The organism is Streptomyces sp. NPDC107581 (assembly GCF_055657175.1).
In genome coordinates, this window is record NZ_JBVKBH010000016.1 from 112168 (window position 1) to 169838 (window position 57671).

The 57671-nt window shown below is 71.5% G+C and carries 47 protein-coding genes (1 of these 47 running past the window's edge); 22 read left to right on the forward strand and 25 right to left on the reverse strand.

Annotated elements, in window-relative coordinates; genetic code table 11:
* A protein-coding gene (locus ACZ7P3_RS33405) for a SpoIIE family protein phosphatase (RefSeq protein ID WP_472087392.1) crosses the window boundary here: on the reverse strand, window positions 1-2084 show its 5' portion. Its footprint begins 565 nt before the window's first position; the window shows 2084 of its 2649 coding nt (coding positions 1-2084); the start codon lies at window positions 2082-2084; its stop codon lies beyond the left edge, outside the window.
* 469 nt (window positions 2085-2553) lie between these two features.
* Between ACZ7P3_RS33405 and ACZ7P3_RS33410 the strand changes: the two genes are divergently transcribed.
* Window positions 2554-5823, forward strand: coding sequence for a GH92 family glycosyl hydrolase (locus ACZ7P3_RS33410; RefSeq protein ID WP_472087393.1), 3270 nt, complete (start codon window positions 2554-2556; stop codon window positions 5821-5823).
* A gap of 64 nt (window positions 5824-5887) precedes the next feature.
* On the opposite strand, the gene ACZ7P3_RS33415 is transcribed toward ACZ7P3_RS33410, so the two are convergent.
* Window positions 5888-9691 (reverse strand): GH92 family glycosyl hydrolase, encoded by a 3804-nt coding sequence (locus ACZ7P3_RS33415; protein ID WP_472087394.1) that lies wholly within the window; start codon window positions 9689-9691, stop codon window positions 5888-5890.
* A gap of 342 nt (window positions 9692-10033) precedes the next feature.
* Here ACZ7P3_RS33415 and ngcE point away from each other — a divergent pair, with 342 nt between their 5' ends.
* The 11 genes from ngcE (at window position 10034) to ACZ7P3_RS33470 (ending at window position 24390) form a co-directional block, all read left to right on the forward strand.
* Window positions 10034-11479, forward strand: coding sequence for an N-acetylglucosamine/diacetylchitobiose ABC transporter substrate-binding protein (gene ngcE / locus ACZ7P3_RS33420; protein WP_472087395.1), 1446 nt, complete (start codon window positions 10034-10036; stop codon window positions 11477-11479).
* Between the two features lie 28 nt (window positions 11480-11507).
* Entirely contained in the window at window positions 11508-12434 is a 927-nt protein-coding gene (locus ACZ7P3_RS33425; RefSeq protein ID WP_472087565.1) for a carbohydrate ABC transporter permease, read from the forward strand.
* Window positions 12435-12438: 4 nt separating this feature from the next.
* Entirely contained in the window at window positions 12439-13362 is a 924-nt protein-coding gene (locus tag ACZ7P3_RS33430) for a carbohydrate ABC transporter permease (protein ID WP_472087397.1), read from the forward strand.
* A 629-nt stretch (window positions 13363-13991) separates the two neighbouring features.
* Window positions 13992-15203: an ROK family transcriptional regulator gene (locus ACZ7P3_RS33435; protein ID WP_472087398.1), complete on the forward strand. Its 1212-nt coding sequence runs from the start codon at window positions 13992-13994 to the stop codon at window positions 15201-15203.
* Between the two features lie 133 nt (window positions 15204-15336).
* Complete coding sequence (locus tag ACZ7P3_RS33440; protein WP_472087567.1) at window positions 15337-16434, forward strand: substrate-binding domain-containing protein; 1098 nt, start codon at window positions 15337-15339, stop codon at window positions 16432-16434.
* Window positions 16435-16617: 183 nt separating this feature from the next.
* Entirely contained in the window at window positions 16618-17409 is a 792-nt protein-coding gene (locus tag ACZ7P3_RS33445) for an ATP-binding cassette domain-containing protein (RefSeq protein ID WP_361126773.1), read from the forward strand.
* Window positions 17406-18698, forward strand: a complete 1293-nt coding sequence (locus ACZ7P3_RS33450; protein ID WP_472087400.1) for a sugar ABC transporter permease — start codon at window positions 17406-17408, stop codon at window positions 18696-18698. Before ACZ7P3_RS33445 ends, ACZ7P3_RS33450 begins: the two co-directional genes overlap by 4 nt.
* A gap of 201 nt (window positions 18699-18899) precedes the next feature.
* Window positions 18900-20828 (forward strand): 1-deoxy-D-xylulose-5-phosphate synthase, encoded by a 1929-nt coding sequence (gene dxs / locus ACZ7P3_RS33455; RefSeq protein WP_472087402.1) that lies wholly within the window; start codon window positions 18900-18902, stop codon window positions 20826-20828.
* 152 nt (window positions 20829-20980) lie between these two features.
* Window positions 20981-22501: an amino acid permease gene (locus ACZ7P3_RS33460; protein ID WP_472087404.1), complete on the forward strand. Its 1521-nt coding sequence runs from the start codon at window positions 20981-20983 to the stop codon at window positions 22499-22501.
* Between the two features lie 72 nt (window positions 22502-22573).
* A complete protein-coding gene (locus ACZ7P3_RS33465; protein WP_472087406.1) occupies window positions 22574-24022 on the forward strand; it encodes an ArnT family glycosyltransferase in 1449 nt (482 codons plus the stop codon).
* A gap of 80 nt (window positions 24023-24102) precedes the next feature.
* A complete protein-coding gene (locus ACZ7P3_RS33470) occupies window positions 24103-24390 on the forward strand; it encodes a hypothetical protein (protein WP_472087408.1) in 288 nt (95 codons plus the stop codon).
* 16 nt (window positions 24391-24406) lie between these two features.
* On the opposite strand, the gene ACZ7P3_RS33475 is transcribed toward ACZ7P3_RS33470, so the two are convergent.
* Complete coding sequence (locus tag ACZ7P3_RS33475; RefSeq protein WP_472087410.1) at window positions 24407-24799, reverse strand: PIN domain-containing protein; 393 nt, start codon at window positions 24797-24799, stop codon at window positions 24407-24409.
* 74 nt (window positions 24800-24873) lie between these two features.
* On the opposite strand from ACZ7P3_RS33475, the gene ACZ7P3_RS33480 reads away from it, so the two are divergent.
* Together ACZ7P3_RS33480 and ACZ7P3_RS33485 are read left to right on the forward strand one after the other, a co-directional pair.
* Window positions 24874-25890: a DUF8189 domain-containing protein gene (locus ACZ7P3_RS33480; RefSeq protein WP_472087412.1), complete on the forward strand. Its 1017-nt coding sequence runs from the start codon at window positions 24874-24876 to the stop codon at window positions 25888-25890.
* A gap of 10 nt (window positions 25891-25900) precedes the next feature.
* Window positions 25901-26293: a hypothetical protein gene (locus tag ACZ7P3_RS33485; RefSeq protein WP_472087568.1), complete on the forward strand. Its 393-nt coding sequence runs from the start codon at window positions 25901-25903 to the stop codon at window positions 26291-26293.
* Window positions 26294-26353: 60 nt separating this feature from the next.
* Here ACZ7P3_RS33485 and ACZ7P3_RS33490 read toward each other — a convergent pair whose 3' ends face one another.
* The 5 genes from ACZ7P3_RS33490 to ACZ7P3_RS33510 all read right to left on the reverse strand — a co-directional run bounded on the left by ACZ7P3_RS33490 (window position 26354) and on the right by ACZ7P3_RS33510 (window position 33286).
* Complete coding sequence (locus ACZ7P3_RS33490; RefSeq protein ID WP_472087414.1) at window positions 26354-28483, reverse strand: 3-hydroxyacyl-CoA dehydrogenase NAD-binding domain-containing protein; 2130 nt, start codon at window positions 28481-28483, stop codon at window positions 26354-26356.
* Complete coding sequence (locus ACZ7P3_RS33495; protein ID WP_472087416.1) at window positions 28480-29697, reverse strand: thiolase family protein; 1218 nt, start codon at window positions 29695-29697, stop codon at window positions 28480-28482. Before ACZ7P3_RS33495 ends, ACZ7P3_RS33490 begins: the two co-directional genes overlap by 4 nt.
* 528 nt (window positions 29698-30225) lie before the next feature.
* A complete protein-coding gene (locus ACZ7P3_RS33500) occupies window positions 30226-31512 on the reverse strand; it encodes a ribonuclease D (RefSeq protein WP_472087418.1) in 1287 nt (428 codons plus the stop codon).
* 157 nt (window positions 31513-31669) lie between these two features.
* Entirely contained in the window at window positions 31670-32329 is a 660-nt protein-coding gene (locus tag ACZ7P3_RS33505; protein ID WP_066997320.1) for a response regulator transcription factor, read from the reverse strand.
* Window positions 32330-32608: 279 nt separating this feature from the next.
* On the reverse strand, window positions 32609-33286 hold the full coding sequence (locus tag ACZ7P3_RS33510) for a DUF3000 domain-containing protein (protein WP_472087420.1): 678 nt from the start codon (window positions 33284-33286) through the stop codon (window positions 32609-32611).
* 174 nt (window positions 33287-33460) lie between these two features.
* Here ACZ7P3_RS33510 and hemE point away from each other — a divergent pair, with 174 nt between their 5' ends.
* On the forward strand, window positions 33461-34528 hold the full coding sequence (hemE, locus tag ACZ7P3_RS33515) for a uroporphyrinogen decarboxylase (RefSeq protein WP_472087422.1): 1068 nt from the start codon (window positions 33461-33463) through the stop codon (window positions 34526-34528).
* Between the two features lie 10 nt (window positions 34529-34538).
* Here the strand turns inward: hemE and ACZ7P3_RS33520 are convergent, their stop codons facing one another.
* Window positions 34539-35363, reverse strand: a complete 825-nt coding sequence (locus ACZ7P3_RS33520; RefSeq protein ID WP_472087569.1) for a rhomboid family intramembrane serine protease — start codon at window positions 35361-35363, stop codon at window positions 34539-34541.
* Window positions 35364-35479: 116 nt separating this feature from the next.
* Between ACZ7P3_RS33520 and ACZ7P3_RS33525 the strand changes: the two genes are divergently transcribed.
* Window positions 35480-35740, forward strand: coding sequence for a hypothetical protein (locus tag ACZ7P3_RS33525; RefSeq protein ID WP_472087424.1), 261 nt, complete (start codon window positions 35480-35482; stop codon window positions 35738-35740).
* Window positions 35741-35745: 5 nt separating this feature from the next.
* Here the strand turns inward: ACZ7P3_RS33525 and ACZ7P3_RS33530 are convergent, their stop codons facing one another.
* Window positions 35746-37146, reverse strand: coding sequence for an FAD-dependent oxidoreductase (locus ACZ7P3_RS33530; RefSeq protein WP_472087426.1), 1401 nt, complete (start codon window positions 37144-37146; stop codon window positions 35746-35748).
* Window positions 37147-37173: 27 nt separating this feature from the next.
* Complete coding sequence (locus ACZ7P3_RS33535; RefSeq protein ID WP_472087427.1) at window positions 37174-38124, reverse strand: DUF4349 domain-containing protein; 951 nt, start codon at window positions 38122-38124, stop codon at window positions 37174-37176.
* A gap of 158 nt (window positions 38125-38282) precedes the next feature.
* On the opposite strand from ACZ7P3_RS33535, the gene hemG reads away from it, so the two are divergent.
* Complete coding sequence (gene hemG / locus ACZ7P3_RS33540; protein ID WP_472087428.1) at window positions 38283-39737, forward strand: protoporphyrinogen oxidase; 1455 nt, start codon at window positions 38283-38285, stop codon at window positions 39735-39737.
* 5 nt (window positions 39738-39742) lie between these two features.
* Window positions 39743-40474 carry a hydrogen peroxide-dependent heme synthase gene (gene hemQ / locus ACZ7P3_RS33545; protein WP_472087429.1) on the forward strand — a complete coding sequence of 244 codons (732 nt, stop codon included), beginning with the start codon at window positions 39743-39745 and terminating at the stop codon, window positions 40472-40474.
* On the opposite strand, the gene ACZ7P3_RS33550 is transcribed toward hemQ, so the two are convergent.
* The 7 genes from ACZ7P3_RS33550 to ACZ7P3_RS33580 form a co-directional block, all read right to left on the reverse strand.
* A complete protein-coding gene (locus ACZ7P3_RS33550) occupies window positions 40471-42105 on the reverse strand; it encodes an alpha/beta hydrolase (RefSeq protein WP_472087430.1) in 1635 nt (544 codons plus the stop codon). The two genes, hemQ and ACZ7P3_RS33550, sit on opposite strands and share 4 nt — an antisense overlap.
* Window positions 42106-42254: 149 nt before the next feature.
* Window positions 42255-43043 carry a TIGR04222 domain-containing membrane protein gene (locus ACZ7P3_RS33555; RefSeq protein ID WP_472087432.1) on the reverse strand — a complete coding sequence of 263 codons (789 nt, stop codon included), beginning with the start codon at window positions 43041-43043 and terminating at the stop codon, window positions 42255-42257.
* A 96-nt stretch (window positions 43044-43139) separates the two neighbouring features.
* Window positions 43140-43922: a DUF4142 domain-containing protein gene (locus ACZ7P3_RS33560; RefSeq protein ID WP_472087433.1), complete on the reverse strand. Its 783-nt coding sequence runs from the start codon at window positions 43920-43922 to the stop codon at window positions 43140-43142.
* A gap of 404 nt (window positions 43923-44326) precedes the next feature.
* Window positions 44327-45628 (reverse strand): MbnB/TglH/ChrH family RiPP precursor modification enzyme, encoded by a 1302-nt coding sequence (locus ACZ7P3_RS33565; protein WP_472087434.1) that lies wholly within the window; start codon window positions 45626-45628, stop codon window positions 44327-44329.
* Between the two features lie 115 nt (window positions 45629-45743).
* Window positions 45744-46352, reverse strand: coding sequence for a TIGR03086 family metal-binding protein (locus ACZ7P3_RS33570; protein WP_472087436.1), 609 nt, complete (start codon window positions 46350-46352; stop codon window positions 45744-45746).
* 77 nt (window positions 46353-46429) lie between these two features.
* The gene (locus tag ACZ7P3_RS33575; protein WP_472087571.1) at window positions 46430-47113 is read right to left on the reverse strand and encodes a TetR/AcrR family transcriptional regulator; all 684 of its coding nucleotides are present in this window, start codon (window positions 47111-47113) and stop codon (window positions 46430-46432) included.
* Window positions 47077-47829 (reverse strand): peptidyl-tRNA hydrolase, encoded by a 753-nt coding sequence (locus ACZ7P3_RS33580; protein WP_472087438.1) that lies wholly within the window; start codon window positions 47827-47829, stop codon window positions 47077-47079. Before ACZ7P3_RS33580 ends, ACZ7P3_RS33575 begins: the two co-directional genes overlap by 37 nt.
* A gap of 162 nt (window positions 47830-47991) precedes the next feature.
* On the opposite strand from ACZ7P3_RS33580, the gene ACZ7P3_RS33585 reads away from it, so the two are divergent.
* Both ACZ7P3_RS33585 and ACZ7P3_RS33590 read left to right on the forward strand, forming a co-directional pair.
* Window positions 47992-48876, forward strand: a complete 885-nt coding sequence (locus ACZ7P3_RS33585) for an ABC transporter ATP-binding protein (RefSeq protein ID WP_472087439.1) — start codon at window positions 47992-47994, stop codon at window positions 48874-48876.
* On the forward strand, window positions 48873-49544 hold the full coding sequence (locus ACZ7P3_RS33590; RefSeq protein ID WP_472087440.1) for an ABC transporter: 672 nt from the start codon (window positions 48873-48875) through the stop codon (window positions 49542-49544). Before ACZ7P3_RS33585 ends, ACZ7P3_RS33590 begins: the two co-directional genes overlap by 4 nt.
* 63 nt (window positions 49545-49607) lie before the next feature.
* On the opposite strand, the gene ACZ7P3_RS33595 is transcribed toward ACZ7P3_RS33590, so the two are convergent.
* The 7 genes from ACZ7P3_RS33595 to zapE form a co-directional block, all read right to left on the reverse strand.
* Window positions 49608-50459 carry a polysaccharide deacetylase family protein gene (locus tag ACZ7P3_RS33595; protein WP_472087441.1) on the reverse strand — a complete coding sequence of 284 codons (852 nt, stop codon included), beginning with the start codon at window positions 50457-50459 and terminating at the stop codon, window positions 49608-49610.
* A gap of 198 nt (window positions 50460-50657) precedes the next feature.
* Window positions 50658-51230, reverse strand: a complete 573-nt coding sequence (locus ACZ7P3_RS33600) for a YbhB/YbcL family Raf kinase inhibitor-like protein (RefSeq protein ID WP_472087443.1) — start codon at window positions 51228-51230, stop codon at window positions 50658-50660.
* 10 nt (window positions 51231-51240) lie between these two features.
* Window positions 51241-52041 (reverse strand): slipin family protein, encoded by an 801-nt coding sequence (locus tag ACZ7P3_RS33605; RefSeq protein ID WP_472087444.1) that lies wholly within the window; start codon window positions 52039-52041, stop codon window positions 51241-51243.
* Between the two features lie 225 nt (window positions 52042-52266).
* Entirely contained in the window at window positions 52267-53763 is a 1497-nt protein-coding gene (locus ACZ7P3_RS33610; RefSeq protein WP_472087446.1) for a SulP family inorganic anion transporter, read from the reverse strand.
* A gap of 8 nt (window positions 53764-53771) precedes the next feature.
* Entirely contained in the window at window positions 53772-54350 is a 579-nt protein-coding gene (locus ACZ7P3_RS33615; RefSeq protein WP_472087447.1) for a carbonic anhydrase, read from the reverse strand.
* Window positions 54351-54426: 76 nt separating this feature from the next.
* Window positions 54427-54795, reverse strand: coding sequence for a hypothetical protein (locus ACZ7P3_RS33620; RefSeq protein WP_472087448.1), 369 nt, complete (start codon window positions 54793-54795; stop codon window positions 54427-54429).
* A gap of 226 nt (window positions 54796-55021) precedes the next feature.
* Window positions 55022-56125, reverse strand: a complete 1104-nt coding sequence (gene zapE, locus ACZ7P3_RS33625; protein ID WP_472087449.1) for a cell division protein ZapE — start codon at window positions 56123-56125, stop codon at window positions 55022-55024.
* Window positions 56126-56162: 37 nt separating this feature from the next.
* On the opposite strand from zapE, the gene ACZ7P3_RS33630 reads away from it, so the two are divergent.
* On the forward strand, window positions 56163-57044 hold the full coding sequence (locus ACZ7P3_RS33630) for a pyrimidine reductase family protein (protein ID WP_472087451.1): 882 nt from the start codon (window positions 56163-56165) through the stop codon (window positions 57042-57044).
* A gap of 129 nt (window positions 57045-57173) precedes the next feature.
* On the forward strand, window positions 57174-57647 hold the full coding sequence (locus ACZ7P3_RS33635; protein ID WP_472087453.1) for an indole-3-glycerol phosphate synthase: 474 nt from the start codon (window positions 57174-57176) through the stop codon (window positions 57645-57647).
* The last annotated feature ends 24 nt before the right edge of the window (window positions 57648-57671 follow it).

The following is a 57671-nucleotide window of genomic DNA, read 5'->3' on the forward strand; positions in this document are numbered from 1 at the left end:
TCGATGAGCCCGTCCGTGTACAGGACGAGCTGGCTTCCCTCGGGCAGTTCCAGCTCGGCCGTCTGGAACGGCATGCCGCCGATGCCCAGCGGCGGCCCGGCCGGCAGGTCGGGGAAGGTGGCGCTGCCGTCGGGGTGGACCAGCACCGGCGCCAGGTGCCCCGCACGCGCCATGACACAGCGGCGCGTCACGGGGTCGTAGATCGCGTACAGGCAGGTGGCGCCCGCGATCTCGGCGGCCGCCTCCGCGCAGGACTCGTCCTGGTCGATGCGGCCGACCAGGTCGTCCAGATGGCCCAGCAGTTCGTCGGGCGGCAGGTCGAGCGTGGAGAAGTTGTGCACCGCGGTGCGCAGCCGGCCCATCGTCGCGGCGGCGTGCAGGCCGTGCCCGACCACGTCGCCGACGGCCAGCGCCACCCGGCTGCCCGGCAGCGGGATCACGTCGAACCAGTCCCCGCTCACCCCCGAGTGGGCGGGCAGATAGCGGTAGCCGACCTCGAGCGCGCTCTGCTCGGGCAGCGCCCGCGGCAGCAGGCTGCGCTGCAGGGTGACCGCCAGGGCGTGCTCGCGGGTGTACCGGCGGGCGTTGTCGATGCTGACCGCGGCCCGGGCCACCAGCTCCTCCGCCAGCGACAGCTCCTCCCCGTCGAAGGGGTCCCGCTTGGAGCGCCAGAAGTTGGCCATGCCCAGGACGACGCCCCGGGCCTTGATCGGGGCGGCGATGAGCGTGTGGATGCCGAACTCGATCATCTGCCGGGTGCGCTCCGGGTCCTGTGCCCGCCAGCCCGTCGCGGCCGCCAGGTTGGTCACCAGCTCGGACCGGCCGGCGCCGTAGCCGCGGGCCTGGGGCGTGGAGGGCAGGAAGTCGATCAGCCGGCCCTTCTCGTAGAGCGGATGGTCGTCCCGGATGCCGACGAGGGCGACGCGCCGCATGTCCGTCGCCGTGGGGGCGGGCTCCTCGCCGCGCAGCACGGCGTCGGCCAGGTCCACGGTGACGAAGTCGGCGAAGCGGGGGACGGCGACCTGCGCCAGCTCGTCGGCCGTGCGGACCACGTCGAGGGTGGTGCCGATGCCCAGCCCCGCGTCGTACAGCAGCTCGAGCCGCTCACGGGTGACCTCCGCCCTGCCGGAGACCGCCTGCAGCTCGGTGGAGTCGCGGAGGGTCACCACGGTGCCCCGGGGGCCTCCCGCGCGGTCCGTGGGCCGCTGGTTGACGGCCAGCAGCCGTCCGCCGGCGAAGTGCACCTCGTCGGTGGCCTCGCGCCCGGAGGCCAGCAGCTGCACCATCTCGGGGTCGAGGACCGACAGCTCCCGCACATGCCGCCCCTCGGCCTCCAGGGGCAGCTCCAGCAGCCGCCGCGCCTCGTCGTTGGCCAGCAGCAGCCGCCCGGCGTCGTCGACGATGAGCACGCCTTCGCGCACCGAGTGCAGCACCGTGTCGTGGTGCTCGTACATCCGGCTCATCTCTTCCGGGGCCAGGCTGTGGGTCTGGCGCCGCAGCCGCCGGCCCACCAGCGCCGTCCCGCCGGTCGACACCAGGAGCGCTCCGGCCCCGGCGGTCAGGATGATCGGAAGCTGCCGGTCCACCTCGCTGGTCACGTTCTTGACCTTCAGCCCGGCGGAGACGAGGGCGGTCACCTTGCCCTTCGTGTCATAGACGGGAACGGTCGCCTGAACCTCATGGCCGAGCGGGCCGTGGACGCTCTCGGTGTAGACCTTCCCGGCCAGCGACGGCCCGATCCTGCCCACGAACCGCTGGCCGATCTTGCTCGGAATCGGGTGGGTGTAGCGGATGCCCTTGGTGTCCATGACCACGATGAAGTCGACGCCGGCAGCCTTGCGCCCCGCCTCGGTGAGCGGCTGGAGCACCTTGGACGGGTCGGGGGCGTCCAGGGCCTGCACGACGCCGGGAGAGTGCGCGAAGGTCTGCGCGACGGCTATGGACCGGCGCTTGGCTTCCATGGTCGTGTCGCGTTCCGATTGCAGGACGAGGGCGATGACGCCGCACAGCACGAGCACCACCACCAGCGCCACCTGCAGGACGAACACCTGCCCGGCGACGCTGCGCGGGCTCTTGCCTGCCATGGAGCGCCAACGGTTCCTGAATCGGCCAAAAAGGTCCGACATGCGATATTTCTAGCACCTGGCATTTCCGGGTGGCTATGGCTGGTCCAAGCGATGGACATCAAAAAGTGCCGACCCGCACGTCGTACGGCCGCTCCGGGCGGACCCGGTGGCGGTGCACACCGGGTCCGCGAGCCAGGCAGGCGAGGGGGGTTGGGTGCCTGCCCGGGTGGTGCTGGCTTGTGACGGCGAAGCTCTGTGCGGCTTCGCACCTGAGGACGCGACAACGTTGTCTTATGGTCTGTACATGACTTTACCGCGCCAACCGACAACGATGTCAAGCGCCTTGGGGTAGCCCGACCGGGTGATCCCGGCGCGTGCCGGCGGGGGCGTACGCGGTCTTCCGTGCTACGGGTGGCGCACGTTACTGTCCCTGCGGCTTGTGCGACCTGTGGTGCGCGACCCGTCCGTTTGGAGGAAGGGCCGCGTCATGCGTTTCCGTCCCATGTCCCTGCTGCTGGCCGCGGTGCTCGCGACCGGCGGCGGCGCCACCCCCGCCCTCGCGGCGAGCGCCGCTCCCCCCGACCTCGTCAAGGACCCGACCCCGTACGTCGATCCGCTGATCGGCACCAGGAATGGCGGCGACGTCTTCCCCGGCGCCGTCCTGCCCTTCGGCATGCTCTCCTGGAGCCCGGAGAACACCAGAGGTGACGCCACCCGCACCCCCGCGCCCGGCGGCTACCAGTACGACGCCACCCGCATCCGCGGCTTCAGCCTGACCCACATGTCCGGCACGGGCTGTGCGGGCGGCAGCGGGGACATCCCGTTCTTCCCGTACCCGGGCGAGGTCACCTCCTCACCGGCGAGCGACACCGGGGACGCCGTCTACGCCTCGGACTTCCGCCACGCCGACGAGACCGCCGGGCCCGGCCACTACAAGGTCGCGCTCGCCTCCGGCGTCACGGCCGACCTCACCGCGACCACCCGCACCGGCTCGGCCCGCTTCACCTACCCGGCGGACAAGCCGGCGTCCCTGCTCATCCGTACCGCCAACTCCGAGGTGGGATCGGAGCGGTCGACGGTCACCATCGACCCGGCGAGCCGGACCGTCTCCGGCTCCGTCACCTCCGGGAACTTCTGCGGCTACCTGGACCCGGAGGGCCGGCGCTCCTACTACACCCTGTACTTCACCGCCCGCTTCGACCGGGCCTTCAAGGCGGCCGGCACCTGGCAGGACGGCACCCTGGACCCGGGGTCCCTGAAGGCGTCCGGCGGCACCGGCGGCTTCACGCACGACGGACGGCCGGTCGCGGGCAAGGGCGCGGGCGGCTACGTCGAGTTCGCGCCCGGCACCGGCCCGGTCGGCGCCAAGGTCGGCATCTCCTACGTCAGCCGGGCGGGCGCCGCGGCCAACCTCGCCGCGGAGAACCCCGAGGGCCGCTCCTTCGACGCCGTCGAGGACGCGGCACGGCGCGCCTGGCGCGCCCGGCTGGCCGCGGTCCGGGTCGGCGGCGGCACCGAGGCCGAGCGCACCACCTTCTACACGGCGCTCTACCACTCCCTGCTGCACCCCAACGTCATCAGCGACGCCGACCGCAGATACCGCGGCGCCGACGGACGGCCGCACACCGTCGAGCGGCCGCACCGCGCGCAGTACGGCACCTTCTCCGGCTGGGACGTCTACCGCGACCAGGTGCAGCTGCTCACCCTGCTCGACCCGCGCACCGGCTCCGACATCGCCCAGTCGCTCTACGCACTCGCCCGGCAGAACGGCGGCGTCTGGGACCGCTGGCTGCACGGCGCGAGCGGCACCCACGTCATGAACGGTGACCCCTCGCCGACGGCCCTGGCCGGCATCCGCGCCTTCGGCGGCACCGGCTTCGACCTGAAGGGCGCGCTGCACTCGCTGGCCGAGGCGGCGACCGTACCCACGCCGCAGGACCTGTCCGCGGCCGGCAAGCCGGTGCTGTCGGTGGGCCAGCGGCCCTCGCTCGACAAGTACCTGAAGCTGCACTACATGCCGAGCGTCTCCAACGCCTGGGGCGGCGCCGCCGAGACCCTGGAGATGTCCACCGCCGACTTCTCGCTGTCCCAGCTCGCCGCGGCGGCGGGGGAGAAGGGCACGGCGGCCGCCTTCGCCCGCCGTGCACAGTGGTGGCAGAACAACTTCGACATCGCGGCCGCTCCGGGCGGCGGCTACATCGCCAACCGCAAGGCCGACGGCAGCTGGGTCACCGGCTTCACCCCCGGCACCGGCAACGGCTTCGTGGAGGGCACGGCCGCCCAGTACACCTGGATGGTCCAGCACGACCCCGCCGGGCTCTTCGCCGCGATGGGCGGCCGGGCGGCGGCCCTGGCCCGGCTGGACGACTTCTTCCACACGGCCGACGGCGGCTGGGCCTTCACCGGCCAGGGCGGCACCAAGTCCGAGCTGGACAACGAGCCGTCGGTCAACGTGCCCTACCTGTACGACTACGCGGGTGCCCCGTACCGGACGCAGGAGACCGTACGCGCCGCGATGCGGCAGCTGTGGTCGACCGGACCCGGCGGCATCCCCGGCAACGACGACCTCGGCGCGATGTCGTCGTGGTACGTCTTCTCCGCGCTGGGCATGTACCCGCAGGTGCCCTCGCGCGCCGAGCTCGTTCTCGCCTCACCGCTGTTCGAGCGGGCGGAGATCCACCGCCCGCGGGGCAACGACATCTCCATCCGCGCGAGGGGAGCGGCGGCCGACGCGCCCTACGTGCGGTCGCTGAAGGTCGACGGCCGGGCCGGCGACCGGCCCTGGCTGCCCGCCTCCTTCGTGCGCGACGGCGGCCGTCTCGACTACACCCTCGCCACCACCCCGGACCGCGGCTGGGGCGCGGCCTCCCCGCCGCCGTCCTTCCGGGCCGGCGAGCAGCCGTACCAGATCGGCGTCGGCCCCACCGCCGCCACCCTCGCGCCCGGGAGCAGTACGAAGACCGGCATCCGTGCGCTGGCGCTCGGCGGCGGCAGCGGGCCCGAGGTGCGCTTCAGGGTCGAGACCCCGCCCGGCGTCACCGCCACGCCCGCCGAGGGCACGGTCACCGACGGCTCCCAGGAGATCACCCTCACCGCGGCCCGTGACGCCGCCCAGGGCTTCCGCACCGTCAAGGTCGTCGTCACCTCGGGCGGCACCTCCTACGAGCAGCCGGTCTCCCTGACCGTGGCCGCTCCGGGCACCCTCCTCGCCGCCTACGACAACACCGGAGTCTCCGACGACGAGGGCGAGCACGACGAGGCCGACTACGACGGCGGCGGCTGGAGCTACTCCCGCCAGGCCCTCGCCGCGGCCGGTCTGGCCCCCGGCGGGCAGCGCACCGTCGACGGCCTCACCTTCACCTGGCCCGACTCGCCCGCCGGCCGCCCCGACAACGCCTCGGCCGCCGGCCAGACGGTCGAACTCGCCGCCCCGGCGGCCCGGTTGTCCTTCATCGGCAGCGCGGTCAACGGCAACCAGCAGGCCAAGGCCACCGTCACCTACACCGACGGCACGACCGACACCGTGGACCTGTCCTTCACCGACTGGACCGTGGGCGGCGGAGCAGGCACCGTCCAGTACGGCAACGAGGTCGTCGCGAGGACCGCGTACCGCAATGTCGCCGGCGCCGACAAGGACCCGGTGGCCACGTACGTCTTCGCCACCGAGCCGTTCACGCCCCCGGCCGGCCGGACGGTCGAGAGCGTCCGGCTGCCGGACAACGCCGACCTGCACGTGTTCACCCTGGCCACCGGCTGACCCCGCACCTGCCGAAGGGGCGGGCCCCGCGAGGGACCCGCCCCTTCCCGCTGCCCCGGGGGCGTCAGGCCAGCAACTCCACCTCGGCCAGCGTCGACTCGCCGTCGAGGACCAGGCGGAACCTGGTGTACGAACCCGGTGCGGCGATGGTGAACGCCCGGGTCTGGCGGTCCCATCGGAACGCCTCGCCGGAGCGGCGGTCCAGGGTCCGCCAGGTCGTGCCGTCCGTGGAGCCCTGCAGGGTCCAGCCGGCCGGCGCCCCGGTGTGGTCCGCCGACGAGGTCAGCGTGTACTGGAGAGGCTTGACGGCACCGCCGACCGGCAGGTCCACCGAGGTGACCGTCGCGCTCGTCTGGGACGTGTTGTCGAACAGGGCGCCGTCACCCTTCAGCACGTCGGCGCGGGGCGCCGGCACCTTGTCGTCGTGGGTGATGGAGACCGGGGCCGCGTTCCTGCCCGTGCCCCACGTCGAGGGCTTGGAGCCCATGAAGAACTCCAGCACACCGCCCTTGGCCAGCAACGAGTGGGGGAGCGAGGTCGACGTCCAGGGATGCCCGTCGACCTTCACGCCCTGCACATAGACGTTCTGCGTGCTGTTGCGCGGGGCCTTGATCACCAGGTCACGGCCGTTCTCCAGGTGCACGGTCGCCTTCTTGAACAGCGGGGAGCCGATCGCGTACTCGCCGCTGCCCATGACCAGCGGGTAGAAGCCGAGTGAGGAGAAGAGGTACCAGGCCGACTGTTCGCCGTTGTCCTCGTCGCCGTGGTAGCCCTGTCCGATCTCGCTGCCGGTGTAGAGCCGGGACAGCGCCTCGCGCACGTACTCCTGCGCCTTCCAGGGCTCGGCCGCCGCGTCGTACATGTAGATGACGTGGTGCGCGACCTGGTTGGAGTGGCCGTACATGCCCATCCGGACGTCCCGGGCCTCGGTCATCTCGTGGATGACGCCGCCGTAGGAGCCGACGAACTCCGGCGAGGCGGTCTCCGGGGTGGCGAAGTACTCGTCGAGCTTGTCCGCGAGGCCGCTGCGGCCGCCGTACAGGTTGGCCAGGCCCCGGCTGTCCTGCGGGGCGGTGAAGGCGTAGCCCCAGCCGTTGGTCTCCGTGTAGTCGTAGCCCCACACACGCGGGTCGTACTTCTCGGAGTCCAGGCGCCAGTTGCCCCGGGCGTCACGGCCCTGGAAGAAGCCCGCCTTGGAGTCGAAGAGGTCCACATAGTCCTGGGCGCGGTTGAGGAAGTACTGCGACTCCTCCTTGTACCGCTTCTCGCCCGTCTTCCTGTAGAGGGCCTCGCCCATCTTCGCGATGCCGTAGTCGTTGACGTAGCCCTCCATCGCCCACGACAGACCCTCGTCGGTGGCGGTGCTGGTGTAGCCGAGGAAGGGGGAGGTCGCCATGCCCTTGCGGCCCACCCCGGAGGACGGGGGGACGACCGTCGCGTTCTTCACCGCGGCGTCGTACGCCGCCGCGGCGTCGAACTTCACGCCCTTCACATAGGCATCGGCGAACGCCACGTCCGAGGAGGTGCCGGTCATCAGGTCGGCATAGCCGGGAGAGGACCAGCGCGAGGTCCAGCCGCCGTCCTTGTACTGCTGGACGAACCCGTCGACCATCTCGCCCGCCTGGGACGGGGTGAGGAAGGAGTACGCCGGCCACGTGGTCCGGTAGGTGTCCCAGAAGCCGTTGTTGACGTACACCTTGCCGTCGACGATCTTCGCCCCGGTGTGCGTCGGGGTGTCCGGGCCCGGCATGGGGGAGAACGGCGAGGCGTACCGGTCCTTGCCGCCGGCCCGCTCGAAGCCGGAGTTCGGGTACAGGTACAGCCGGTACATGCTGGAGTAGAGCGTGGTCAGCTGGTCCGGGGTCGCGCCCTCCACCTCGACCTTCCCGAGCAGCTTGTCCCAGGTCCGCTGGGCGTGCGCCTTCACCGTGTCGAAGGAGGTGCCGTCCGGGATCTCCTGGCGCAGATTGTCCTTGGCCTGGTCGATGCTGATCAGGGAGGTGGCCAGGCGCAGGGTGACCGTGCGGTCCGCGCCCGCGTCGAAGCGCAGATAGCCCTTGACGCCGCTGACGGCGCCGTCCGTGACCGGCTTGTCGAAGGTGCCGTACACGAACAGCCGGGTCGCGCCCGTCGACAGGCCCGACTTCACGTCCGAGTAGCCGGTGACGATGCCGTGCTCCTTGTCCAGCGTCAGCCCGGCTTGTTCGGTCACGTTGTCGAAGAGCACGCTCGCGTCGTCGCCCGGGTAGGTGAAGCGCAGCGAGGCCGCGTGGTCGGTCGGCGCTATCTCGGCCTTCAGACCGTTCTCGAACCGCACCCCGTAGTAGTACGGCCGCGCGGTCTCGTTCTCGTGCCGGAAGGCCAGTGCGCGCGCCTCCCGCCCGGTGTCCGGGGCGCCGGTGGCGGCCGACGGCATCAGCTGGAAGGTCTGCCGGTCGCCCATCCACGGGCTCGGCTCGTGGCTCGCGCTGAACGCCTGGATCGTCGGCAGGTTGTCGTCGTTGTTCGCACGTGCGTACTCGTACAGCCAGCTCAGCGACGACGCGTTCGTCACCGGCGTCCAGAAGTTGAAGCCATGGGGAAGGGCCGTCGCCGGGAAGTTGTTGCCGCGCGAGAAGCTGCCGCTGGAGTTGGTGCCGCGGGTGGTCAGCGCGTAGTCCGACAGATGTGCCTTCGGCTTCTCCGGAGCCACCTGCTTGAGGGCGACGTCGTCTATCCAGCCCCGGAACTTCGCCGGGCCGTCCGGGGAGTCGTACGCCACCAGGATCCGGTCGACGGTCTTGCCGGCCGCCACCGAGCCGATCCGCGAGGCCACGTTGTTCCACTGGTTGACGTACAGCGCCTTGGCCGCGCCCTGACCGCGCGGCGACAGCGGGAAGCCGTGCTGGTCCGTCGCGCCCAGGTCGCTGAGGTAGGTGCCGTCCGTGAAGGCCAGGTCCATGGCGACGTTGGTGGCGTCGTAGTCGCGGTCGCCGTCGGCCATCGACGGGAAGACGCGGTACGACAGCTGGGTGTCGCGGCCGACCTTCACGTTCACGTCGAAGACCTTGTTGTACGAGTACGCCCGCCCGGCCGCGGTGTGCCGTCCGGCGTAGCGCAGGGCCCGCTTTCCGGTGAATCCGGCCCGCGCCTTGGCCGTCGGCGAGCCGCTCGGGCCCTTGTCGACCAGCGAGAGCATGTCCTGCGGCACCGGACCGCCCCCGCCGCCCGTGGAGAACTGCACATCGGCGATCTGCAGGATGTCCGGGGCGCCGTTGTTCTTCGTCACCTCCAGCCGGAAGTGCTGGTACTCGGCCGGCTGGGCCAGGTCGAACGATTTCGTCTGGAACCGCTCCGAGAAGGACTCGCCCGAGCGGGTGTCGATCGTCTTCCAGTCCTTGCCGTCCGCCGAACCCTGGAGCGTCCAGTCCTTCGGGTCGCGCTCGTCGAAGTCGTTGGCCGAGGTGAGTGCGTACGTCACCAGCTTGATGGGCTTGTCCAGGTCGAACTCGGCCCAGCCGGTGGGCTGGAAGGTCAGCCACTTGGTGCCGGGCTCGCCGTCGACGAGGTTCTCCTTCACCTCACCCGCGCCCTCGTTCTCGCCGCTCGCCCGGACCTCGGTCACATGGTCGGTGACATTGCCCGGGATGCCGGTGCTGTAGCCGCCGTCCACGCCCGAGGCCCGCTTGCTCCCGTCCGCCCCCGTGTCGACGGTGTTCAGCCAGTCCGGCGCCGGATCACCGGCCTCGAACGAGGATGCGAACTCCCGGTCGGCCGGGGCCGCCTTGGCCGGCAGGGCGACCGCCGCGCCCTGTGCGCCGAGGGCCATGACAAAGGCGGTCGTGAGGACGACCGCCGGTCCGTATCTGTGCCGAGTTCTCCGCTGCATCTACGGATTCCCCTCCTGCACCCAGGTGAGACAACGTTGTCAACTTCGATGCGCAGGAACCAGTAGGTGGTCAAGTGGCCCTTGATGTCAAGGGTGTTGGGTGTGGCATTCAGGGGCCTATGTCTCGAATTTTTCCCTCGGGGCGCTCACAGGTCGCTCATATTTCCGAGAGGTCTCAACTCGGAAAAGACCCACCGCCAACCTTGCATTCGATCTTGCTCAGCTGGCGGGAAGTGGACTATACCTGTCGGCGTTTCCCCGCATGACCCTGCACTACCCGACTGCGGTGCCGGGGAGGATCCGGTTCACCGCCTGAGTCCTGGAGAAGGCGAGGACTTGAGCATGGGATCCACTGAGCACCACGGTGGCGAAGGTGTCGGCCGCCGCGATCTGATCAAGCGTTCGGCGGCGCTCGGCCTGGTGGCGGCCCCCGGAATGGGCCTGCTGTCCGCCTGCGCGAGCAGCGGCGGCAGCGGACAGGACAAGGCGAAGGCGGGCAAGAAGACCGCGAAGAACCCGCTCGCCGTCAACGAGACCGCGAAGATGGAATTCGTCCTCTTCGACGGCGGCTTCGGCAAGGAGTACGCCCAGGACGCGGTGAAGATCTACCAGAAGGACTTCCCCAAGGCGACGGTGAAGTTCTCCGCCACCCAGAAGATCCAGTCCACCCTGCAGCCCCGCTTCAACCAGGGCAACCCGCCGGACCTCATCGACAACTCCGGCGCCGAGCAGATGGACATGGGCGTGCTCGTGGGCAAGAACCAGCTCGCGGACCTCACCCCGCTGCTCGACGCGCCCTCGTACGACGACCCGAACAAGAAGGTCCGCGACACGCTGCGCCCCGGCATCGTGGAGATGGGCCAGTTCGACGGCAAGCCGGTCTGGATCCTGTACTACGCCTACACGGTCTACGGCGTCTGGTACTCGCAGAAGGCCCTGGACTCGCTCGACGCGGAATACCCCCAGACCTGGGACCAGATGCTCGCCGTGTGCGAGAAGGCCAAGAAGAAGGGCATGGCGGGCTGGACGTACGCGGGCAAGTACCCGTACTACATCCCCTTCTCGCTGTACCCGATGATCGGCAAGGTCGGCGGCCGTGAGGTGCTCGACGCCATCGACAACCTGGAGCCGAACGCCTGGAAGCACCCGGCCGTCAAGGCCTGCTTCGAGGCCTACTACGAGCTGTACAAGAAGGGCTACATCCTCAAGGGCACCCCGGGCCTGGACCACATCCAGTCGCAGACCGCCTGGGCCAAGGGCAAGGCGCTGTTCATCCCGAACGGCTCCTGGGTGGAGAACGAATCGGCCAATGTCATTCCGGCCGACTTCAACCTCGCCGTCTCCGCGCCCACCGGCATCGACAGCTCGGACAAGATGCCGTTCGGCACCATCTGGGCCTCGGGCGGTGAGCCCTTCATCGTGCCGGCCAAGGCGGCGAACTCCGAGGGCGGCATGGAGCAGCTGCGCATCATGCTCTCCGAGGCGTCCTCGAAGAACTTCACCGCCAAGGTGAAGTCGCTGACCGCGTACAACGGCGGCACCACCGGCATCACCCTCACCCCGGGTCTGAAGTCGGGTGTGGCCGCGCTGGACAAGGCCGGATCCAACGTGGTGAATCCGCGGATTCAGGACTGGTACGTGCAGCTGCAGAAGGAGAAGATCGGTGTGGCGGGACTCGGCGAGATGATGGCCGGCCGTCTCACCCCGGCCGAGGCCATCAAGAAGATCCAGGGCTTCGCCGACGAGGCGGCGAAGGACACCACGATCAAGCACTACAAGCACCAGTAACCAGCACCCTTACCGCACCGGAGTGGCGATGCAGCACGGCAAGTACCGGTTCATCGTGGGGTTTCTGGCTGCCCCCCTCGGACTGTACGCGCTCTTCGTGGTGTGGCCGTTCATCCAGTCCATCTACTACTCGTTCACGGACTGGACCGGCCTCAGCCCCGATTTCAAGATGGTCGGCTTCGACAACTACAAGAGGATGTTCCACGACGACATCTTCTGGAAGTCGCTGCAGCACAGCCTGCTCTTCGCCCTGGTGCTGCCGCTGGTGACACTCAGTCTGGCGCTGTTCTTCGCCTTCATGATCAATGTGGGCGGACGACGGAGAAGGGGCGGCCCCGTCGTCTCGGGCGTCCGGGGCTCGTCCTTCTACAAAATCGTCTATTTCTTTCCGCAGGTGCTGTCGATCGCGATCGTCTCGCTGTTGTTCGCCTTCGCGTACAACCCGGACAGCGGCGCGATCAACTCGTTCCTGCGGGGCATCGGCCTCGACAATATCCAGCCACTTTGGCTCGGTGATCCGAGTCTCGCGCTGTGGTGCGTGATGGCGGTGCTCGTGTGGTCCACGGTGGGTTTCTTCGTGGTGTTGTTCTCCGCGGGCATGGCGTCGATTCCGGCCGAACTGTACGAGGCGGCGCTGCTGGACGGAGCGAGCCGCTCCGCCACGTTCTTCCGCATCACCCTGCCGCTGCTGTGGGACACGGTGCAGTCCGGCTGGGTCTACATGGGCATCCTCGCGCTGGGCGCCGAGTCGTTCGCGGTCGTACAGATCATGACGACCGGGCCGGGCGGTCCGGACTACTCGACCACGGTGATGGTCCTGTACGTGTACCAGAAGGCGTTCCGGGACGGTCAGGCCGCCTACGCCACCACCATCGGCGTCGCCCTGCTCGTCGTCACGCTCGCGTTCGCCGCGATCGTGATGCGGCTGGGCCGTCGCGAGCGGCTGGAGTACTGAAGCGATGAAGACGACCGAGACCCCCGCCCCGCTGCCGGCCGAGTCCGGCGCGACCGTCTCCAAGGTCGACGTGGCGCCGCCGGAGCCCCCGGCGCGGAAGAGAGAGGGCGGCGTCCTCAACGTCTTCTCCCACGGCATGCTGATCCTGTGGGCGATCATGGTGGTCCTGCCGCTGCTGTGGGCGGTGATGACGTCCTTCAAGGACGACAGCTCCATCTTCGGCTCGCCCTGGTCCCTGCCGGACAAGCTGCACTTCGACAACTGGTCGCGGGCCTGGACCCAGGCCAACATGAGCGACTACTTCCTGAACACCATCCTGGTGGTCGGGGGCTCGCTGATCGGCACCCTGGTCCTCGGCTCGATGGCGGCCTATGTCCTGGCCCGCTTCGACTTCCCCGGGAACCGGTTCATCTACTACCTCTTCATCGGCGGCATGAGCTTCCCGATCATGCTGGCGCTGGTCCCGCTGTTCTACGTCGTGAACAACATGGGCCTGCTGAACACGATCCACGGCCTGATCCTGGTCTACATCGCGTACTCACTGCCGTTCACGGTCTTCTTCCTGACCGCGTTCTTCCGCACCCTGCCCACCTCGGTGGCGGAAGCGGCCTTCGTCGACGGCGCCTCGCACACCCGTACGTTCTTCCAGATCATGCTGCCCATGGCCAAGCCCGGCCTGATCAGCGTGGGGATCTTCAACTTCCTGGGCCAGTGGAACCAGTACATGCTCCCCACGGTCCTCAACACCGACCCCGACAAGCGCGTCCTTACCCAGGGCCTGGTCCAGCTGGCGGTCAGCCAGGGCTACAAGGGCGACTGGTCCGGCCTCTTCGCGGGCCTGGTGATGGCGATGCTGCCGGTGCTGGCGGCGTACATCGTCTTCCAGCGCCAGGTGGTCGCGGGCCTGACGGCGGGCGCGCTGAAGTAGCCGCACGCTGACGTATCCCCTCCGGCCCGGGCGCCACTGCGGCACCCGGGCCGGCTCCTTTCCGCCCGGCCGCGGGAGCGCATCGCGAGCGGACCTTGCCCGGCGGCCTCCTTTGCAGTCGCAATCCACACCGGGCGCAGCCGCACTGCACGCCGACCGCAGCCGCAACGCACACCGGGCGCAGCCGCACTGGACGCCGACCGCAGCCGTAACGCACACCGGTCGCAGTCGCGCTGCACACCGGGCGCAGCGGCACTGCGCACCGGCCGCAGCCACCCTGCGCACCGGGCCGCCGGTCTCCGGTCACAACCCGGTCACGGCCCGCCCCCGGATTCCGCGGCTGAACGATTCGCCGACCTCCGCGCGCCCCCTGCGCCGTACCCCTCGCACCCAGTGCCGGAGCCCCGTGCGGGCCCGTTTCCGCCCTGTTCCGGGTGGCACACACGTGTCCGCGAGGTGTCCGGGGCGGACCACGGAAGTGACAGCGATTTCCGTCAAGGACTTGACTGCGGTAACCCGTACAGCCGAGCTTGGAGTTCATAACTTGTAAGTGGCCCGGTTCCGCAGATGTGACCTGGGCCACGGGCGGCGCAGGGGCCGCCCGGCCGATGGCGGGAGTGGATGGGTCGATGGAGACTCCGGGGTCGCAGTCGTCGCTGCACCGAGCCAACCTGGAACGAGTCGTGCGTGCGGTACGGCTGGCGGGATCGCTCACGCAGGCGGAGATCGCGCGTACGACCGGCCTGTCCGCCGCGACGGTCTCGAACATTGTGCGAGAGCTGAAGGACGGCGGAACCGTCGAGGTCACGCCCACGTCGGCCGGCGGCCGGCGGGCCCGCAGCGTGTCGCTGAGCGGGGACGCCGGGATCGTCATCGGCGTCGACTTCGGCCATGCCCACCTGCGTGTCGCGATCGGGAACCTCGCGCACCAGGTGCTCGCCGAGGAGTCCGAGCCGCTGGATGTGGACGCCTCCTCCACGCAGGGCTTCGACCGGGCGGAACAGCTGGTCAACCGCCTGATCGCGGCGACCGGCGTCGACCGGTCCAAGGTGGCGGGGGTCGGGCTCGGCGTGCCCGGTCCGATCGACGTGGAGTCCGGGACCCTGGGGTCCACGGCGATCCTGCCCGGCTGGGGCGGCACCAAGCCCGCCGAGGAGCTGCGCGAGCGTCTCGGCGTGCCCGTGCACGTGGACAACGACGCCAACCTCGGTGCCCTCGGCGAGCTGGTCTGGGGCAGCGGCAAGGGCGTCCGCGACCTGGCGTACATCAAGGTCGCCAGCGGTGTCGGCGCCGGTCTGGTGATCAACGGGCAGATCTACCGCGGGCCGGGCGGCACCGCAGGAGAAATCGGGCATATTACACTCGATGAATCCGGCCCGGTCTGCCGCTGCGGGAACCGTGGCTGTCTGGAGACGTTCACGGCGGCGCGCTATGTGCTTCCGCTGCTCCAGCCCAGTCATGGCGCCGATCTGACGATGGAGGGCATCGTCCGGCTGGCCAGGGACGGAGACCCGGGCTGCCGTCGGGTGATCGCCGACGTCGGCCGCCACATCGGCAGCGGAGTGGCCAATCTCTGCAACCTGCTGAACCCGAGCCGGGTGGTCCTGGGCGGCGATCTCGCCGAGGCCGGAGAGCTGGTCCTCGGGCCCATCAGGGAGTCCGTCGGCCGCTATGCCATCCCCAGTGCGGCGCGCCAACTGTCCGTTCTTCCGGGGGCACTTGGCGGCCGTGCGGAGGTGCTCGGGGCGCTCGCGCTCGCTCTCAGCGAGATGGGCGATTCGACCCTTCTGGACGGTTCTGTCGCGGGCATTCTGTCCACGGCGCCCCCTGCCTTCACTTAGAGAACGGATGGCACCGTTGCCATCTCGTTAAGGATTTACTTCTTGACGTCGCACGTGTGGCCGAGTTGACTTCCAGCCACCTCGGCCGCAACGACGCGGCCTCGTCAGGGAGGTTTCTGAAGTGAACACGCGTATGCGTCGTGCGGCCTTCGCCGTTGCTGCTGGTGCCATGGCCGTCTCTCTCGCCGCCTGTGGCAGCGCCAAGGAGTCCAGTGGCTCCTCCAAGTCTTCCGGCAGCGCCAAGAAGGGCGATGCCATCAAGGTCGGTCTGCTCCTCCCGGAGAACCAGACCGCGCGGTACGAGAAGTTCGACAAGCCCCTGATCGAGAAGAAGGTCAAGGAGCTGACCAACGGCAAGGGCGAGGTCGTCTACGCCAACGCCAAGCAGGACGCCACGATGCAGAACCAGCAGGTCGACACCATGATCACCAACAAGGTGGACGTGCTGATCGTCGACGCTGTGGACGCCGCCGCCATCAAGAACTCCGTGCAGAAGGCCAAGGACGCGGGCATCCCGGTCGTCGCCTACGACCGCCTGGCGCAGGGCCCGATCGACGCCTACACGTCGTTCGACAACGAGACCGTCGGCAAGACCCAGGGCGAGGCGCTGCTCAAGGCGCTCGGCTCCAAGGCCAAGTCCGGCAAGATCGTCATGATGAACGGTTCCTCCACCGACCCGAACGCCGCCCAGTTCAAGAAGGGCGCCCACGAGGTGCTCGACGGCAAGGTGAACGTCGGCAAGGAGTACGACACCAAGGAGTGGAAGCCGGAGAACGCCAACTCCAACATGGAGGGCGCCATCTCCGCCCTCGGCAAGAAGAACATCGTCGGCGTCTACTCCGCCAACGACGGCATGGCCGGCGGTATCATCACCGCCCTCAAGGCCGCCGGCATCAAGGTCCCGGTCACCGGCCAGGACGCGGAGCTCGCGGGTGTCCAGCGCATCGTCACCGGCGACCAGTACATGAGCGTCTACAAGCCCTACGCCCCGGAGGCCGCCGCAGCCGCCGAGATGGCCGTGGACCTCGCCCAGGGCAAGTCCCTCGACTCCGTTGCCAAGGACAAGGTGGACAGCCCGACCACGAAGCAGGTCCCCTCGGTCCTGGTGCCGGTCACCGCGCTGACCAAGGACAACATCAAGGACACCGTCCTCAAGGACGGCGTCTACACGGTCAGCGACATCTGCACCGCGCAGTACAAGGCGGCCTGCGACAAGATCGGTCTGAAGTAAGCAGCCGCGCGGTCCTTCCCCACTAGGCGAATTCGCACTTGAATTCCGCTGACGGGAAAGAAGGCCGACCCAGCTCCTCCGGCGCCCCGCACATCAGACAGCCCCGCAAGCTCGTCGTGGGGCGCCGGACGGAACATCCCCCAACTTCTGCACAACCTCCCGCCGGGTCAGGCGGCGAAGGAGATGGTTCACGTGTCCGCTACGCCCGTGCTGGCGTTGCGCGGGGTCTCCAAGCGGTTCGGTGCCGTTCAGGCGCTCACCGACGTAGAGCTTGAGGTCCACGCCGGTGAAGTGATCGCCCTGGTGGGCGACAACGGTGCCGGAAAGTCCACGCTGGTCAAGACGATCGCCGGCGTTCACCCCATCGATGAGGGCGTCATCGAGTGGGAAGGCAAGGCCGTCCAGATCAGCAAGCCGCACGACGCCCAGAACCTGGGCATCGCGACGGTCTACCAGGACCTCGCGCTGTGCGACAACATCGACGTCGTCGGCAACCTCTACCTGGGCCGGGAGATCCGCCGTCGCGGTGTCCTGGACGAGGTGGAGATGGAGCGCCGCTCCCGCGAACTGCTCACCACGCTGTCGATCCGCATCCCGAGCGTCCGCATCCCGATCGCCTCGCTCTCCGGCGGTCAGCGCCAGACCGTGGCCATCGCCCGCTCCATGCTCGGCGAGCCGAAGCTGGTCATCCTCGACGAGCCCACCGCCGCCCTCGGCGTCGAGCAGACCGCACAGGTCCTCGACCTGGTGGAACGGCTGCGGGAGCGCGGTCACGCCGTGATCCTCATCAGCCACAACATGGCCGACGTGAAGGCCGTCGCCGACAAGGTGGCCGTCCTGCGTCTGGGTCGCAACAACGGCGTCTTCGAGGTCAAGTCGACCTCGCAGGAAGAGATCATCTCCGCCATCACCGGCGCCACGGACAATGCCGTGACCCGTCGTGCGGCGCGCACCAATGGGGAGATCAAGAAGTGAGCATCGACAAGACCTCCACGTCCCCCGAGGACAACGTCGTGGAGAACCCCGAGGCGGCACGAGGCTCCGACGTCGCCGTCGACCCCCGTCTGCTGGTGCGCGAAGAGGGCATCCTCGGATACTGGACCGAGTTCAAGCGGAAGATGAAGGCCGGTGACCTCGGCTCCCTGCCGGTCGTCCTCGGTCTGGCGATCATCTGGTGCATCTTCTGGGGTCTGAACTCCAACTTCATGACGGCGGGCAACCTGTCCGACATCTCCGTCGCCATGGTCGGCACGGGCATGATCGCCGTCGGCATCGTGTTCGTCCTGCTGCTCGGCGAGATCGACCTGTCGGTCGGCTCGCTCTCCGGTGTCGCGGGCGCCACCTTCGCGGTGCTCAACGTCACGCATGGCATGAACGAGATCCTGGCCCTGGTGCTGTCCATCCTCACCGGAACGGTCGCGGGCGCGCTGCAGGGCTTCTTCTTCGCGAAGATCGGGGTGCCGGCCTTCGCGGTCACCCTGGCCGGCCTGCTGTTCTGGAACGGCCTCATGCTCAAGATCCTGGGCGACAACGGCACGATCAACCTGAACGGCAACGGCCTGGTCGCCAAGCTGACCAGCTACTACTTCTCCGACGTGGCCGCCGCCTACGGGCTCGCCCTCGCGGTGACGGTGCTGTTCTTCCTCAGCTCCTTCCTCGGCAACAAGCGCCGTGAGGCCGCCGGCGTACCGTCCCGGCCGCTGAGCGAAACGGTCCTGCGCACCGCGCTGCTGGCCGTCGTCGCCTTCGTCGCCGCGTACGTCTTCAACCAGTACAAGGGTCTGCCGCTGGCCGTGGTGATCTTCGTGGCAGTGCTGATGATCACGGACTTCGTGCTGCGCCGCACCGCCTACGGCCGGAAGATCTTCGCGCTCGGCGGCAGCGTCGAGGCCTCCCGCCGTGCCGGTATCAACGTGGACCTGACCCGGATCTCGGTCTTCGCCGTCTCCGGTACGTTCGCGGCGATCGGCGGTCTGTTCATCGCCTCCAAGATCGCGTCCGCCAACCAGGGCGCCGGCGGAGGCGACCTGCTGATGAACGCGATCGCGGCGGCCGTGATCGGCGGCACGTCCCTCTTCGGCGGCCGTGGCCGCACCTGGAACGCGCTCCTCGGCGTGCTGGTCATCGTCTCGATCCAGTACGGTCTCGCCCTGGAGGGCATCGCCTCGCCGGTCCAGTACATGATCACCGGTGGCGTGCTGCTGGCGACCGTCGTCATCGACGCGGTGACCCGCAAGACGCAGAAGTCGGCGGGGCGTGCGTAACGCCTAGCCCCATGGGGGCGCGGGTGTGCTTGCGGGTCCGGTCCGTCGCGGCCGGTCGCGCAGCACCCCGCGCCCCTTTCAGGTGGCTCATTTTGCCCGGTGCTCCAAAGGCACCGGGCACTGTCGTGTCCTGCAAAGCCGGAACATTAGACTCGTCAAGCCCGGCAACAGCTCGATCAGCTCTACTGCAAGGAGGCACGGGTGCCGCTGCTGACCCGCATCAGGGGACCGCGCGATCTGGACCGGCTCAGCCTGGAGGAGCTGGACCAGCTGGCAGAGGAGATCCGGACCTTCCTCGTCGAGGCCGTCTCCAAGACCGGCGGCCACCTCGGTCCCAACCTGGGCGTGGTCGAGCTCACCATCGCCCTGCACCGCGTCTTCGAGTCCCCGAAGGACAAGGTCCTGTGGGACACGGGACACCAGTCCTACGTGCACAAGCTGCTCACCGGCCGGCAGGACTTCTCCAGGCTGAAGATGAAGGGCGGCCTGTCCGGCTACCCCTCGCAGGCCGAGTCCGAGCACGACGTCATCGAGAACAGCCACGCCTCCACGGTCCTCGGCTGGGCCGACGGCATCGCCAAGGCCAACCAGCTCAAGCAGCGCGACAGCCATGTCGTCGCCGTGATCGGTGACGGCGCCCTGACCGGCGGCATGGCCTGGGAGGCGCTGAACAACATCGCCGAGGCCAAGGACCGCCCGCTCGTCATCGTCGTCAACGACAACGAGCGCTCCTACGCCCCGACCATCGGCGGGCTCGCCAATCACCTGGCGACCCTGCGTACGACCGACGGCTACGAGCGCTTCCTCGCCCGGACGAAGGACATCCTCGACCGCACCCCGGTCGTCGGCAGGCCGCTGTACGAGACCCTGCACGGCGCCAAGAAGGGGCTGAAGGACTTCATCACCCCGCAGGGCATGTTCGAGGACCTGGGCCTGAAGTACGTCGGCCCGATCGACGGCCACGACATCGAGGCGCTGGAGTCGGCGCTGGCCCGGGCCAAGCGGTTCGGCGGGCCGGTCATCGTGCACTGCCTCACCGAGAAGGGCCGCGGCTACCAGCCCGCCCTCCAGGACGAGGCCGACCGCTTCCACGGCATCGGCCCCATCCATCCCGACACGGGCCTGCCGGTCAAGGCCTCCGGCGCCGACTGGACCTCCGTCTTCGGCGACGAGATGGTCGAGCTGGGCAAGGAGCGCGAGGACATCGTGGCCATCACGGCGGCGATGCTGCAGCCCGTCGGCCTGAAGAAGTTCGCGGACACCTTCCCGGACCGGATCTACGACGTCGGGATCGCCGAGCAGCACGGCGCCGTCTCCGCGGCCGGCCTGGCCCACGCCGGTGTGCACCCGGTCTTCGCCGTCTACGCCACCTTCCTCAACCGCGCCTTCGACCAGGTCCTGATGGACGTGGCCCTGCACAAGTGCGGGGTGACCTTCGTGCTGGACCGGGCCGGCGTCACCGGCACCGACGGCGCTTCCCACAACGGCATGTGGGACATGTCGATCCTGCAGGTCGTACCGGGGCTGCGGCTGGCCGCCCCGCGCGACGCCGAGCAGGTGCGGGCGCAGCTGCGCGAGGCCGTCGCCGTCGACGACGCGCCGACCGTGGTGCGCTTCTCCAAGGGCGCCGTCGGCCCCGCGGTGCCCGCCGTGGGCCGGGTCGGCGGCATGGACGTGCTGCGCGAGCCCGGCACCGACCTCCCGGACGTACTGCTGGTCTCCGTCGGCGCCCTCGCCCCGATGTGTCTGGAGATCGCCGCCCTGCTCGACCGGCAGGGCATCTCCACCACCGTCGTCGACCCGCGCTGGGTCAAGCCCGTCGACGAGGCCATGGCCCCGCTCGCCGAGCGCCATCGGGTGGTCGTCACCGTCGAGGACAACAGCCGCGTCGGCGGTGTCGGCTCGGCGGTCGCCCAGGCCCTCAGGGACGCGGGCGTGGACGTGCCGCTGCGCGACTTCGGCATCCCGCCGCGCTTCCTCGACCACGCCTCCCGCGCCGAGGTCATGGCCGAGATCGGGCTGACCGCGCCGGACATCGCCCGCCAGGTCACCGGTCTGGTGTCCAAGCTGGACGGTCGGTTCGACCGTACGGCCGACGAGGTCGACTCCGTGGAACCCGCGCGCGACTAAGGCCTGTCCCGCGCAAGCACGGACACGGGCCGGTTCCGCCACTCCCTGCAGTGGCGGAACCGGCCCGTTTGCGTGAACCTGCCTGTGCCGGGGCATACGCATCCCCAGCCCTCTCGATCATGTCGAGGACGACAAGCGTGGGAGGTAGGCACGTGAGCACGCTCTTCAGGACGAAGAACGTCGAGCAGTCCATCCGGGACACCGAGGAACCCGAGCATTCGCTCAAGAAGTCCCTCTCCGCCCTCGACCTGACCGTCTTCGGCGTCGGTGTCATCATCGGCACCGGCATCTTCGTCCTCACCGGACAGGTGGCCAAGAACAACGCGGGCCCCGCGGTGTCCCTGGCCTTCGTGGTGGCCGGCGTGGTCTGCGCGCTCGCCGCCCTCTGCTATGCCGAGTTCGCCTCCACGGTCCCCGTAGCGGGTTCCGCGTACACCTTCGCCTACGCCTCCCTGGGTGAACTGCCTGCCTGGATCATCGGCTGGGACCTGGTCCTGGAGTTCGCGCTCGGCACGGCGGTGGTGGCGGTCGGCTGGTCCGGCTACATCCGCTCGCTGCTGGACAACGCGGGCTGGCACCTGCCGGACTACCTGGCCGGCCGGGACGGTGCGCACGGCTTCGGGTTCGACATCCTCGCCGCGGCCCTGGTGCTGGTGCTCACCTGCATCCTCGTCCTCGGCATGAAGCTGTCCGCCCGGATCACCTCGATCGTCGTCGCCATCAAGGTGGCCGTCGTGCTCATCGTGATCATCGCCGGTGCCTTCTTCGTCAACGGCGACAACTACAAGCCCTTCGTCCCGCCCGCCCAGCCGGTGCCCGCGGGCGGCAACCTCAAAGCCCCGCTCATCCAGCTGATGTTCGGCTGGGCGCCCGCCAACTTCGGTGTGATGGGCATCTTCACCGCCGCCTCGGTGGTGTTCTTCGCGTTCATCGGCTTCGACATCGTCGCCACCGCCGCCGAGGAGACCCGCAACCCGCAGCGCGACATGCCCCGCGGCATCCTCGGCTCGCTGCTCGTCTGCACCGTGCTCTACGTCGCCGTCTCCATCGTCGTCACCGGCATGCAGAAGTACACGAGGCTGTCCGTGGAGGCCCCGCTCGCCGACGCCTTCAAGGCCATCGGCCACCCCTGGTACGCGGGCGTGATCAGCTTCGGCGCCGCCGTCGGACTGACCACCGTGTGTCTGATCCTGCTGCTCGGCCAGACCCGGGTGTTCTTCGCGATGAGCCGGGACGGACTGCTGCCGCGCTTCTTCTCCCGCGTCCACCCGCGGTTCAGGACCCCGCACCGGCCGACCGTCCTGCTCGGGGGGATCATCGCGATCGTCGCCGGTTTCACCAGCCTGAGCGAACTGGCGGAACTGGTGAACATCGGCACGCTGTTCGCCTTCGTCGTCGTCGCGATCAGTGTGATCATCCTCCGCCGGACCCGTCCGGACCTGCCCCGCGCCTTCCGTACCCCCTGGGTGCCGTTCGTACCGATCGTGTCGGTGTGCGCCACGCTGTGGCTGATGCTCAACCTGCCGGCCGAGACCTGGCTCCGGTTCGCCATCTGGATGGTGATCGGCTTCGTGGTCTACTGCCTCTACGGCCGCACGCACAGCCGCCTCGCCCTGCGCGAGGAGACTCCGGCGGGAGAGGCCCCCGGCCCACCGGCCGGCAACGTTCCGTAACCATCCGGAGAGCCCCCGCGGCCCCGTATGTCCCGATGGGTGAGGACTGCGGGGCCGGATAGCGTGCTGCCCATGCTTGCCGCCCCGCTCGCCCCCGCACGGACCGTGACCACCCGGACGGCGTACTGGACGCGGCTGCTGCCCGCGCTCGCGGCCCTGGCCTGCCTCACCCGGGCCCCGTCCTTCGTCCGTCCGCTGTGGAACCCCGACGAGGGCTATCTCGCCGTACAGGCACGACTCCTCGCGCAGGGCGGGCAGCTGTACGAGACGGTCGTGGACCGCAAGCCGCCGCTGGTGCCCTGGCTGTACGAGGCGGCCTTCGCGGTCTGCGGCTCCGGCTCGCTCACCCCGGTCCGGGTGCTGGCCGTCCTCGCGCAGCTGCTCACCGCAGTCCTGCTGGCCTCCCTGGCCCGGCGCCGCTGGGGCGACACGGCGGGCCGTACGGCCGCGGTGCTGCACCTGCTGGTGTCCGTCGGCCTCAACCCCGAGGACGCCCAGGCCGCCACCTTCGAGGTGTTCATACTGCCCTGCACGGTGGCCGCCGTGTGGTGCGCCGACCGGGGCCGCTGGGGCGCGGCCGGTACCGCCGTCGCCTGTGCCTTCCTCGCCAAGCAGACCGGCGGCGCGGTGCTGCTGCCGGCCGCCTGGATGCTGTACCGCGCCGGGACCCCGCGCGCGGGCGTGCTGCGGCTGGCGGCCGGTCTGGCCGTACCGGTCCTGTGCGCGGCCCTGGTCACCGACCCCGCCGGATTCCTGTTCTGGACGGTCACCGGATCCGCCGCCTATGCCTCCTTCACGGGCTCCGAACTCCATGTCCTCGTCCGCGGGGTGACCAACACGGCGATCCTGGCCGTGGCCTGTACGGGTCTGATCCCGCCGGTCGTACGGTCCCTGCGCACCGGCCGGGCCGGCCCGGCCGACCTGTGGCTGTGGCTGGCCTCCGGGGCGGTCGCCGTCGTCCTCGGCTTCCACTTCTTCGGCCACTACTACCTGCAGCTCACCCCGCCCGTGGCCCTGCTGGCCACGGCCGCGCTGCGGACGGCGCCCCGCGAACGCCTGGCCGGCGCCGTCCTCACCTCGGCCTGCTGCTGCACCCTGTTCCTCGCCTGGGGCCTGCTCGCCCCGCGTCCCGAACTCGCCCACGCCCAGCGCCTTGCGGCCGCCCTCACCGAGCGCACCGCGCCCGCCGACCGGGTCCTCGTGTGGGGCATGCACCCGGAGACGTACTGGCTGGCCGGCCGCACCCCCGCCACCCGCTACCTCACCGCCGGGCTGCTCACCAACTACAGCGGCGGCCGCGACGGCCCGCAGGTCGGCGAGAAGTACGCGGTCGAGGGAGCCTGGCCGGTCTTCCGGGAGGAGCTGGCGGCGCACGCCCCCGCCCTGGTCGTCGACGACTCGTGCGGCAAGCCGTACGCCCCCGACCGCGTGCCGAGCCTGCGCCGGCTGCTGCAGGCGCGCTACGAGGAGGTGGCGACCGTGGACGGGGCGGTGCTCTACGCCCGGACTCCGGGCGGCTGAGGGGGAGTTGCCCGGGGTGCCGGCGGATCTGCTGCTATGCTCGCAGCAGTGATTTGAACACGTTCAAATTGGGGGATCGCATGTCCACACCGCCCAGGCCCGGCCTCGACGACTCGCCTGCCGTCGCGCTGGGCCCCACCTCACTCGTCCTCGGCGCCATATCGGCCACGGGCGTATGGCCCTCCCTCACGCCGGCTCTCCTCGGGGTCTCGTACGTCACGGGGCCCCTCGCCGTCACCTTCGGCCTCGCGGGTGTGCACTACGCCCGCCGGGGCGTCGGCCGCATGTGGACCGCCGTCGCGGGAACCGTCCTCGGAGCCGTCGGTGCGTCGAGCTTCTTCATCCTGATCGCGGCGTACTCCGTCTGAGACGGGCCCCGCGCGCTCAGCCGAGGACCGCACGCGGGCCGGTCACCTCCGCGCCCAGTCCGGTCACCCGCCGCCGCAGCTCACGGTCGGCCGTGACCACCAGGCGGGGGCGGCCGGGGTGCTCCGCGGCCAGATCCACGATCCGGTCGTCCCCGCTGCCGGGCGCGGACTCCACCCGTACCCCCGGCACGGACTCCACGCCACGGGCGGCGCCCTCCACCACGAGCACGATCTCCACGGCACCGTCCCGGCCCGGCAGCCCCGCGGCGGCCAGCCGGTCCCGCAGCCGTTCGGCGGCGCCCCTGCGGTCCCGCCACCAGCCGTCGGGCCGCGACCCGACCACGTTCGCGCCGTCGACGATCACCAGCAGGCGGCCTTCCGGGGCCGGGGGGCCGAGGGGGTCGTTCATACGGCCAAGGGTCCCACGGGCCGGGTGAGGGGGCAGGATTCCGGCGTCCCTCGCGGGCGGCTTAGAGTGAACCGGTGAACGGCGACTGGCTCATGCGCGGCCGCGACGGCCGGCTCAGTGTCTACCAGCTGTCGGGCGACGCCGTCCTGTGCCGGGCGGAGCGCGGGCCCGGCGGCCCCTGGACCGACCCCCGCAAGGTGGGCGGCGACCAGAAACTCCACCCCGTCCTGGCCGTCGGCCGGGGCGCCGACGGCTATGCCCATCTGGTCTCCTGGCGGCCCACGAAGAAGGGCGAGTCCGGCCTGGTCCACTCCACCCACTTCCGCCCGCGCCTCGCGGCGCTGGACTGGAGCCCGATCGGCCACCCGAACAGGACGGGCGACCGTACCGGGCGGCCCGCGGTGGCCGTGGACGCCCAGGGCCGGGCCCATGTCTTCGTGCCCGGCGCCGACGGCGGGGTGAGCCTGCTGGCCCAGAAGGAGAAGGGCGGCTGGGAGCCCTGGCGCGACCTGAAGGGCCGGGAGATCCGGGACGGCCTGGCGGCGGTGACGGGGGAGTCCGGCAGGGTCGAGCTGTACGCGGCCGCCCCCGGGGCCATCCTGCACTGGCGCCAGGAGGAGCCCGGCGCCGAGCCGGTCCTGCAGGAGGCCCTGGAGACCGCGGTCCGCCCCGGCAGCCTGCACGCCCTGGCCACGTCCCGCGACAGTACGACCGTCTTCTACTGCGACGACTCCGGCGACCTGCGCGCCTGGCGCCCCGGCGGCAAGCCGGCCACCGTGCTGCCCTCGGCGGGTCCCGGCCCGGTCACGGCCGTGCGCTGCGACCTCGACGGCCACGACTGCACCCTGCTGGCCCAGCGTTCGGCGAGCGGCCGGGTGGCCTTCGCCGCGTATCCCACCGAGCTGGAGTCGGCGGGCGCCTGGTGGACCGAGTCGGGCCCGCAGCTGCCGGTGGACGCGCTGGTGTCGCTGGCCGTGGACGAGGACGGCCGGGTCGTGGCGGCAACGTTGTCCCCGTCGACCGGCCGGCTCCTGCTGACCCGGCGCAAGGACGAGCCGGGGCTGGCGCTGGAGGCGTGGCGGCAGCTGTGAGTGCGCGATGATGGCCGACGTGGACACCGAGACACTCATAGACGCCTGGCGGCGTCTCCTCAGCGACTCCGGAAAATCGTGGGTGCTCTACGAGCACGGCACCTGTGTGCTGGTGGAGGCGGCCGAGGGGCCGCTCGCCGACCGGGCCACCGGGATCCTGCGCGAGTTCGGCCCCGTCGAGGTGGGCGGTCCGGCGGGCGACTTCCGGGTACTGGAGCTCAACAGCGGCGAGGGCTGGCTGGTGACCGGCCATCACCCGGACGTCGTCACCTTCGTCGCCCTCGACGAGTCCGAGGACCCCTCGCACCTGGCGGTCGGGATCCACGGACGGTCCAAGCGCGACCGGGACGGCAGGGAACTGCACGTCGTCCATGTCGAGGACGCCCTGCGGTCCGAACCCTGACACGCCGATGCCCGGCACACCGTTCGGTGTGCCGGGCATCGCAGGACCGTACGCAGGCCCTTACTGCGGGACGCTGGCCACGCCAGGGGCCAGGAACTTCTTGCCGTTCACGCGCTCCGAGACACCCTCGCGGTCCAGGTACGGCGTGATGCCGCCCAGGTGGAAGGGCCAGCCGGCGCCCGTGATCAGGCACAGGTCGATGTCCTGGGCCTCGGCGACGACGCCCTCCTCGAGCATGAGCCCGATCTCCTGCGCCACCGCGTCGAGCACCCGGGCCCGCACCTGCTCCTCGGTCAGGACGACATCGCCCTGCTTGAGCAGCGCGGCGACCTCCGGGTCCAGCTCCGGCTTGCCGCTGTCGTAGACGTAGAAGCCGCGCTTGCCCGCCTTGACGACGGCGGCGAGGTTCGGGGAGACCGTGAAGCGGTCCGGGAAGGCCCGGTTGAGGGTCTCCGAGACGTGCAGGCCGATCGCCGGGCCGACCAGTTCGAGGAGCACCAGCGGGGACATCGGCAGACCGAGCGGCTCGATCGCCTTCTCGGCGACCTCGACCGGGGTGCCCTCGTCGATGACGTTCTGGATCTCGCCCATGAAGCGGGTCAGGATGCGGTTCACGACGAACGCCGGGGCGTCCTTGGTGAGGACCGCGGTCTTCTTCAGCTTCTTGGCCACGGCGAACGCGGTGGCGAGCGAGGCGTCGTCCGTCTTCTCGCCGCGGACGATCTCGAGGAGCGGCAGGACGGCGACCGGGTTGAAGAAGTGGAAGCCCACGACCCGCTCGGGGTGCTGCAGCTTCGACGCCATCTCCGACACGGAGAGGGAGGAGGTGTTGGTGGCGAAGATCGCGTGCGCCGGGGCGACCGCCTCGACCTCCGCGAACACCTGCTGCTTGACGCCGATCTCCTCGAACACGGCCTCGATGACGAAGTCCGCGTCGGAGAAGCCCTCGGCCTTGTCCAGCACACCGGACACCAGCGCCTTGAGGCGGTTGGCCTTGTCCTGGTTGATCCGGCCCTTGCCGAGCAGCTTGTCGATCTCGGCGTGGACGTAGCCCACACCCTTGTCGACGCGCTCCTGGTCGATGTCGGTCAGCACGACCGGCACCTCCAGGCGGCGCAGGAAGAGCAGCGCGAGCTGGCTGGCCATCAGACCGGCGCCGACGACGCCGACCTTGGTGACCGGGCGGGCCAGGTTCTTGTCCGGGGCGCCCGCGGGACGCTTGCCGCGCTTCTGCACCAGGTTGAACGCGTAGATGCCGGAGCGCAGTTCGCCGCCCATGATGAGGTCGGCGAGCGCCTGGTCCTCGGCGTCGTAACCCTGCTGCAGGTCGCCGTTCTTGGCGGCCGCGATGATGTCCAGCGCACGGTAGGCGGCCGGGGCGGCCCCGTGCACCTTGCCGTCCGCGATGAAGCGGCCCTTGGCGACGGCCTGGTCCCAGGCCTCGCCGCGGTCGATCACCGGACGCTCGACCTCGATGTCGCCCTTGAGGACGTTCGCGGTCCAGATCAGCGACTGCTCCAGGAAGTCGGCACCCTCGAAGATCGCGTCCGCGATGCCGAGGTCGAAGACCTGCTGACCCTTGAGCTGCTTGTTCTGGTTCAGGCTGTTCTCGATGATGACCGAGACGGCCTTGTCGGCACCGATCAGGTTCGGCAGCAGGGCGCAGCCGCCCCAGCCCGGGACCAGGCCCAGGAAGACCTCGGGCAGGGAGAACGCCGGGATGGCCTTCGACACCGTGCGGTAGGTGCAGTGCAGGCCGACCTCGACGCCGCCGCCCATCGCCGCGCCGTTGTAGTAGGCGAAGGTCGGGACCGCGAGGCCCGCGAGGCGCTTGAAGACCTCGTGGCCGCCCTTGCCGATGGCCAGCGCGTCCTCGTGGTTCTTCAGCAGCTCGACGCCCTTGAGGTCGGCGCCGACCGCGAAGATGAACGGCTTGCCGGTGACACCGGCACCGACGATCGTGCCCTCGGCCGCCTCCTTCTCGACCTGGTCGACGGCGGCGTTGAGGTTCGCCAGCGAGGCCGGTCCGAAGGTGGTCGGCTTGGTGTGGTCCAGGCCGTTGTCCAGCGTGATGAGCGCGAAGCGCCCGGCGCCGAACGGGAGGTCGAAGTGGCGCACGTGCGCCGACGTCACGACCTCGTCGGGGAACAGCTCGGCCGCACCCTTCAAAAGCTCAGCGGTGGTGCTCACTTGTCCCCCTCGAAGTGCGGGTTCTCCCAGATGACCGTCGCGCCCATGCCGAAGCCGACGCACATGGTGGTCAGGCCGTAGCGGACGCTCGGCTGCTCCTCGAACTGGCGGGCCAGCTGCGTCATCAGCCGGACGCCGGAGGAGGCCAGCGGGTGACCGTAGGCGATCGCGCCGCCGTACTGGTTGACGCGCTCGTCGTCGTCCGCGATGCCGTAGTGGTCCAGGAAGGCCAGCACCTGGACGGCGAAGGCCTCGTTGATCTCGAACAGGCCGATGTCGGAGATGGACAGACCCGCCTGGGCGAGGGCCTTCTCCGTGGCCGGGATCGGGCCGTAGCCCATGACCTCGGGCTCGACGCCCGCGAAGGCGTAGGAGACCAGGCGCATCTTGACCGGCAGGTCGTTCTCGCGGGCGAAGTCCTCGCTCGCGATGATCGAGGCGGTGGCGCCGTCGTTCAGACCGGCCGCGTTGCCCGCCGTGACCCGGCCGTGGACGCGGAACGGCGTCTTCAGACCCGACAGGTTCTCCAGGGTCGTGCCCGGGCGCATCGGCTCGTCGGCCGTGACCAGGCCCCAGCCCGTCTCGCCGGCCTCGGGGCTGGTGCGGCGCACCGAGATCGGCACCAGGTCCTGCTGGATCTTGCCGTTGGCGTACGCCTTGGCGGCCTTCTCCTGCGAGCGCACCGCGTACTCGTCGGCGCGCAGCTTGGTGATCTGCGGGTAGCGGTCGTGCAGGTTCTCCGCGGTCATGCCCATGAAGAGGGCGGACTCGTCGACCAGCTTCTCGCTCACGAAGCGCGGGTTCGGGTCCACGCCCTCGCCCATCGGGTGGCGGCCCATGTGCTCCACGCCGCCGGCGATGACGGCGTCGTAGGCACCGAAGGCGATCGAACCGGCCGTGCTGGTCACGGCGGTCAGGGCGCCGGCGCACATGCGGTCGATCGAGTAGCCGGGAACCGACTGCGGGAGACCGGCGAGGATGCCGGCCGTACGACCGAGGGTCAGACCCTGGTCACCGATCTGCGTGGTCGCGGCGATGGCGACCTCGTCGATCTTCTTCGGGTCCAGACCGGGGTTGCGGCGCAGCAGCTCCCGGATCGCCTTCACGACGAGGTCGTCGGCGCGGGTCTCGTGGTAGATGCCCTTCGGGCCCGCCTTGCCGAACGGGGTGCGGACGCCGTCTACGAAGACGACGTCCCTGACGGTACGAGGCACGATGGCTCTCCTCCAGGGTGCGGGATGGCACTGCTGCGACGCGCAACCGCTGAGCGCGCGCTCAGGCCCATGCTACTTATGAGTAACGTAGCTGCACAGTCCTGGTGGGGGGAGCGGCGAACGTCACACCGGTCCCGCCCAGGATCTTGGCGAGATCTCACCGCCGCTCTCCCCCTCCCTCGGCCCACCCGACAGCACCCCGACGCACCCCAAAGGGTCACGATCGACCGAGCGCCGTGGCGACACAGGCGCCGGCGCGCTCCAAAGGGGCGCGGGGAACTGCGCGACCGGCCGCGAACGGCCCGCAGTCGCCCGGCGTGCGAAGGCGCCACGGCGGTGAGGCGTGGCCGGCTGAGTGCCGTGGCGATACCGGCGCCGGCGCGCTCCAAGGGGGGCGCGGGGAACTGCGCGACCGGCCGCGAACGGCCCGCAGTCGCCCGGCGTGCGAAGGCGCCACGGCGGTGAGGCGCGGTCGGCCGAGCGCCGCGGCGATACAGGCGCCGTCGGCCGAGCGCCGCGCCGCGGCCGTCAGGCGTCGGCGCCCGCCAGCGCAGCGACCAGTACCTCCGTCACCTGTTCCACCTGCCACACCCGCGCGCCGTAGCCCGCCAGCGCGACCCCCACGGCCTGCGCGTCCGCGGACGGCGGCTCCCAGCAGACCCGCCGCACCGTGTCCGGAGAGATCAGGTTCTCCTGAGGCATGTTGAGCTGCTCGGCCAGCGCCGAGACCCCGGCCCGGGCGGCAGACAGCCGAGCCGCGGCGGCGGGGTCCTTGTCGGCCCAGGCCCGCGGCGGCGGCGGCCCGGTGACGGGCTGCCCCGGCTGGGGCAACTGCGACTCGGTCAGGGTCCTCGCGCGATCCACCGCGGCCTGCCACTGCTCCAGCTGCCGGCGGCTCGTCCGGTGCCCGAAGCCGTTCAGCGCCGCGAGCGCGTGCACGTTGGCAGGAACCGAGAGCGCCGCCTCCACGATGGCGGCGTCACTGAGGACCTTGCCCGGCGACACGTCCCGTCGCTGGGCGATCAGGTCGCGTGTCTGCCACAGCTCCCGGACGACGGCCAGCTGCCGGCGCCGCCGCACCTTGTGCATCCCGGACGTACGGCGCCAGGGATCCTTGCGCGGCTCGGCGGGCGGCGCGGAGGCGATCGCGTCGAACTCCTGGCGCGCCCACTCCAGCTTGCCCTGCCGGTCCAGCTCCTTCTCCAGCGCGTCGCGCAGGTCGACGAGGAGTTCCACGTCCAGCGCGGCGTAACGCAGCCAGGGCTCGGGCAGTGGGCGGGTGGACCAGTCGACGGCGGAGTGGCCCTTCTCCAGGACGAAGCCGAGGACGCTCTCGACCATGGCGCCGAGGCCGACCCGGGGGAATCCGGCGAGCCGGCCGGCCAGCTCGGTGTCGAACAGCAGGGTCGGCACCATGCCTATCTCGCGCAGACAGGGCAGATCCTGGGTGGCCGCGTGCAGCACCCATTCGACGCCGGACAGCGCCTCGCCGAGCCCCGACAGGTCGGGACAGGCGACGGGGTCGATCAACGCGCTGCCGGCCCCCTCGCGGCGCAGCTGCACCAGGTAGGCGCGCTGGCCGTAGCGGTAGCCGGAGGCGCGCTCGGCGTCGACGGCGACGGGGCCGGAACCGGCGGCGAACGCGGCGATCACCTCGGCGAGGGTGGCCTCGTCGGCGATCACGGGCGGAATGCCCTCACGGGGTTCGAGCAGCGGAGTCGGCGCCCCCGTCACAGACCCTCCGGCGTCGTCCGGAGGAGTGCCTCCGGTGGAGCGCAGGGAAGTGTCTGCTGCGGTGTCTTGGGCGTCGGTCACATGTCAAGGGTATCCGTGAGTGGACGGCGCCCGTCGCCGGAACGTTCCGTCGACGGGCGCCGGAGGGTCGTAAACCAGTCAGGCCGGTGAAAGGCCGGGTTCACATGAGTGAACCGGTGCTGCCGCCGAGCGGCCCGGCGGTGGGGGCGGGCGAGGGTCAGTGGATGATTCCGGTGCGCAGCGCGACGGCCACCATGCCGGCCCGGTCGCCCGTGCCGAGCTTGCGCGCGATCCGGGCCAGGTGGCTCTTCACGGTCAGTGCGGACAGGCCCATCGAGACGCCGATCGCCTTGTTCGACTGGCCCTCGGCGACCAGCCGCAGCACCTCGACCTCGCGTCCGGACAGCTCCCGGTAGCCGCCCGGGTGGCTCGGGGCACCCGGGGGGCGGCGGTGCATCCGGGCGCCGGCGCCGAGGGGGGTGGCGCCGGGCCGGGCGGGGAGTCCGATGTTCGTCCGGGTTCCGGTGACGACGTAGCCCTTGACCCCGCCCGCCAGGGCGTTGCGGACGGCGCCGATGTCGTCGGCGGCGGAGAGCGCCAGCCCATTGGGCCAGCCCGCGGCGCGGGTCTCGGAGAGCAGGGTCAGGCCGGAGCCGTCGGGCAGGTGGACGTCGGCGACGCAGATGTCGCGGGGGTTGCCGATGCGGGGACGAGCCTCCGCGATGGACGAGGCTTCGATGACATCGCGCACACCGAGCGCCCACAGGTGGCGGGTGACGGTGGAGCGGACGCGCGGGTCGGCCACGACCACCATGGCGGTCGGCTTGTTCGGGCGGTAGGCGACCAGGCTTGCGGGCTGCTCGAGGAGAACGGACACCAGGCCTCCTGGGTGGGGGACGGGGCCGGCTTTGGGGAAGAAGCCGGGACGAACCGTGCTTTCAAGGTCACAGTCGTCTTCGGCAGCAAACCCGTCCGCCTTTAGAGAATGATCACGATCTAGTGAGTAACAATCCGTGCAATTCGGACACGCGATCGATCATCCGAAGATCGAGTCGGTTCGGGCCGGTGCGATTCGAGTGCAGAAAGTGGCCGTATCGACAAAGAGATGGTCAATAGAGCGTTCGCGAGGGTTAAGCGGGCCTGACCGGTCATGACGTCACCGGGACTGCGGACCCCTGCGCTGCGGGAGCGTCACCACCGAGGCGTCGCCGGGACCGGCCGGGGGCAGCCCGCCGACCTGGGCCAGCAGATCGCACCAGGAGGCCAGGTGGGCAGCGGTGTCCGGCACCCCGCCGAGCCCCTCACGAGGCGTCCAGGAGGCGCGGATCTCGATCTGCGAGGCGGGCGGCCGCTCGGACAGTCCGCCGAAGTAGTGCGAACTCGCGCGCGTGACGGTGCCGCTCGGCTCGCCGTAGGTCAGCCCGCGCGCCTGCAGCGCGCCGGTCAGCCACGACCAGCACACCTCGGGCAGCAGCGGATCGGCCGCCATCTCCGCCTCCAGCTCGGCGCGCACCAGGGTCACCAGCCGGAACGTGCCGCGCCAGGCGTCGTGCCCGGCCGGGTCGTGCAGCAGTACCAGCCGCCCGTCGGCGAGATCCTGGTCGCCGTCGACCACGACGGCCTCCAGCGCGTACGCGAACGGGGCGAGCCGCTGCGGGGCGGGCGTCGGATCCACCTCCACCTGCGGCCGCAGCCGCGCACTGCGCAGGGCTTCCACCGCGGCCCGGAACGCCGGCGGAGTCGTACTCTCCGGATGCCGGTCCGCCTCCCCGGTCTTTTTGTCGTCGTCCATTCCGTCCGTACTGTCCGACGTTCGTCCTTGAGCCGCAGCCATGGCGGAAGAGTAAGGGGAACTGGCGCTCGGTGCTGGCCTAGACACCCCGCACCGGATGCGCCGTGCCGTCGGGGGGCGCCGCCCGCGGACCCCCGGCCCCGGCCCGGACGGGCCCTGTCGGCAGGCGCCGGGCGGGCTGCGTGCCGCCCGCCGGGGTCGTGCGAGACTTTCCCCGTGACCGCCAACGACACCCCTACGGGCCAGCAGCCGACAGCGACGTACGACAGCGCCTTCCTCAAGGCGTGCAGGCGCGAGCCCGTGCCGCACACCCCCGTGTGGTTCATGCGCCAGGCCGGCCGCTCCCTGCCGGAGTACCGCAAGGTGCGCGAGGGCATCCCCATGCTGGAGTCCTGCATGCGGCCCGAGCTGGTCACCGAGATCACGCTCCAGCCGGTGCGCCGCCACGACGTGGACGCGGCGATCTACTTCAGCGACATCGTGGTCCCGCTCAAGGCCATCGGCATCGACCTCGACATCAAGCCCGGCGTCGGCCCGGTCGTCGCGCAGCCCGTCCGCACCCGCGCCGACCTCGCCCGGCTGCGCGACCTCACCCCCGAGGACGTCCCCTACGTCACCGAGGCGATCGGCCTGCTCACCCGCGAGCTGGGCGCCACCCCGCTGATCGGTTTCGCGGGCGCGCCTTTCACTCTCGCGAGTTACCTGGTCGAGGGCGGTCCGTCCCGCACGTACGAGAACGCCAAGGCAATGATGTACGGCGACCCCGAGCTGTGGGCCGACCTGCTGGACCGTCTCGCCGAGATCACCGCCGCCTTCCTGAAGGTGCAGATCGAGGCGGGCGCCTCGGCCGTGCAGCTCTTCGACTCCTGGGTCGGCGCACTGGCGCCGGCCGACTACCGGCGCTCGGTCATGCCCTCCTCGGCGAAGGTGTTCGAGGCCGTCGCGGGGTACGGCGTCCCGCGCATCCACTTCGGTGTCGGCACCGGTGAGCTGCTGAAGCTCATGGGCGAGGCCGGTGCCGACGTCGTCGGCGTCGACTGGCGCATCCCGCTGGACGAGGCCGTCCGCCGGGTCGGCCCCGGCAAGGCGCTGCAGGGCAACCTCGACCCGACCGTCCTGTTCACCGACAAGGACACCGTCGAGGTCCGGGCCCGCGAGGTCCTCGACGCGGCCGCCGGCCTGGAGGGCCACGTCTTCAACCTCGGCCACGGCGTCATGCCGAACACCGACCCGGACGCGCTGACCCGGCTCGTGGAGTACGTCCACACGCACAGCGCCCGCTGAGCGGACCCGCTCACCACACCTGACGGGGCCGGGCCCGCCTGCCGAACAGCAGGCGGCCCGGATCCGGCGGGGGCGGCGTGCCGGGCTTGAGCGGCCAGGCCAGCAGCATGCCCGCCACGAAGCCCACCACGTGCGCCGCGTACGCGACCGTGCCCGCGCCGGAGACGCCGTGCCCCGAGGAGTACACCGCCTGGAGCGCGAACCAGAAGCCCAGCACCAGCCAGGCGGGCAGCCTGAGCGGCAGGAAGACCAGGAACGGCACGAGGACCCAGACCCTGGCCGTCGGATACAGCACCAGATAGGCGCCCAGTACGCCGGCGATCGCTCCGGACGCGCCGATCAGCGGCTCGCCCGAGGCGTCGTTCAGGAGCGCGAAGCCGTAGCCGGCCGCATAGCCGCACACGACGTAGAAGAGGAAGTAGCGGATGTGCCCCATCCGGTCCTCGACGTTGTTGCCGAAGATCAGCAGGAAGAGCATGTTGCCCAGCAGGTGCAGCCAGCTGCCGTGCAGGAACATCGCCGTGAACACGGACAGGGCGGGGGACTTGTCGTAGCCGGGCGGTCCCACCACGCAGCCCGGCCCCCGCGGGCCCACGCCCACGTCGCCGGTCGGCACCAGGTGCGGCATCTGATGGTGGATCAGCTCCCGTGGGACCGCCGCGTAGTGGTCCGTGAACGCCTGGAGATGACACAGCTGCGCCAGATCGCTGCTTCCCGCCACCGAGCCGGCTATGCCCGGGGTGGCGAGGAAGACGAGGACGTTGGCGGCGATGAGCGCGTACGTCACATAGGGCGTACGGCGTACCGGGTTCACGTCATGGACGGGGATGACCACACAGGAGTAGTGCCCGCGACGCGCCACGCGAACCGGTGAACGGCCCGGTGCGGGCGTGCGTATCCTCCTGCAACCGACGTGAGGATCAGGCGATGAGTGCTCCGCAGGTTTCACCGATGCATGCTCTGCCCGACGGGGAGGCGGAGATCTCTCTGGTCGTGCGGCTTCCCTGGGAGGACGTCGCGAGGCTCGGCCAGGAGGCCGGGCGGCTCGCTTCGCAGATGCAGCGGCCCGTGACGCTGGACGAGGCGGTGAGCTACCGGCTGCGGTCGACCCGGCCCTCCGCGTCCCATGCGAAGCCGGCCGGGGAGCAGCCCGCGGCCGTCACGTCGAGCCCCGGTGTGACCTCCCTGCCGCGGATCAGCGGGACGGCATAGGGGCGTCACGGGCCCGTCCGGCGCACCTTCGCCACCGCCTTTCGCGCCGCCACCAGTACCGGGTCCCACACCGGGGAGAACGGCGGGGCATAACCCAGGTCCAGGGCCGTCATCTGTTCCACCGTCATCTGCGCGGTCAGGGCCACCGCCGCGATGTCGACGCGCTTGGCCGCGCCCTCCCTGCCGACGATCTGCACGCCGAGCAGACGGCCGGTGCGGCGCTCGGCGAGCATCTTGACCGTCATGGGGGCCGCACCGGGGTAGTAGCCGGCGCGGCTGGTCGACTCGACGGTGACGGCCTCGTACCGGAGGCCGACGCGGCGGGCGTCCTTCTCGCGCAGGCCGGTACGGGCGATCTCCAGGTCGCAGACCTTGCTGACCGCCGTGCCGACGACGCCCGGGAAGGTCGCGTAACCGCCGCCGGCGTTGGTCCCGATGACCTGGCCGTGCTTGTTGGCGTGGGTGCCGAGCGGGACGTACTGCTCCTGGCCGGAGACCAGGTTCAGCACCTCGACACAGTCGCCGCCCGCCCAGATGTTCTCGTGGCCGCGCACGCGCATGGCGAGGTCGGTGAGCAGGCCGCGGTGGGTGCCGAGGGGGAGGCCCGCCGCCTCGGCGAGCGCCGTCTGCGGACGCACGCCGATGCCGAGGACCACGACGTCCGCCGGATACTCCGCGTCCTCGGTGGCCACCGCGCGCACCCGCCCGTCCTGCCCGGTGAGGACCTTGGTGACCTCGGCGCCGTTGACCATGGTGATGCCCAGGTCCTCCATGGCCCGGTTCACCAGGAGGCCCATGTCGGGATCGAGCGTGGACATCGGCTCGCCGCCCCGGTTCACGACCGTCACCTCGTAGCCGCGGTTGATCAGCGCCTCGGCCATCTCCACACCGATGTAGCCCGCGCCGACGACCACCGCGCGACGGCCACGCGTGCGTGCCAGCGAGTCCAGCAGCGCCTGGCCGTCGTCGAGCGTCTGCACGCCGTGCACTCCCGGAGCGTCCGCGCCCGGCATGTCCGGGCGGATCGGGCGGGCGCCGGTCGCGATCACGAGCTTGTCGTACGACGTCCAGGACTCCTCCCCGGATGCGACGTCACGCGCGCGTACCCGGGCGCCCGCCACATCGATCTCCGTGACCTCCGTGCGCATCCGCAGATCGATGTCCCGCGCGCGGTGCTCCTCGGGGGTGCGGGCCACCAGCCGGTCCCGCTCGGGGACGTCGCCCCCCACCCAGTACGGGATCCCGCACGCGGAGTAGGAGCTGAAGTGGCCGCGCTCGAAGGCCACGATCTCCAGCTCGCCGGGTGAGCGGAGCCGGCGGGCCTGTGACGCCGCGGACATGCCCGCGGCGTCGCCGCCGATCACGACCAGCCGTTCCCTGCCGCCCTGCCTGCCGCTCATGTTCATGTGAACACGCTACGGGGCCGGGGCATTTCAGTCCCGGCCGGGCTCGCGGGAGGAGTCCGGCGCGGGGCGCGCCTGCGGCAGCGGGCCCGGCGCCGCCGCGGGAGCGGGCGCCGTGCGGCGCGGCAGACGCGGGCGCACCACCCGCAGCCACAGCAGCGTCAGCAGCGTCGCGAGCGCGGCGAACGGCAGGACCGCGCCGAGGGCCAGGGCGATCCAGACCAGCATGGTGACCAGCACGTGCCAGCCGCCCGACAGGGCGTCCGTGAAGCCGGGCGTGTCGTTGGCGGCAGCCTTGTGCACGGGCTTCTCAAACAGCGACAGGGTGATCGTCGCGAGGCTCGTGCGGTCCTTCAGGGACGCCTGCTGTGCCAGCAGGGACTCCAGGTCCGCCTCACGGCTGCTCAGTTCTCCCTCCAGGTCGACGACATCGCTCAGCCTGGACGCCCGGTCCATCAGCGCGCGGATCCGGTGCACGCTCGCCCGCTGCGACGCGATCCGGCTGTCCACGTCCACGACCTGGTCGGTGACGTCGACCGCCTTCGCGGTGCGCCCGACGAGCCTGCCGGTGCCCTGCAGGCCGGCGAGGACCTCGTCGTACCGCGCGGTGGGCACGCGCAGCACGACCCGCGTCCGCTCGTGCCCGCCGGAGTCCCGGCTCGTGGTCTCCTGGCCGATGTAGCCGCCCGCGCCCTCGGCGGTCGTACGGGCCTTTGCCAGGGCCTTGGCGGCGTCCTTGACCTCGATGGTCAGGGAGGCGGTGCGGATGATGGCGCTCGGCGTGAGCTCGGGTGTCCGGCGGGCGGACCCGGCGTCGCCCCCCTTGCCGGCGGCCGCCTGCGGCGCCCCGGCGTCCCCGGCGGCCTTCGCCGAGGAGTCGCCCCGGCCGTCCGCGCCGCTGCATCCCGCGAGCGCGAGCGAGGCGGCGAGCAGGACGCCGGTCAGCAACCGGACAGGTCGTACGGAACGTGATGTGCGCATCGGCGGTACCCCCCGAGGACGGTGTTCTGTGACGCTCCTTCGACGCCGGGGCGGCCGGGGACGTTTGGCGGCGGAGATCCCGATGCGGTCACGGTCGGGACTCGTCGCGGACACCGGGCCGGGGCGGGAGTGTCGGTGGGGTCTGAGAGAGTGGGGACATGAGCGCAACGGGTACGAGCACGGGGCACGTCGTCGTCATCGGAGCCGGTATCGCCGGGCTGGCCGCCGCCCACCGGCTGCTCGGCCGGGGGATGCGCGTGACCGTCCTGGAGGCCTCCGACCGGGTCGGCGGCAAGCTGCTGCCCGGCGAGATCGCGGGCGTGCGGGTCGACCTGGGCGCCGAGTCGATGCTGGCCCGCCGCCCCGAGGCCGTGTCCCTCGCGCGCGAGGTCGGCCTCGCCGAGAAGCTCCAGCCGCCGGCCACCGCGAGCGCCTCGATCTGGACCCGCGGTGCCCTGCGCCCGATGCCCAAGGGCCATGTGATGGGCGTCCCCGGCACCGCCGCCGCGCTGAGCGGAGTCCTGTCCGACGAGGGCCTGGCCCGTATCGGGCGCGACGCGGAACTGCCCCGCACGGAGATCGGCGACGACGTGGCCGTCGGGGAGTACGTGGCGGCACGGCTCGGCCGCGAGGTCGTGGACCGCCTGGTCGAGCCACTGCTGGGCGGCGTGTACGCGGGCGACGCGTACCGCATCTCGATGCGCTCGGCCGTCCCGCAGCTGTTCCAGGCGGCCCGCGCCCACCGCTCCCTCACCGCGGCGGTCCGCGACATCCAGGCCAAGGCCGCCGCCCAGCAGCAGACCGGGCCCGTCTTCATGGGCATCGAGGGCGGAGTGGGCCGGCTGCCGCTCGCGGTCGCCGGGTCGGTGCGGGCGCACGGCGGCGAGATCCTGACCGGGACACCGGTCACCGGGCTGCGCCGGGAGGCGTCCGGCGGCTGGCGGGTCACCGCGGGCGGGCGTGCGCTGGCCGCCGACGCGGTGATCATCGCCGTACCCGCGCCGGCCGCCGCCGCACTGCTGCGGGCCGAGTCCCCGGCGGCCGCGGCCGAGCTGGGGGCCGTCGAGTACGCCTCCATGGCGCTGATCACCCTCGCTTACCGGCGTGCCGGCCTCTCCCTCCCCGAAGGCAGCGGTTTCCTCGTGCCGCCGGTCGACGGGCGCACCGTCAAGGCCTCGACCTTCGCCTCCCAGAAGTGGGGCTGGATCGCCGAGGAGGACCCGGACACGGTCGTGCTGCGCACCTCCGTCGGGCGCCATCGTGAGACCGAGGTCCTCCGGCGCGAGGACGCCGAGCTGGTCGAGATCTCCCGGCACGACCTGCGCGAGGCCACCGGCCTGGACGCCGTCCCCCTCCAGTCCCGCGTCACCCGCTGGACGGACGGCCTGCCCCAGTACCCGGTCGGCCACCACACGCGGGTGGCCCGTGTCCGCGAGCACGTCGCCAAGCTGCCGGGTCTCGCCGTGTGCGGGGCGCAGTACGACGGCGTCGGCATCCCGGCGTGCATCGCGAGCGCGTACGCGGCGGTGGACCAGCTGGGCGGCGACCTGGGCGCGGTCCGGGAGCTGACGGCCAACCCGGTGCAGAGCCTGCACGGCGGAGCGGGAGAATAGGGACCATGAGTGACGATGCCCCCATCACCGAGTCCGGCAGGATCCCGAACAAGGGCAAGCTGGCCAAGGACCTCAACGAGGTCATCCGCTACACCCTGTGGTCGGTCTTCAAGCTGAAGGACGTGCTGCCCGAGGACCGCACGGGTTACGCCGACGAGGTCCAGGAGCTGTTCGACCAGCTCGCCGCCAAGGACGTGACGATCCGCGGCACCTACGACGTCTCCGGTCTGCGCGCCGACGCCGACCTCATGATCTGGTGGCACGCCGAGACCAGCGACCAGCTCCAGGAGGCGTACAACCTCTTCCGCCGTACGAAGCTGGGCCGCGCCCTGGAGCCGGTCTGGTCGAACATGGCGCTGCACCGCCCCGCCGAGTTCAACCGCTCGCACATCCCGGCGTTCCTCGCCGACGAGACGCCCCGCAACTACGTGAGCGTCTACCCGTTCGTGCGCTCCTACGACTGGTACCTGCTGCCCGACGAGGACCGCCGCCGGATGCTCGCGGACCACGGCAAGATGGCCCGCGGCTACCCGGACGTGCGCGCCAACACGGTCGCCTCGTTCTCCCTCGGCGACTACGAGTGGCTCCTCGCCTTCGAGGCCGACGAGCTGTACCGCATCGTCGACCTCATGCGTCACCTGCGCGCCTCCGAGGCCCGCATGCACGTCCGTGAAGAGGTTCCCTTCTTCACCGGGCGCCGCAAGTCGGTGGCCGAGCTGGTCGCCGGGCTCGCCTAGGCGCTCTTGCCCTTGGGCGCGTCCCGCAGGGACCGCTTGTGGGCACGGCTCGCCGGGGCCTCGGGCCTCGGCTCCGGGTGCGGTGCGCAGGCCGCGCGCCGCCCCGGCAGGCGGCCGTCCAGCAGGTAGGCGTCCAGATGCGCGTTGACGCAGTTGTTCTGGCCGCCCCCGATCCCGTGCGTGCCCGCGTCCCGCTCGGTCACCAGCACCGAGCCGGACAGCCGCCGGTTCATCTCCAGCGCGCCGGCGTACGGCGTCGCCGCGTCCCGCTCGGCCGCCAGGATCAGCACCGGCGGCAGCTCACCCGGACCGGTCCGCACGTCCAGCGGCCGCTGCCGCGGCGCCGGCCAGTAGGCGCACGGCAGGTTCATCCACGCGTTGTCCCAGGTCTCGAACGGCGCCACGCGTGCCAGCCGCGTGTTGTCGCGGTCCCACACCTTCCAGTCCGTCGGCCAGGAGGCGTCGTTGCACTCGACGGCCGTGTAGACCGCGCCGCTGTTCTCCGCCTCGGCGGCCGTCTGCGGGCTCGGTGCGGCCAGCTGGACCAGCGGTTTCGCGTCGCCCTTCAGATAGGCCGACAGCGCGGCGGCCCGGCTCGGCCAGAACTCGTCGTAGTACCCGGCGCTGAGGAACGCGCTCTGCAGCTGTTCCGGACCGACCTTCCCGCCAGCGGCCTTCGCGGTCAGCCGGGTGCGCGCGGTGTCGTAACTGTGCTGCACCTTCGCCGCCGTGTCGCCGAGCCGGTACACGTCGTCGTGCCGGGCGATCCACTCGCGGAAGTCCGCCCAGCGGTCCTCGAACGCGGCCGACTGGTCCAGGTTGTTGCGGTACCAGACCTTCTCCGGGGCCGGGTTCACCGCCGAGTCCAGCACCATGCGCCGCACGTGCGAGGGGAACAGCGTCGCGTACACCGCGCCGAAGTAGGTGCCGTACGACGCTCCCATGAACGTCAGCCGGTTCTCGCCCAGCGCCGCCCGCAGGACGTCCAGGTCGCGGGCGTTGTTGAGCGAGTTGTAGAACTGCAGCTTGCTCCCGGAGCGTTCGGCGCAGCCGCGCGCGTAGGCCTTCGCCTCGGCGATGCGCCGGCTCTTGTACTGCTCGGAGGGGTGCGAAGGCGACTGGCTGGGTGCCTTGAAGAAGTGCTTGGGGTCCACGCAGGACAGCGGCGCCGAGCGCTCCACTCCGCGCGGTGCGTAGCCGACCAGGTCGTAGGCGGCGGCGATCCGCTTCCACTCGGGCAGCCTGCCGACCAGCGGGAAGAGCATGCCGGACGCGCCGGGGCCGCCCGGGTCGTAGACGAGCGCGCCCTGCCGGGGCACCTTCCGCTTGCTGTTGTGGGGGTCCTTGTGGGTGGCCCGTACCCGGCTGACCGTGAGCTTGATCTGCTCGCCGTCGGGGTGGGCGTAGTCCAGCGGGACGCTCACCGTGCCGCACTGCATGCTGCTCGGCGCGTCCGGCACGGCCGAGCACTTGCCGAAGCCGATGCCGGCCGCGTGGGCGCGGGCGGCGGCCACCGCGGCCCCGCGCAGCCCGGCCGTGGCCGGCACGGCGGGCGCGCCGCCCGCGGGGGCCGCGGCCAGGGAAGTCAGGAGCAAGGATCCGGCGGCCGAGTACAGGGCGGCAGCTCTCATCGCGTATCCCTTCGGTGCACGGCGGCGATGGCACGGCTGCCACGGCCCGGCTACAACAAAAGGGATGTTTCGGTCGGTTGTCGGTGAAGGCAAGCACCATCCGGCCGGTGTCGCCCTCAATGCCCCTTATGCGCCCCCCGAGTCCGGCTTCACTCCCGCCAGGGCTGGTCGCGGTGGGTGAAGGCGGCGCGCAGCTCCGGCTCGCCGATCGCGCGGATGCCGCGCACGGCGACGGAGGTGAGGAAGGACCTCTCGTCGCCGCCGTTCCCGGCCTTGCGGCGGGGGCCGAGTGCCGCGAGCAGACGCTGCCCGGCCGGGGAGGCCCAGCGCGAGTACGGGTGTGCCTCGACCCGGGCCATGGCCAGACAGCTCAGGCTGAGCGTGAGGGGGAGGGCGAACCACAGGCCGACGAGCAGGCGCGGCATGCCGGTCTGGGCCGGCATCAGCAGTGCGGTCAGGCCCAGCGCGAGCACGACCAGCGCGGCGGCCCGCACCTGGCGCACCCCGGCCGCCACGGTCGTCCGCGCACCGTCGGGCACCGCGAGCCCGGCGTGCACCAGGCCGTCGGAGAGCCGCCGTACGGCCTCGGCCCCGGCCGCGGCGGCCCGCACCGGAGCGATCCGGGACTGCCCCTCGGGTCCGATCGCCCCTATGACGGACCGCTCCATCTCGTCACGGCCCCGCGGATCCACCACCGTGGCCCACCCGGTGTGCGCGAGCAGCAGCCGCCGTTGGCGAGCCATGGACACCATGGTCACATCGGCGACCCGCGCGGGGCCGCCGGACAGGAACGCCGCTTCGTACAGCGTCAGTTCATGCCCGGACCGCGTGGTGGCGTCCGTGTCCCCGGCCGCCGCGCGTACGGCGGCCAGGCACAGCCGGGTGCAGGCCGTGCCGGCGAACGCCCAGGCCAGGAGGAGAAGCAGGACCCAGAACATGACGTGTTTCTATGCCACGGGCGCCCTGTATCGCCATGCCCTGTTCATCATCCGGACAGAGCGTTGCCGGTATGTGACGTTCCGTTCTTCTGCAGGTCAGGGGCTGTTGGCAGGCGGCGGGCCGGAGACGGCCGGCGGCAGGGAGTACGTCGTGGACGGTGCGGGCGCCGACGGCGGGGGCGCGACCGGAATCGCGGAGGCGGGGTCGACCGTTCCGGGCGTGGGCACGGGGGAGGGGGAGGCCGCCAGGTCGCGGGCCAGCGCGGAGAAGTCGACGTACCCCGTCGCCTCCAGGACCTTGATGTGGTCCAGTACGGTCGCGTTGGCGTCGTCGGCGAGATCGCGGACGAGCGAGTTCTGGGTGCCGGCGCGGACCTGGGCGACGAGGGAGAACACCCGGCCGTGGGCGAGCCTGAGGATGCCCGCGAACTGTCGGTCGAACTCCTGGCCCCGGGCTGCGGTCAGGGTGGCGAGCCACTGCTTCTGCTGCTGGTTGGGCTCGTTGGGCAGGGGGACGCCGAGCTGGGAGGCGGTGGTGCGGACATGTGTGTCGAGGGAGGTGTGTCCGTCGACGAGGTGCGCGCCGGCCTCGCGTACGGCCTCGGTGGTGCCCTTGCGCTCCGCCAGCCGGCCGGCGGGCAGCTCCCACAGGCCCGCGAGGCGGACCTTGGTGATGAAGTCCCGGTCCTGCGCGGACAGCGGTCCGTACGGGGTCGTCACGGTCTGTGCGCTGAGTAGGTTCGCGCCGGCCGCGTCCGGTTGGCCGGCGTACGACCAGATCGGAAAGAGCAGCGCTGCGGCGGTTGCCGCCAGGCACAGGACGATGAGTCCGGTGCCGTTGAATATCCCTCGGCCCTTGACGGGGCGTCGCGGTCGCATGGTGCCTCCTGCTCCGCACTCCAGGGTGCTGCGGGTGCGGGCTTGGCATATTACTGCGGGGGTTCGAGGCGTCTGACAGGGCGCCGGGGACCGCGGGGTGGTGGGGGCCGGTTGCGTGTCCCCCGCGGGGCGGTGGGGGCTGGTTGCGCAGTTCCCCGCGCCCTTGGGGGGTTGTGGTCGGCGGAGTCGGAGAGTGCTGCTGGGGGAGTGTGGGCGCCGGAGTCGGGGCGTGCTTTCGGGGAGCTGTGGGTGCAGTGGCGTCATGGCGGCGACTGTGCATGGCCTCATCCGGGCCTCATCCGGGCCCCACCAGGCCCCATCCAGGCCTTACCAGGCCTCACCCGGGCCTTACCAGGCCTCACCCGGGCCTCACGGGGCCCCACCCGGGCCTCGCACCGCAGGGTTCAGCCTCTTCGTAGGAGGGTCTTCGCTCGGGCCGTCAGGCCTTGGGGGCGGGGGGTCGGGCCCGCGCGGTGCAGCCACCAGTCCCGCAGTTGGCGTCGTACCCTCGTGTCCCCAGGCCGTCCCGTCTTCAGCAGCTGCTCCGCGAAATCCAGCGCATCCTGCCGGTACCCCCCGCTCATCGGCCGTGCTCGCGCGTACTCCAGGAACGCGCCCCGGTACCCCTCCCCGAGCAGCACCGGCAACTCCGGCGCCACCTTCGCCACCACATCCGCCCGCTTCGCGGCGAGCGCCCGCGCCTGAACCCCCATCCGTACCCGGTCGAACCCCTCCGGCACCGGCGTCCCGGCCACCAGCGAGGACAGCACCGCGGTCTGGGCGACACCGAGCCGCTGCCGGGCCTCCTGCGGTGCCGGCACGGCGCTGCCCCCGCCCGTCCCGGCGTCGGCCGTCGCCGTGGGGCCGTGGCGGCGGGCCGCCCGTCCCGCCGCCACGGCCCCACGGATCGCCTCCAGCTCCCGCTCCAGCTCGGCCGGCGCGGGGAAGTTCTCGTCCCGCTCCAGCAGCACCCCGGGCGGCGCGACCCGGGACGCGAGGCCGGTCAGGATGTCGAGCACCGGGTCCGGCACGGGGTGCGCATGGCTGTCGTGCCAGACGCCGTCGCGCTCGAAACCGCCCGCGACATGGACGTAGGCGAGGGCCTCCAGCGGCAGCGCGGCCAGCGCCTCGGCCGGGTCCTCGCCCCGGTTGACGTGGTTGGTGTGCAGGTTGGCCACGTCGATGAGCAGTCGTACGCCGGTCCGCTCGACCAGCTCGGCGAGGAACTGCCCCTCGGTCATCTCCTCGCCCGGCCAGGAGAAGAGCGCCGCGATGTTCTCCAGGGCCAGCGGAACCGGCAGCGCTTCCTGGGCGATCCGCACGTTCTCGCACAGCACGTCCAGGGCGTCCCGGGTGCGCGGCACCGGCAGCAGATGGCCCGCCTCCAGGTGCGGGGAGGCGGTGAGCGTGCCGCCCGCCCGTACGAACGCGATGTGTTCGGTGACCAGCGGCGCCCCGAGCGCCTCCGCCCGTTCGGCGAGCGCCGTGAGCCGGCCCTCGTCGGGGCGGTCGGCGCCGCCGAGGCCGAGGGAGACACCGTGCGGGATCACGGTCACCCCGCGCTCGCGCAGCCGCAGCAGCGAGTCCGGGAGGTGGCCGGGGCAGACGTTCTCCGCCACGACCTCCACCCAGTCGATGCCCGGCATACGTTCCACGGCGTCCGCGATCTCCGGCCGCCAGCCGATTCCCGTGCCCAGTCGCCGCATGGTGTGCCGTCCCCTCCCTCGAATGACGGGGGTATGGCCCCGGCCGGCTCCCGCGAATCCCCGGCGGCGCGCCTTCAGAGGAACATTTGAGGTTCCGCGTCCCGCCCCGCCGCTCTCAGGCCCGTACCGGCCACTCCTGCGGGTTCCGGCCCAGCAGGCGCAGCGCCTCCTCCAGGGGGCCGGAGCCCGCAGGCGCCTCCAGCACCGGGGCGAAGGCGAATCCCGGCCCGCGCCGGGCGGGGTCGGCCGGCACCCGCCGGGCCACGGCGAGCGCGGTGCCGAGGACGTGCTCCGGCAGGTCCGGACGTACTCCGAGGGCCGCTGCGACGTCCCAGGAGTGCACCACGTAGTCGATGAAGTGGAAGCTGATCGCCTGGCCGCCCGGGAAGCTCCCGCCCAGTTCGGGCAGCGCGAACGGCCGCTCGGTCGCACCGGTTCCGGCGAAGGCGGCGAGCACGGCCGCGGCGGCCTCCTGGTGCCCCCGGGCCGGCTCGCGCAGGTCCTCCGGCTCCGCCCAGTGCACGGCCTCCTGCCCCGCCCCCAGCGCCGCCGCCGCGAAGCCGCGGTGCTGCGCGGTCATATGGGCCACCAGCCGCCGCAGCGTCCATCCCGCGCACGGGGTGTCCCGTTCCCAGTCCTCCTCCTGTGCCAGTCCCACCACCCGCACGGCCTCGTGCACGGCGATGCGGTCGAGTTCCACGATGTCGATATCGCTGACGGTCATGCGGTCAGCATAAAACTGTGCGAACGATCGTGCTGTTTTTTTACGCACCAGTCACCCGGCAGCAACAGCGTTTCCCCTCAGGGGACTTGAGGAAGCGGAACCTCTCCCGCGGCCACCCCGCGCAGCCGCTGCGCGATGCCCGCCCGTGCCCGGTGATAGGCGCTCTCCTCGTCGTGCAGCACCGAGAGGGCGTTCGCCGTCTCCAGCAACGCGATCAGCTCGAAGGCGAGTTGCCCGACATCCGTGTCCGCGCGCAGTTCACCCGCGGTACGGGCGTCCTCGATCGTGCGCTCCACATGGGCCGACCAGTCACGCTGGGCGCGGGCCACGGCGTGGTGCACCGGGCCGCTCCGCGCGTCGAACTCGGCCATGACGCCGTAGAAGAAGCAGCCGCCCGGAAACACCCGGGTCCGCGAGTACTCCAGCCACAGCTCGCACAGCCGCCACACCCGTCCGGCGCCGGCCGGTACCTCGCCCGCGGGCCGGATCACCCGCTCGGCGAAGATCCGTGCCGCTTCCCGAACGGTGGCCAGCTGCAACTCCTGCTTGGAGCCGAACAGCGCGAACACCCCGCTCTTGCTCAGCTCCAGCTCGGCGGCGAGCCGGCCCACGGTCAGCGCCTCCAGCCCCTCGACCGAGGCGATCTCCACGGTCCGGCGCAGCACCAGCTGCCGGGTCCGATTGCCCCGTTCGACCCGCCCGTCGAGCCGTGTCACCGCGGCCCCTACCGCAGGGCCGGATGGTCGGCGACCACCGTGCAGGAGCCCGGCGCGATCTCCGTGAACCCCGCGTCCCGCACCAGCGGCAGCCCGCTGCCGGTCAGCCGGCGCCACCCCGCGGGATCCGCGGTCCGCACCGCCAGCGGGAAGCCCGCCTCACGCCAGGCTGTGCGTGCCTCGCCGGACAGTGCCCACCAGGCCAGCTGGGCGCCGTGCCCCGCCTGGGCCATCGCCTTGCCGGCCGACATCTCCAGCTCCGGGTTCAGCCACAGCACCGGCTGTCCCCGGTCCGCCTCGACCGGCGGCTCCGGATCGTCCAGCTCCGTCCCCGACACCTGCAGCTTGACCAGCTCCTTGGGCCAGCCGTCCAGCGGGACCGGCGGGAAGACCCGTATCTCCGCGGACTTGCCGGTCACCGTGATCCCGGGCAGCGCCTCGGCCCGCCGCCACTCGGCGCCCCGGGCCCGCCGCACGACCTTCCGGATCCGCGCGTCCTCCCAGTCCCGTACGGCCTGGGCCCACTCGCCGTCCCCGACGGCCCGTTCGTCGCCCAGCAGGACGAGCACGGCCCGGGCGGCCGTCTCCAGCGCGTCGGTACGGGCAGGAGGAGCGCTCCGCTCGATCCGGACGACGAGGGGCAGCACGAACTGCGGCGTCTCGTCGCGGGCGTTGCGCTCGGCCTGGAAGGGACTGGAGGGACTGGAGGGACTGGAGGGACTGGAGGGACTGTCACCAGGGTGCGATGAATCTCGGCTCACATCAGCCAACCCTAAAGGGCGCGGGACCGCGCCCCTTGTGCGGCTCCGTGGCGTGGGCGCGAGGGGCCGCGGGCGTCCTGCCCACCGGGCGCGTGACCGACCTCTGCGGCAGGACCGGGGCCCGTGATCAACCCCTGCGGCGGGACCGGACAGAATCCTGTCATGCAACGTGACCTGCGACTGACCGCCGTGGGCCGCCGCTACGGCATCCGCGGCCCCTGGGTGCTGCGCGGCGTCGACTTAACGGTGGCGCCCGGCACTCTGACCCGCATCGAAGGAACGAACGGCACGGGAAAGTCCACCCTGCTGCGGCTCGTCGCCCGCCTGGACACCCCGAGCGAGGGCCGCATCACGGGCCGCCCCCGCACGGCCTACGTCCCGGAGCGTTTCCCCTCGGCCCTCCCCTTCACCGCCTCCGGCTACCTGACCCACCTCGGCACCATCAGCGGCCTGTCCCGCAGGACCGCCGCCGGCGCCGCCGGCACGTGGCTGGAACGGTTCGGCGCCTCCGCCTACGCGGCCACCCCCATGTCCCGCCTGTCCAAGGGCAGCAGCCAGAAGGTCGCCGTGGCCCAGGCCCTGCTCGCCGAGCCGGAACTGCTGGTGCTGGACGAGGCGTGGACCGGGCTGGACGCGGCCGCGCGGGCCGAGCTGGAGCGGGCGGTGGCCGAGCGGACGGCCGCCGGGGGCGCCGTCGTCTTCGTGGACCACGATCCGCGCCGCCTGGCCGGGGCGCCCGACGCGACGTACACCGTCGTCGGGGGCGGCCTCGAGCGCGGTGCGGACGGCGGGAGTTCACCGGAGGCCGGCGCCGGGCCGGTCACCCTCGTCGTCGTACAGGGACCGCCGGGCCGGCAGCTGCCGTCCGACGTGGTGCAAACCGTCGTCGCGGCGGTGGAGACCACTCCCGGAACCCACCGTCTCACCGTCCCCGCCTCGCACTCGGACGTCGCCCTGCGTGCCCTGCTGACGGCGAGTCCGTCCTGGCACGTGGTGAGCGTCGGGCCCGACGGCACCAGCCGTCCCGATCCCGGAAGCAGCTCATGACCGCACTTCTCCGCTACCAGGCCGACCTGCTGCTGCGCTCCCAGCGCTGGCTGCCGCCGGTGATCCTGTACGCCGCCTTCCTCGCGGTCGGCGTGCAGAGCGGCCAGCCGGTGCTCGACTCGCTCGGCTATGCGGCCGCCGCCCTGCTGCCGGTGGCCGCCTGGCTGGTGCGGATCTGTGTCACGGGCGAGCCGGAGGCAGCCCGTGTCTGCGTCGCCGCCGTCCGCGGCCCCGCCCGTGCCCACCTGGCCTGCCTGCTGACGGCGCTGCTGGCCTCGGCGCTGCTCGGGGTGGCGGCGACACTGGTCGTGACGCTGGTCAGCGATCCGGCGAGCAACGGCCACCGGATCCACGTCCCACCCATCAGGGCCGGGGGAGCCGGGCTCCTGGCCGCCCTCGTCTGTGCCCTGCTGGGCAGTGCCGTCGGTGCGTTGACCAACCGGCCGCTGCTGCGGTCCACCGGCCGTGCGGTGCCGGCGACGCTGCTGGCCGCCCTGCTGTCGGTGGTGCTCGCGGGCTCCCCGGCCCAGGCCGCGGTGAGCGGTCTGGTGACCGGTTCGCAGTCCGGCCGGGTCCCGGTGCCGCTGCTGCCGCTGGCCGGGGCGGCCCTGGTCACCGCCGCGGCCTTCGCGGCGGCCTGCGCGCTCACCGCCCGCCGGTCACCCTGAGCAGAACGGTCCTGGGCCCAGGACGGATACCTGGGCCCAGGACGGGTTCTCGGCCCAGGAGGGTCACCGTCGGCCGTTCGTCTCGCCGATCAGCTCGGAGACCTTCACGAACCGGTACCCCTGCTTGCGCAGCTCCGGCACGACCTTGCGGACGACCCGTTCGGTGGTCGGGGCGGCGCTGCGGGTGCAGTGCATGATGACGACCGAGCCGGGTTTCACCCCGTCCAGGACCTGCCGGACGACCGCGTCGGCGTCCGTGGCGAACGCGTCACCGCTCACCACGTCCCACTGCACCGCGGTCACCCCGATGCTGCTGAGCGCGCGCAGCGCCTTGTTGTCGTAACAGCCGCCGGGGAAGCGGAAGTACGGCAGCGGGTTGGGCACGCCCGCCTTGCGGAGGGAGGCGTACGCCCGCTCGACGTCCGTCTTCATCCGGTCCGCGCCCACGGTCGGCAGGCCGTAGCAGTCCTCCGTGAACGCGTAGTGGCTGTAGGAGTGGTTGGCGACCTCGAACTGCGGGTCGTGGCCGAGGGATCGGGCCTGGGCCGGGTACTGCTCGGCCCACCGGCCGGTCATGAAGATGGTCGCCGGCACCTTCAACGTGCGCAGGGTGCCGATGAGGTCCGGGTTGTCGAAGTGCTCGCCGGCGGCGGCGCGGGGCCCCTCGTCGGCGGTCATGTCGGCGTCGAAGGTCAGCGCGACGGTCTTGCCGAGGGTGCGCGGACCGTGCTCGAACACCGGGGTCAGGCGGCCCGGGCCCGGGGTGAGGACGGGCGGACGCGTGGCGGACGGGGAGGCGGCCGCGGGCTTGGCATGGGCCGGGCGCGCGGCGTCGGGAGAGCCTGCGGTACCGCAGGCGGCGAGGGCTGCGCCGAGGGCGCAGACGGCGGTGACGCGGAGTGCAACTGGGATCACGGTATGAAAATAGTACTAATTGATCGAGTGTGCTCCGCTATATCCCCCGCGCGAGTGGGGGGCACCGCCGTCCGTGCTCCGGGCAGCGGGCGTCCGGGCCTCGGGCGGCGGGCGTCTGGGGCGCGGGCGGTGGGTGTCCGGGCCTCGGGCGGCGGGCGTCTGGGGCGCGGGCGGTGGGTGTCCGGGGCGTGGGCCGCTCTAGCGTCCGTAACGGCCGGTCAGAGTGCCTGTGGCGAGGGTGTGGCCGGACAGGGCGTGCAGCAGGTCGTCGGCGGTGGCGGTCGGGGCGAGGTCCGGGCGGCGGTCGGTGGCGTAGACCGTGAGGACATAGCGGTGCGGGCGGTCGCCGCGGGGCGGACACGGGCCGTGGTACCCCGTCCCGCCGAAGCCGTTGCGGCCCTCGGCCGCTCGGGGCGGTTGCTCGCCGGCCGTGAGACGTCTGGTGTGCGGGTCGATGTCCCAGGCCAGCCAGTGGGTGAAGGTGCCGCGCGGGGCGTCGGGGTCCTGGAGCAGGAAGGCCAGGGAGGCGGTGCGCGTGGGTACGCCGATGAAGGCGAGCGGGGGTGAGACGTTCTCGCCGTCGCAGGTGTAGCGGCGCGGGATCGTGCCGGCGTCGGCGTACGCAAGGCTCGTGACCGTGAGCCGGTGGGCGGTGGACGAGGAGACCGAGGGCCTGGAGGGCGCGGAGGAGGCGGACCCCGGGCCGCCGCCCTCCCCGCACCCCGAAGCGACGGCCATCACGGCCACGGCGGTCAACCAGCCCTTGCGCATGCCCGGCACGCTAGCCGGAACGCTGCCCTCCGTCACCGTTCGGCGCGGGCTGCTGCGGCCCCTTTTCCAGGAAGTGCAGCAGCTCCACCGGGATGGGCAGGACCAGCGTGGAGTTCTTCTCGGCCGCCACCGCCATCACCGTCTGCAGCAGCCGCAGTTGGAGCGCGGCCGGCTGGTCGGACATCTGCTCGGCGGCCTCGGCGAGTTTCTTGGAGGCCTGCAGTTCGGCGTCGGCGTTGATGATCCGGGCCCGGCGTTCCCGGTCGGCCTCGGCCTGACGGGCCATGGACCGCTTCATCGTGTCCGGCAGGGACACGTCCTTGATCTCCACCCGGTCGACCTGGATGCCCCAGCCGACCGCGGGGCTGTCGATCATCAGCTCCAGGCCCTGGTTGAGCTTCTCCCGGTTGGAGAGCAGATCGTCCAGGTCGCTCTTGCCGATGATCGAGCGCAGCGAGGTCTGTGCCATCTGCGAGACCGCGAACTTGTAGTCCTCGACCTTCACCAGTGCGCTCGTCGCGTCGACCACCCGGAAGTAGACGACCGCGTCCACGCGCACGGTGACGTTGTCGCGGGTGATGCCCTCCTGGGCGGGGACCGGCATCGTCACGATCTGCATGTTGACCTTGTGCAGCCGGTCCACGAACGGGATCACCAGGTTCAGGCCCGGATTGCGCACCTCGCTCGTGACCCGCCCGAGCCGGAACAGCACACCGCGCTCGTACTGCTTGACCACCCGCGCTGCCATCGCCAAGTACACGAGGCCGACGGAACCGAGCGCGGCGGCGGCGCCCACCAGTTCCTGAAGCATGATGACCTCCTTACCGAGAGGCCGACGTTCTGTCCGCTGCTGTAACGATATGCCCGGCCCGAGACGGAAGCCATGGGCCGGGCAGCGGGGTCCGGGACGGACGTCACGAGAGCCGGCAGCGGCGTTTCGGGGCATGGGCCCGGCGGCAGGGTTCGGGCCGGGCAGCAGGGGTCGGGCCGGGGTGCCGACGGGCGTCGGCACCCCGGCCCGGGGGCGGCCGCCGGTTCAGGCGGCCGTGGCTCTGGCCGGTTCCTCCGGCTCCGTCACCTGGACCGGCTCGGTACCGGCCGCGCTGTGCCGCTCGGCCCAGTTCTCCAGGGCCGTACGGCAGGCGTGGTCCAGATGGTGCAGACCGGACAGGTTCAGGCGCACCGGGCGGTCCTGGGGCAGCGACTCCAGGCTGTCGAGGATCTTCGGGAGCCGCAGGAAGGTCGCGTTGCCCGACAGGTACGCCTCGATGGGGCCGGCGCCCTTGTCGATGACCTCCAGCCTCAGGTGCGAGGCCTCCCAGGCCGTCTTGACCACCGCCAGGGCGACTCCGATGAGCACACCCTCGAACATGCCGACCGCCACGATCGACACCGCGGTGACGCCCAGGACCAGCGCCTCGCCCCGGTGCCGGCGCCACAGCGCGGTCAGCGCCCTGACCGGCACGAGCTTGGCGCCGGAGTAGAGCAGGATGCCCGCGAGCGCCGGGATCGGGATGTGGGCGAGCACGCCCGGCAGCAGGGCGGCGAACAGCAGCAGCCAGACGCCGTGCAGCACGCGGGAGGCCTTCGTACGGGCGCCCGCCTGCACATTGGCCGCGCTGCGCACGATCACCGCGGTCATCGGCAGCGCGCCGAGCAGCCCGCAGACCGCGTTGCCCGCGCCCTGGGCGACCAGCTCCTTGTCGTACGCGGTGCGCGGCCCGTCGTGCAGCCGGTCCACGGCCGCCGCGCTGAACAGCGACTCGGCGGACGCGATCAGCGTGAACGCGACGACGGTGCCGAGCACCCCGACCCCCGCGAGATCGGCGAAGGCGCTCAGCGGCGGCGGCTGGACGGCGCCCAGCAGCCCCTTCACCTCGACGGTCGCCACCGGCTGGGTCAGCACCGGCGCGGCCAGCGTGGCGAGTCCGACCGCGGCGAGCGGGCCGGGCACCGTACGCAGCTTCGCCGGCGCGTGCTTCCACAGCACCAGGACCGCGACGGTGCCCGCGGACAGGGCCAGCGAGGTGAGCGCCGTCCCGTCGCCGAGGGCGTCCAGGAACGCGCCCGGCAGCCCGGCCACCTTGCCGAGGCCCGAGTCGGGGGCCTTCGCGGCCATGGCCGGGTAGAGCTGACCGGCGATCAGGAGCAGACCGATCCCGGCCAGCATCCCTTCGACGACCGAGACCGAGATGGCCCGGAAGTAGCGGCCCAGCTTCAGCGTGCCCATGAGGATCTGGAGCAGTCCGGTGACGAGCACGACGGCGCCGAGCACCGGCAGACCGAACTCCTTGACCGCCTCGAAGACGAGCACGGTCAGCCCGGCGGCGGGCCCGGACACCTGGAGGCTGCTGCCGCGCATCAGCCCGGTGACGAGGCCGCCCACGATGCCGGTGACGAGCCCGAGCTCGGCCGGCACCCCGGAGGCGACGGCCACGCCCACGCACAGCGGAAGCGCGACCAGGAAGACGACGAGGGAAGCGGCGAAGTCCTGCCTGAGATGGGGGAAACGGGATATGAGAGAGCTGTTCATCGGCGCGCTCACAGGGCTTCGAAGGTGTCGGTCTGCGGGTGGTGCGCACGTACGGCGCCGGTGTGGACCTCGTAGTACCAGGCGTGCAGGCCGAGTCGGCCCTGCGCCAGCCCGCGCTCGATGCACGGGTAGGAGCGCAGCCGCAGCAGCTGGGTCAGCACATGGCTCTGGACGCCCTCGGCGACCTCCGGGTCCTCGGCCGTGCCGGCCGGGCGCGGGGTGGCGTGCGCCAGCCAGTCGCGGACGGCGGGTACGGCGGTCAGGTCGTCGCCGCGCACCAGCGCGCCGACGGCGCCGCAGTGCGAGTGGCCGCAGACGACGATGTCGCGGACGCCGAGCACCTCCACGGCGTACTCGATGGTGGCGGCCTCGCTGGTGGGGTGCTGTGAGATGTACGGCGGGACGATGTTGCCCGCGGTGCGCAGCTCGAACAGCTCGCCGGGGCGGGCCCCCGTGATCAGGGCCGGGACGACCCGGGAATCGGAGCAGGTGATGAACAGCACCTGCGGGGACTGGCCTTCGGCGAGTCTGGCGAACTCCTCAGGGCGCTGTCCGAAGGTACGGGCGTTGTCGATGAGGGGCTGCATGATGTGTGGATTCCTCCTGGCGCGCAGCACTGGCGCGTCGGGCTTGCACGACGTTCGTGGGGGAGGAGCCGGGCCTTCAGCAGCGGAAGACCTGAAGCGCTGCCGGGGCGTGGGCTCTGGAGGATCTCGTGGTGCGGTGGTGCGGGGCACCGGAGGCGTCCGGGGCCTGCCGGGCGGCCGTCCGCCCGGATATCGGCGGGTGCTCGGGCGCCCACCCGCAGGCGGAGCCGCGCTGCCGGTCGCGCAGGTGCTGGGTCCCCGGGGGCTGCTGTGTGCAGCCGCCGTCGCGGAGCGTGTCCCACCCGTTGCGCACGGGGTTCGGGGAGAGCACGGTTCCGGATGTGGCTTTGGCCTTCGCCTGACCGAGCGTATGCGCGGATGCGAAGGTTCCGGTGAGTGCGAAGAGCTGGAGGGCGAGCAGGGTGACGGTAAAGAGGGCGATCACGGTCCGTGCCGTTGCACCTCGGAACATGCGCCCCCCTTCCGGAAGTTCACGTCTCTTGCCCGCGCCAAGCATTGGTCAACGGATGGTCAAGAAACACGTTAACCCTGCAAAGTCCTTTGCAGGGTTAACTGGGCGTTACGAACCCGAGAGAGCGTGAAAAGTGCTGGTTGCATGGCGCAATCCAGCCCTTGACGCGCAGGGCGGTGATCGATTAATGGGATGTCGGCTACGAGCCGACGAGACCCTTGGCGTCCCGGGCCAGCGCGGTGAGCCGGGATATCGCGCGGAAGTACTTCTTGCGGTAGCCGCCGTTCAGCATCTCCTCGCTGAACAGCCGGTCGAACGGCAGTCCGGAGGCCAGCACCGGCACCTCGCGGTCGTACAGGCGGTCCGCCAGCACCACCAGCCGCAGCGCCGTCGACTGGTCCGGAACCGGCTGCACGTCGGTCAGGCACACCGCCGTCACGCCGTCGGCCAGGGCGCCGTACCGGCTCGGGTGCACCCGGGCCAGGTGGTCCAGCAGGTGCGGGAAGTCGTCCAGCGAGGCGCCCTCGGTGGCGTACGCCGCCTTCGTCACCTCTTCGTCGGTGAACGGCGCCGGGGCCTCGGGCAGGCCGCGGTGGCGGTAGTCCTCGCCGTCGATGCGCAGGGCGCGGAAGTGGGCGGACAGGCCCTGGATCTCGCGCAGGAAGTCGGCCGCCGCGAACCGGCCCTCGCCGAGCTTGCCGGGCAGCGTGTTGGAGGTGGCCGCGAGCGCCACGCCCGCCTCGACCAGCTTGCCGAGCAGCGTGGAGACGAGCACGGTGTCGCCCGGGTCGTCCAGCTCGAACTCGTCGATGCACAGCAGTCGGTGGCCGCTGAGCGTCTGCACGGTCTTCTGGAAGCCGAGCGCGCCGACCAGGTTGGTCAGCTCCACGAAGGTGCCGAACGCCTTGAGCGCCGGCTCGGCCGGAGTGGCGTGCCACAGGGAGGCGAGCAGATGGGTCTTGCCGACGCCGTAGCCGCCGTCCAGGTAGACACCGCGGGGGCCGGCCGGGGCCTTCGGCGCCTTGGCCCGGCCGAAACCGAAGAGGCCGCGCCGGCCGGCGCCGGAGGCGTGCGCGCCGCCCAGTCCGGCCGCGAAGCCTTCCAGCACCTGTACGGCCTCGGTCTGGCTGGGCTGGTTCGGGTCCGGGATGTACGTGGCGAAGCGGACCGAGTCGAAGCGCGGCGGCGGCACCATCTCGGCGACCAGACGGTCGGCGGGGACGTGCGGCTCGCGGGCGCACAGGGACTGGGGGCCCGCATCGAACAGGGGGCCGGAACCGGGAGCGGCAGTGGAGGATGACACGGCTATCCATGCTAAGCGCCGTGCCACACTGCACGTCATGCGACGCCTGTTCCCTGTGACCGACGAGACACCAGCCCGGGCCTTCTGCGGGGGCGAGGAAGGGGCGGAGGCGAGGGGTGCGGCCGGCACCGCCGACGCCCATGCGCCCAGTGCGCCCGGTGGGCCTGCCGGGGCCGATGCCCTCGTGGACCGCGAGTGGAGCCTTGCCGAGCTGGCCGCCGCCTACGCCTACCCGCAGCCGGGCGCCGGCGCCCCGCGGCCGTGGCTGCGGGCCAACATGGTCTCGACGCTCGACGGCGCCGCCCAGCACGAGGGGCGCTCGCAGCCCATCTCCGGCGCGGCCGACATGCGCGTCTTCGGCACGCTGCGCGCGCTCGCCGATGTGATCGTGGTGGGCGCGGAAACGGTACGTCAGGAGGGGTACCGCCCCGCACGCGCGCGTGCGGAGTTCGCGGAGGCCCGCAGGGCCGCCGGGCAGGGCCCGGCCCCGGCGGTCGCGGTCGTCACCGCCGGCCTGGACCTGGACTTCTCCCTCCCGCTGTTCACCTCGCCCCTGGTGCCCACGGTGATCCTCACCGGCGCCGCCGCGGGCCCGGACCGGATCGCCGCGGCCGAGAAGGCCGGGGCCCGGGTCGTCGTCGCCGGGGACGGCACGGGTGTCGACCCCGCCCGCGCGGTGCGCGCTCTCGCCGATCTCGGCCACACCCGGCAGCTCACCGAGGGCGGGCCCCGGCTGCTCGGCCAGCTGGTGGCCGCGGAGGTGCTGGACGAGCTGTGCCTGACCCTCTCGCCGATGCTCACCGCGGGGGGCGCGCAGCGCATCGCGGGCGGGCCGTCCGTCGCCGTCCCGCGCCGGTTCGAGCTCGTGTCCCTGCTGGAAGAGAGCGGATTTCTGTTCGGTCGCTACCGTCGGTTCTGAAAATCGGCGGAATCTGCCATTCCGTTTTGCTTTCGGCGGGCACACTAAGTCCGGCACTACCCGTGCGATCACGGGGCAGGATGGTTTCCGCAGGGCCCTGCCGGGCCCACGGAGGAGAAGAGGCGCCTGGTGTTCACAAGCGTTCTGATGATCGAGAAGGCCCTGACGTCCGCCGACGTGGAGTTCGTCACCACCTTGCACGGAGACGAAGCGGTCGCCTTCCATGTGCTGCTCCAGCCGCGCGGCGACCAGGCGGACCGCCTGCTGCGGGCCATCGACGACATCGCGCTCGGGGAACTGGACGAGGCCGTTCGTGAGGGTGGGACGCCCGAGGGCGACGAGGCCAGGAGCGTCGGACAGCAGGCGCTCGTCGTCTCCCTGACGGCTCTGCGGGCGGCCGGCAGCGAGGCCGAGGGACGGCTGGTCGAGGATCATCCGCTGGATGCGCTGAAGTCCCTGGTCGCCGAGGCCGGCGCCGACGAGGTGATCGTGCTGACCGACCCGCACTACGTGGAGGAGTTCTTCCACCGGGACTGGGCCTCCCGGGCCCGGCACAAGGTGGGCGTGCCGGTGCTGAAGCTGTTCTCGCACAGCAAGGCGTAGTCGCTCCGCTCCGGGAAACCGTGG

Excerpts from the sequence above, each read along its gene's own strand:
- ACZ7P3_RS33410 (WP_472087393.1), top strand. The coding sequence starts at position 2,554 with ATGCGTTTCCGTCCCATGTCCCTGCTGCTGGCCGCGGTGCTCGCGACC.
- ACZ7P3_RS33415 (WP_472087394.1), bottom strand. The coding sequence starts at position 9,691 with ATGCAGCGGAGAACTCGGCACAGATACGGACCGGCGGTCGTCCTCACG.
- ngcE (WP_472087395.1), top strand. The coding sequence starts at position 10,034 with ATGGGATCCACTGAGCACCACGGTGGCGAAGGTGTCGGCCGCCGCGAT.
- ACZ7P3_RS33425 (WP_472087565.1), top strand. The coding sequence starts at position 11,508 with ATGCAGCACGGCAAGTACCGGTTCATCGTGGGGTTTCTGGCTGCCCCC.
- ACZ7P3_RS33430 (WP_472087397.1), top strand. The coding sequence starts at position 12,439 with ATGAAGACGACCGAGACCCCCGCCCCGCTGCCGGCCGAGTCCGGCGCG.
- ACZ7P3_RS33435 (WP_472087398.1), top strand. The coding sequence starts at position 13,992 with ATGGAGACTCCGGGGTCGCAGTCGTCGCTGCACCGAGCCAACCTGGAA.
- ACZ7P3_RS33440 (WP_472087567.1), top strand. The coding sequence starts at position 15,337 with ATGCGTCGTGCGGCCTTCGCCGTTGCTGCTGGTGCCATGGCCGTCTCT.
- ACZ7P3_RS33445 (WP_361126773.1), top strand. The coding sequence starts at position 16,618 with ATGGTTCACGTGTCCGCTACGCCCGTGCTGGCGTTGCGCGGGGTCTCC.
- ACZ7P3_RS33465 (WP_472087406.1), top strand. The coding sequence starts at position 22,574 with ATGCTTGCCGCCCCGCTCGCCCCCGCACGGACCGTGACCACCCGGACG.
- ACZ7P3_RS33470 (WP_472087408.1), top strand. The coding sequence starts at position 24,103 with ATGTCCACACCGCCCAGGCCCGGCCTCGACGACTCGCCTGCCGTCGCG.
- ACZ7P3_RS33475 (WP_472087410.1), bottom strand. The coding sequence starts at position 24,799 with ATGAACGACCCCCTCGGCCCCCCGGCCCCGGAAGGCCGCCTGCTGGTG.
- ACZ7P3_RS33485 (WP_472087568.1), top strand. The coding sequence starts at position 25,901 with ATGGCCGACGTGGACACCGAGACACTCATAGACGCCTGGCGGCGTCTC.
- ACZ7P3_RS33510 (WP_472087420.1), bottom strand. The coding sequence starts at position 33,286 with ATGGCTGCGGCTCAAGGACGAACGTCGGACAGTACGGACGGAATGGAC.
- ACZ7P3_RS33525 (WP_472087424.1), top strand. The coding sequence starts at position 35,480 with ATGCATGCTCTGCCCGACGGGGAGGCGGAGATCTCTCTGGTCGTGCGG.
- ACZ7P3_RS33530 (WP_472087426.1), bottom strand. The coding sequence starts at position 37,146 with ATGAACATGAGCGGCAGGCAGGGCGGCAGGGAACGGCTGGTCGTGATC.
- ACZ7P3_RS33535 (WP_472087427.1), bottom strand. The coding sequence starts at position 38,124 with ATGCGCACATCACGTTCCGTACGACCTGTCCGGTTGCTGACCGGCGTC.
- hemG (WP_472087428.1), top strand. The coding sequence starts at position 38,283 with ATGAGCGCAACGGGTACGAGCACGGGGCACGTCGTCGTCATCGGAGCC.
- hemQ (WP_472087429.1), top strand. The coding sequence starts at position 39,743 with ATGAGTGACGATGCCCCCATCACCGAGTCCGGCAGGATCCCGAACAAG.
- ACZ7P3_RS33550 (WP_472087430.1), bottom strand. The coding sequence starts at position 42,105 with ATGAGAGCTGCCGCCCTGTACTCGGCCGCCGGATCCTTGCTCCTGACT.
- ACZ7P3_RS33555 (WP_472087432.1), bottom strand. The coding sequence starts at position 43,043 with ATGTTCTGGGTCCTGCTTCTCCTCCTGGCCTGGGCGTTCGCCGGCACG.
- ACZ7P3_RS33560 (WP_472087433.1), bottom strand. The coding sequence starts at position 43,922 with ATGCGACCGCGACGCCCCGTCAAGGGCCGAGGGATATTCAACGGCACC.
- ACZ7P3_RS33565 (WP_472087434.1), bottom strand. The coding sequence starts at position 45,628 with ATGCGGCGACTGGGCACGGGAATCGGCTGGCGGCCGGAGATCGCGGAC.
- ACZ7P3_RS33570 (WP_472087436.1), bottom strand. The coding sequence starts at position 46,352 with ATGACCGTCAGCGATATCGACATCGTGGAACTCGACCGCATCGCCGTG.
- ACZ7P3_RS33585 (WP_472087439.1), top strand. The coding sequence starts at position 47,992 with ATGCAACGTGACCTGCGACTGACCGCCGTGGGCCGCCGCTACGGCATC.
- ACZ7P3_RS33590 (WP_472087440.1), top strand. The coding sequence starts at position 48,873 with ATGACCGCACTTCTCCGCTACCAGGCCGACCTGCTGCTGCGCTCCCAG.
- ACZ7P3_RS33600 (WP_472087443.1), bottom strand. The coding sequence starts at position 51,230 with ATGCGCAAGGGCTGGTTGACCGCCGTGGCCGTGATGGCCGTCGCTTCG.
- ACZ7P3_RS33605 (WP_472087444.1), bottom strand. The coding sequence starts at position 52,041 with ATGCTTCAGGAACTGGTGGGCGCCGCCGCCGCGCTCGGTTCCGTCGGC.
- ACZ7P3_RS33610 (WP_472087446.1), bottom strand. The coding sequence starts at position 53,763 with ATGAACAGCTCTCTCATATCCCGTTTCCCCCATCTCAGGCAGGACTTC.
- ACZ7P3_RS33615 (WP_472087447.1), bottom strand. The coding sequence starts at position 54,350 with ATGCAGCCCCTCATCGACAACGCCCGTACCTTCGGACAGCGCCCTGAG.
- ACZ7P3_RS33630 (WP_472087451.1), top strand. The coding sequence starts at position 56,163 with ATGCGACGCCTGTTCCCTGTGACCGACGAGACACCAGCCCGGGCCTTC.